This is a genomic window from Streptomyces sp. URMC 129 (assembly GCF_051386415.1).
Lineage (GTDB): Bacteria > Actinomycetota > Actinomycetes > Streptomycetales > Streptomycetaceae > Streptomyces.
The window spans coordinates 1-57,056 of record NZ_JBPQTQ010000016.1; the positions used below are offsets into that span (position 1 = coordinate 1).

Below are 57,056 nucleotides of genomic sequence, written 5' to 3' on the forward strand. Positions count from 1 at the left end.
CCCCCCCCCCCCCCCCCCCCCCCCCCCCCCGCTGCCAGATGACGGTCAGACGTCCATGACCACGGGCATGATCATCGGGCGCCTGCGGTAGGTGTCGGAGACCCACTTGCCCACCGTGCGGCGGATGAGTTGCTGCAGCTGGCGGGCCTCGACCACGCCGTCCTGGGCCGAGCGCGCGAGGACCTCGTCGATCTTCGGGATGACCGCGGCGAAGTCGGAGTCCTCGATGCCGGAGCCGCGCGAGTGGATGCTCGGGCCGCTGACGATCTTGCCCGTGCTGCTGTCCACCACCACGAAGATGGAGATGAACCCCTCGTCCCCGAGGATCCGGCGGTCCTTCAGGCTGGACTCGGTGATGTCACCGACCGACAGGCCGTCGACGTACACGTAGCCCGCCTGGACCTTGCCGGTGATCTTCGCCTTGCCGTCGATGAGGTCGACCACCACGCCGTCCTCGGCGATGACGATGCGTTCCGCGGGCACCCCGGTCGCCGCGCCCAGCTCCGCGTTGGCGCGCAGATGGCGCCATTCGCCGTGGACCGGCATCAGGTTCTTCGGCTGGCAGATGTTGTAGAAGTACAGCAGTTCGCCGGCCGAGGCGTGGCCCGAGACGTGGACGCGGGCGTTGCCCTTGTGGACGACGTTGGCGCCCCAGCGCGTCAGGCCGTTGATCACGCGGTAGACCGCGTTCTCGTTGCCGGGGATCAGGGAGGAGGCGAGGATCACCGTGTCCCCCTCCACGATGCGGATCTGGTGGTCGCGGTTGGCCATGCGCGACAGCGCCGCCATGGGCTCGCCCTGGGAGCCCGTGCAGACGAGGACCACCTCGTGGTCCGCCAGGTCGTCGAGCGTCTTCACGTCGACCACCAGTCCGGCGGGCACCCGCAGATAACCCAGGTCCCTGGCGATGCCCATGTTCCGCACCATCGAGCGGCCCACGAACGCGATCCTGCGGTTGTGCTCGTAAGCGGCGTCCACGATCTGCTGGATGCGGTGGACATGGCTGGCGAAGCTGGCCACGATGATGCGCTTCTCGGCGCGGGCGAAGACCTGGCGCAGCACGCCGGAGATCTCGCGCTCGGGCGAGACGAAGCCGGGCACCTCGGCGTTGGTCGAGTCGGACAGCAGCAGGTCGATGCCTTCCTCGCCGAGCCGGGCGAAGGCCCGCAGGTCGGTGAGGCGGCCGTCGAGCGGGAGCTGGTCCATCTTGAAGTCGCCCGTGTGGACGGCCATGCCCGCCGGGGTCCGGATGGCGACCGCGAGGGCGTCGGGGATGGAGTGATTGACCGCGACGAACTCGCAGTCGAAGGGACCGATCCGCTCGCGGTGCCCCTCCCTGACCTCCAGGGTGTACGGGCGGATGCGGTGCTCCTGGAGCTTGGCCTCCAGCAGCGCGAGCGTGAGCTTGGAACCGATGAGGGGGATGTCCGGCTTCTCGCGCAGCAGGAACGGTACGCCGCCGATGTGGTCCTCGTGCCCATGCGTCAGGACGATGCCGTCGATGTCGTCGAGGCGGTCCTTGATGGAGCTGAAGTCCGGCAGGATCAGGTCGATTCCGGGCTGCTCCTGCTCGGGAAAGAGCACGCCGCAGTCGACGATGAGCAGCCGGCCGCCGTATTCGAAGACGGTCATGTTCCGGCCGATCTCGCCGAGCCCGCCGAGCGGGGTAACGCGGAGACCACCCTCAGGAAGCTTCGGCGGCGGGCCGAGTTCTGGGTGCGGATGACTCAAGAGACTCTCCTGACCACGCGCGCCACACGCCCGGGGTAGGGCACGTGGCGCGCGTGACTGTGTGCACTGGTCGGTATTCAGTTATCACCCCGGACGCGGCGATCCGCGTCCCGGGCAACGTCTGTGTTGTCAGATCTGTACCCCACCGGCGGTCAGATCCCGCTTGAGCTGTTCGGTCTCCTCCTCGGTGAGGCCGATCAGGGGGAGCCGGAGGGGGCCGCCGGGCAGGCCCAGGAAGCCCAGGGCGGCCTTGGAGGTGATCACGCCCTGGGTGCGGAACATGCCGGTGAAGACCGGGAGCAGCTTCTGGTGGATCTCGGTCGCCTTGGCCACGTCGCCGCTGGTGTAAGCGTCGACGAGCGCGCGCAGCTCGGGGGTGACCACGTGGCCGACGACCGAGACGAAGCCCACCGCACCCACGGACAGCAGGGGCAGGTTGAGCATGTCGTCCCCCGAGTACCACGCGAGGCCGGTGGTGGCGATGGCCCAGCTCGCCCGGCCGAGGTCGCCCTTGGCGTCCTTGTTGGCGACGATGCGGGGGTGGGCGGCCAGCCGGACCATCGTCTCCGTGTTGATCGGCACGCCGCTGCGGCCGGGGATGTCGTAGAGCATGACCGGGAGGTCGGTGGCGTCCGCGATCGCGGTGAAGTGCCGGTAGAGGCCCTCCTGCGGCGGCTTGTTGTAGTACGGGGTGACGGTCAGCAGGCCGTGGGCCCCGGCCGCCTGGGCGGCCCGGGCCAGCTCGACGCTGTGCCGGGTGTCGTTGGTGCCGACGCCGGCCACGACGTGGGCACGGTCGCCGACGGCCTCCACCACGGCGCTGATCAGCCGGGTTTTCTCCGCATCGCTCGTCGTCGGGGACTCGCCGGTGGTGCCGTTGACGATCAGGCCGTCGTTGCCGGCGTCCACCAGGTGTGCGGCGAGCTGCTGCGCGCCGGCGAGGTCGAGCGATCCGTCCGCCGTGAATGGCGTGACCATGGCGGTCAGGACCCGTCCGAAGGGGGTCTGCGGTGTGGAGGTCGGAGCCATAGGTTCCACGCTACTCGCAGCTCAGCGGGTCCGGGGTCATCGGGGCGGGCAACGTGTGGATCCCGGCACTGCCTGCTCGGGGGTTCAGACAGCGCCGGGTCCGTTCTTTCACCCTAAATGAACTTCGCGAAATGTCGCAATACGGACACTTCGGTCGACCCCTGGGGCGGATCCGCCGGTGCCGCTAGGGCGCGACGCGGCCGTTCGCGTTGAAGGCCGCGTGCGTCAGGGGCATCAGGCGGGCCCACTCGGCCTCCATCCGCTCGCCCACCATCTCGATCTCGCGCTGCGGGAACGAGGGCACCTTCGCCCGCTCGTCCTGGGTGCGCAGCCCCAGGAAGTGCATCAGCGAGCGGGCGTTGCACGTGGCGTACATCGACGAGAACAGGCCGACCGGCAGCACCGCCCTGGCCACCTCCCTGGCCACCCCGGCGGCGAGCATCTCCTGATAGGCGGCGTACGCCTGCCGGTAGGAGTCCTCCATGACCTTGCCGACCAGAGCGTGCTGCTCGGGAGTGCCGGGCACGAAGTCGTACTTCCCGGGGCGCCCGCGCTGCACCAGCCTGCGGTCCTCCCCCGGCACGTAGAACACCGGGCTCAGCTCCCGGTACCGCCCGCTCTCCTCGTTGTACGACCAGCCGACGCGGTGCCGGTGGAACTCACGGAAGACGAAGATCGGGGCGCTGATCAGGAACGTCATCGAGTTGTGCTCGAACGGGCTGCCGTGCCGGTCCCGCATCAGATAGTTGATCAGGCCCCTGGAACGCTCCGGGTCCCGGCCGATCTCCTCGAGGGACTGCTCCCCCGCCGTGGACACGCGGGCCGCCCACAGCACGTCCGTGTCGGAGGCGCTGTGCTTGACCAGCTCTACGGTCACGTCACTGCGGAAACTGGGGGTGTCGGTCACCGTCGGATCCTTCCGTGTGGAACGCGACTCACCCTAAGGGCTGCCACTGACAACGCCCGCGGGCCGGCACCGGTCAAAACGGACTCCGCGTATCGAGTCGGATTCTTCCCCTGATAGATTTGTTTGAGGTCACTCAGGGGGAGGAACACTCGCATGGCGTACGACGACGGCTTCCACGGCGGCGTCACCCCGCCGCGCACCCGCCCGGCCGCCGGCCCGGCCCTCGGCAGCGTGCTCGTCGCGCTTGTCCTGATATGCGGGCTCATCGGGGCCGTGCTGCTGGCACGCCCCGCGCTGGATGTCGAACATCAGTCGGTTCCGGAGGTTCCCGAGGCGGCCGAAGGCCGCTGAAGCGCGGTAGCCTCACCGTTCACAGCACCACCCCCCACGTGATGTCTCTGTGAATGCGAACGAGGACCAGTCGTGCCCCTGCCCTTTCTCGCGGCCGACCACGACGCCGCCCCCCACGCGGCGGGGGAGCCGCTGCCGCACGCGGAACAGGACGCCTGGCGCCGTCCCTACCGCCCCGGCCCGTGCCGCGTGGCCGTCGCCGCGCTGACCCTGCTGATCGCGTCCTACATGCTGCTCTCCGCCCTGATCATCGTCATGGCGGGCTCACCGGCCGGCGCCACCGCCACCGGCCTCGCCGCCGCGCTGGCCATCGCCTTCGCGCTGCGGCTGCTGCGCATCGGCATCTGGGTCTGCCCGCACGGTCTACGCCGCGTCGGCCTGCTGACCACCACCACGCTGCGGTGGCGCGACATCGGCCGCGTCTCCACCGTGCAGCAGCCCGTGAAGTGGCTGGGGCTGCCGCGCAGCGTCCAGGGCCAGGCCCTGCGGATCGAGCGGCGCCGGGGCGAGCCGCTGCGCACGCTGCTCACCGATCACAACGCCGACTTCCTCTCCCGGCCGGGGGCGTTCGACCGCGCCGCGGACGTGCTGGAGGCGTGGGCGGCCGAGCACCGCTGAGACCGGCGCGCGGCCCCCGCGTCAGGCGTCGGCGCGCGAACGGCCCGCGCGCAGCGCGATCGCGTGCTGCATCGCCTTCCGGGCCCGCGGCGTGTCCCGCGCGTCGTGATACGCGACGGCCAGCCGGAACCAGCAGCGCCAGTCCTCCGGATTCGCCTCGGCCTCCGCGCGCCGCCGGACGAACACCGCGTCCGCCGCGGCCCGGTCGATACGGCCGCTGGGCGTGCGCGCCAGCTCGTCCACCGGCAGCCCGCCCTCGGCGTCCAGCTCCCGGGCGAGACGGTTGGCGTCCCGGACGAACCGCGCGCTGCGCCACAGGAACCACCCGCCGAGCAGCGGCAGCACCAGCACCGCCGCGCCCAGCGCCACGGTCACCCAGGTGCCCTCCAGGATCAGCAGCACCCCGCGGTGGCCGATGAGGCCCGCGTACACGAGCAGGGCCGCGCTCAGCGCCGCGTAACCCACCTTGGCGCGCACGGCTAGCCGTCCAGCTCCATGAAGTGCTCCAGGCCGAAGGTCAGGCCGGGCGCCCCGGAGATCCGGCGCACGCCGAGCAGGACGCCCGGCATGAACGAGCCGCGGTTCATGGAGTCGTGGCGGATGGTGAAGATCTCGCCCTCCTCACCGAACAGCACCTCCTGGTGCGCGACGAGCCCGCGCAGGCGGACGGCGTGCACCGGCACGCCGTCCACGTCCGCGCCCCGCGCGCCGTCCAGGGCGGTGCTGGTGGCGTCCGGCTGCGCGCCGAGCCCGGCGGCGCGGCGGGCCTCGGCGACGAGCTGGGCGGTGCGGACAGCGGTGCCGCTGGGGGCGTCGGCCTTGCCGGGGTGGTGCAGCTCCACGATCTCGACCGACTCGAAGAACCGCGCGGCCTGCTGCGCGAACCGCATCGTCAGCACGGCACCGATGCCGAAGTTGGGGGCGATCAGCACCCCGGTGCCGGGCGAGGCGGCCAGCCAGCCCCTGAGGGTGGCGAGCCGGTCCTCCGTCCAGCCGGTGGTGCCGACGACGCCGTGGATGCCGTTGCGGACGCAGAACTCCAGGTTGTCCATCACGGACTCCGGACGCGTCAGCTCCACGGCGACCTGGGCTCCGGCCTCGGTCAGCGTCTCCAGCTTGTCGCCACGGCCGAGGGCCGCGACCAGCTCCATGTCCGGCGCGTCCGTCACGGCACGGACGGCCTCGGACCCCATGCGACCACGGGCGCCGATCACGGCCACGCGCAGCTTGCTCATTCCACTCCTCTTCGGCCTCGTCGGCCTGTGCGGCCTCTTCGGTTCCGCCCGGCCGTCTAGCCGACGGCGCCGGGCAGGCGCGCGGTCTGCCGGTCGTTCAGCGGGCCGATGACGGACAGCGAGGGCCGGTGCCCGAGCACCTCGCGGGCGACCTGCCGGACGTCGTCCGGGGTGACCGCGGTGATCCGGTCCAGCATCTCATCCACCGAGAGCTGCCTTCCCCAGCAGATCTCGCTCTTGCCGAGCCGGTGCATCAGGGAGCCGGTGTCCTCCAGGCCGAGCACCGTGGAGCCGGCGAGCTGGCCGATGGCGCGGCGCGTCTCGTCGTCGCCGAGGCCGTGCTCGGCGACATCGGTGAGCTGGTCGCGGCAGATCTTCAGCACGTCGTCCAGCCGGTCGGGGCGGCAGCCGGCGTAGACGCCGAACAGGCCGCAGTCGGCGTAGCCGGAGGTGTGCGTGTAGATGTTGTAGGCCAGGCCGCGCTTCTCCCGGACCTCCTGGAACAGGCGGGAGCTCATGCCGCCGCCGAGCGCCGTGGACAGCACGTTGAGCGCCCAGCGGCGGTCGTCGTGGCGGGAGACGCCGGGCATGCCGAGCACGACGTGCGCCTGCTCGGTCGGGCGCTCGACCACGTCGACGCGGCCGGTGGCCTTGATGCCGCGCCGCCCGGAGCGCGGGCCGACGGGCTCGGCGTCCGCGGCGCCGAGCGCGCCCGCCCGGTCGAACGCGGCGGCGACCTGCGCCACCACGGCGGCGTGGTCCACGTTGCCCGCGGCGGTGACCACCAGGCGGGTGGGGTCGTAGTGGCGGCGGTAGAAGCGGGCGATCCGGTCGCGGGTCAGCGCGTTGACCGTCTCCTCCGTGCCGAGGACCGGTCGGCCCAGGGGGCTGTCGCCGAGGAGGGTGTGCGCGAACAGGTCGTGGACGCCGTCGCTCGGGTCGTCCTCGGTCATCGCGATCTCTTCGAGGATGACGCCGCGTTCGGCCTCCACGTCGTCGGCGGCGATGACCGAGCCGGTGAGCATGTCACAGACGACGTCGACGGCCAGCGGCAGGTCGCTGTCGAGGACGCGGGCGTAGTAGCAGGTGAACTCCTTGGTGGTGAAGGCGTTCATCTCGCCGCCGACCGCGTCGATGGCCGAGGAGATGTCCAGGGCGGTGCGCCGCTCGGTGCCCTTGAACAGCAGGTGTTCCAGGTAGTGGGTGGCGCCGTTGAGCGCCGGCGTCTCGTCGCGCGAGCCGACCCGGGCCCAGATGCCGAACGTGGCGGAGCGGACCGAGGGCACCGACTCGGTCAGGACGCGCAGGCCGCCGGGCAGCACGGTCCTGGCGACGGCGCCGGGGGCGTGCTCCGCGCCGCGCGGACGGGGCACGGCCCGCCCCACCTCGGCGGTGGGGCGGGCCGTCGCACGCGATGCCGTACGGGAGGGACGGATCACTGCTCGATGACGTCCTGCTCGGCGCCGGCCTCGGCCTCGGCGGCACCGCTCTCGGCGGCCTCGTCCAGGACCGGGACCAGGGAGAGCTTGCCCCGCTGGTCGATCTCGGCGATCTCGACCTGCACCTTCTGGCCGACACCGAGCACGTCGTCCACGTTCTCCACGCGCTTGCCGCCGGCCAGCTTGCGGATCTGCGAGATGTGCAGCAGACCGTCCTTGCCGGGCAGCAGGGAGACGAACGCGCCGAAGGTCGTCGTCTTCACGACGGTGCCCAGGTACCGCTCGCCGACCTCGGGCATCGTCGGGTTGGCGATGCCGTTGATCGTGGCGCGGGCGGCCTCCGCGGACGGGCCGTCGGCGGCACCGATGTAGATCGTGCCGTCGTCCTCGATGGTGATGTCGGCGCCGGTGTCCTCCTGGATCTGGTTGATCATCTTGCCCTTGGGGCCGATGACCTCGCCGATCTTGTCCACCGGGATCTTGACGGTGATGATCCGCGGCGCGTTCGGCGACATCTCGTCCGGGACGTCGATGGCCTCGCTCATCACGTCGAGGATGTGCAGCCGGGCGTCACGGGCCTGCTTCAGCGCGGCGGCCAGCACGGAGGCCGGGATGCCGTCGAGCTTGGTGTCGAGCTGGAGCGCGGTGACGAACTGCCGCGTGCCGGCGACCTTGAAGTCCATGTCGCCGTACGCGTCCTCGGCGCCGAGGATGTCGGTGAGGGTGACGTAGTGGGTCTCGCCCTCGATCTCCTGGGAGATCAGGCCCATGGCGATGCCGGCCACCGGCGCCCTCAGCGGCACACCGGCGTTCAGCAGCGACATGGTGGAGGCGCAGACCGAGCCCATCGAGGTGGAGCCGTTGGAGCCGAGCGCCTCGGAGACCTGGCGGATGGCGTACGGGAACTCCTCGCGGCTGGGCAGCACCGGGATCAGGGCCCGCTCGGCGAGCGCGCCGTGGCCGATCTCGCGGCGCTTCGGGGAGCCGACGCGGCCGGTCTCACCGGTGGAGTAGGGCGGGAAGTTGTAGTTGTGCATGTACCGCTTGCGGGTCACCGGGGACAGCGTGTCGAGCTGCTGCTCCATCCGGAGCATGTTCAGCGTGGTGACGCCCAGGATCTGGGTCTCGCCGCGCTCGAACAGCGCCGAGCCGTGCACCCGCGGGATCGCCTCGACCTCGGCGGCCAGGGTGCGGATGTCGGTGACGCCGCGGCCGTCGATGCGGACCTTGTCGCGGATGACGCGCTCGCGGACCAGCTCCTTGGTGAGCGAGCGGTAGGCGGCGGAGATCTCCTTCTCGCGCCCCTCGAACTGCGGCAGCAGCTTCTCCGCGGCGACCGTCTTGACGCGGTCCAGCTCGGTCTCGCGCTCCTGCTTGCCGGCGATGGTCAGGGCCTGCGCCAGCTCGTCGCGGACGGCGGCCGACAGCGCCTCGTAGACGTCGTCCTGGTAGTCCAGGAAGACGGGGAACTCGCCGGTGGGCTTGGCGGCCTTGGCGGCGAGGTCCGACTGGGCCTTGCACAGCGCCTTGATGAACGGCTTGGCCGCCTCCAGGCCGGCCGCGACGACCTCCTCGGTCGGGGCCTGGGCACCGCCCTTGATCAGCTCGATCGTCTTCTCGGTGGCCTCGGCCTCGACCATCATGATCGCGACGTCGCCGTCCGGCAGGACACGGCCGGCGACGACCATGTCGAAGACGGCCTCCTCCAGCTCCGTGTGGGTCGGGAACGCCACCCACTGGCCGCGGATCAGGGCCACGCGGGTGCCGCCGATGGGGCCGGAGAACGGCAGGCCGGCGAGCTGCGTGGAGCAGGACGCGGCGTTGATGGCGACCACGTCGTAGAGGTGGTCGGGGTTGAGGGCCATGATCGTCTCGACGATCTGGATCTCGTTGCGCAGGCCCTTCTTGAACGAGGGGCGCAGCGGGCGGTCGATGAGGCGGCAGGTGAGGATGGCGTCCTCGGAGGGCCGCCCCTCGCGCCGGAAGAAGGAGCCGGGGATCTTCCCGGCTGCGTACATCCGCTCCTCGACGTCGACCGTCAGCGGGAAGAAGTCGAGCTGGTCCTTCGGCGTCTTGGACGCGGTGGTGGCCGACAGCACCATGGTGTCGTCGTCCAGGTAGGCAACGGCGGAGCCGGCCGCCTGCCTGGCGAGCCGGCCCGTCTCGAAGCGAATGGTGCGGGTGCCGAAGGAGCCGTTGTCGATGACGGCCTCGGCGTAGTGGGTCTCGTTCTCCACCTTGGAAAATCTCCTCTTCTGTGCCCCGCCGACCTCGGCGGGGCGGTGAGGTGGAGCGCCTCCGGACTGGCCGGCCATCGATCGAAGCCCCCGGGGGATGGACGCCCGGAAGCCACTACCGAGGACCGGCGATGTGCGAAGGGGCCCCGCCCCGTGCGTTCGTCGTTTTCGTCGTTTTCTCGGTCGTGCCGCTGGAACCAGCCTACAAAGGCACGCGGTTCCCGGCTCGGTTTCCGTCCCTGACGGAAACCGGATACGGCGAAGGGAGCGGCCCCCTGCGGGTGGCCGCTCCCTCTCGCGCGTCTTACCTGGCGCCCGCCGCGCCGCGGCGGATGCCGAGCCGCTCCACGAGGGTGCGGAAGCGCTGGATGTCCTTGCGCGCCAGGTACTGCAGCAGGCGGCGGCGCTGGCCGACCAGGAGCAGCAGGCCCCGGCGGGAGTGGTGGTCGTGCTTGTGGATCTTCAGGTGCTCGGTCAGGTCCGAGATGCGGCGGGACAGCAGAGCCACCTGGACCTCGGGGGAGCCGGTGTCGCCCTCTTTGGTGGCGAACTCGGCGATGATCTTCTGCTTCGTGGCGGCGTCGAGCGACGACACACGTACTCCTTGACGTTGTCCGATCTGGCCACCGAGTGCCCCTGGGCTGATCCACAGGGGAGCTTCCGGAACTCGGGAGGCGGGGTCCGCTGAGCGCTTCCTCCAGAAGAATCCGGGGGCGCGTACGCAAACGGCCGGTAAGCAGGCTACAACAGGATGGCCCCGCGAGCACATCCGCCCTGCTCAGCCGCTGGTCAGCCCCCTGGCCTCGGCGTATACGTCGAGCACCGCCAGACAGAGCGGGATCAGCGACAGCAGCACGGCGCTCTCGGTGAGGTCGAGGACCCTGCCCCAGAACGGGGTGAGCCCGGCGCGGGGCACGATCAGCGCGATCGCCGCGAGCATACCCGTGGCCACGGTGAGGGCCGCGGCCAGCCACAGGGTGCGCAGGCCCGGGTCGCCGCCGCCGGCGGTGGACGCGTCGGTGGCGAAGCCGAGGACGAGCAGCGCCAGGGACACCAGGCCGGCGGTCAGCAGCACCGCCACCTGAACGGCGTAACGGAAGAGGCGCGCGCGGGTCAGCAGCGCCACGCCGGTGGCCAGGGCGAGCAACTGTCCCCAGCCGCTGTCGGAGAAGCCGAGGACGGCGACGGCGGCGGTCGCGAGGACGGCGCAGCCGCCGGTCAGCCCGAGCAGGATCTGGTGGCCGCGGCGGGCCTGGGCGGCGATGCGCGCGGTGTCGACCGGCCCGTCGGCGCCCTGCTGCGGCTCGGACGCGGACGTCTCGTAGCCCGGACGGGGGGCGGTGTAGCCGATGGGCAGCCGGACGAGGCTCGCCGCCAGGGCGGGCAGGAAGGCCAGCGCGCCCAGCGCGACGGGCGCGCAGACGGCGGCGGTCCCGACGGGGTCGGCCTCGGTGACCACGGCGAGGAACGTGGCGACGGTGGCGAGCGTCGCGGCGCTCGCCGCGGCCACGAACCAGGCGGCGGCCTCCGGCATGGCGGCGATCAGGACGACGGAGACGAGAAGGACGGCGGCGCAGCCGAGCATCAGCTCCAGGCGGCCGACGCCGTGGCCGTCGTCGAGGGGCAGCACGCCGGTGCCGCCGACGAAGGCGTGCGGCAGGGCGGCCAGGCCGAAGGCGACGGCGGCGGCACCGTCCGCGTAGACTCGGGCGCGGACGGCGGCGAAGGCCAGGAGGAGGAGCGCGAGGACGCCCGCGAGGACACCGGGCAGCCCGTGCATCTCGTGGCGGTCCGGCTCGCCGAACCACAGCACGGCGGCGGTGAGCGCGCCGAGGACGGCGGCGGCGGTGAGGCCGGCCAGCCGCAGCATCCGGTCCTGCCACAGCCGCCGGTCGCCGCCGGTCGCGTCCGCGACGGCGTCCGTGACGTCGTCGTGGACGGGTGGCGGGAGGGAGTCGGCGAAGGGACGCAGGGTCAGCACGTCGCCGTCCAGGACGCGCTGGGCGCCGAGGGTGCGGGAGCCGTCCAGCACCGTGCCGTCCCGGCGGACCAGGTGGTAGCCGACCGGCGCCTCCTGGTCGGGCGTCTGGCCGGTGAGGCGGAGGATCTCGGGGTAGAGGTCGGCCAGCGGGACGTCCTCGGGCAGTGCCATGTCGGTGCGGCTCGTCGGCGCGGCGACGGTGATGCGGCAGAAGCCGGTGGCTGCGGTCGTGCTCACGGAAAACGACTCCCCTCCCCTTGCGCACGCAACTGCGGTCGCCACCTTACCCGCTGCCCATGGGGCGCCACCGACTGTCAGCGCCGCCCACTAGGATCGGCTGGCGACGCGACAATCCAGCCGTTGGCGCGGGGGGTTTGATGAGCCAGATCGTAGTGAAGCGGCCACCGAGGGCGCTGCCGAGGAAGCTGCCCGACGAGGCCGTCGCGCTGCTGCCGCCGCCCGAGCTGCCCAAGGGGCAGCAGGAGGGCGTGCTGATGCAGATCATGCCGATGCTCGGCATGGGCTCGTCGGTGGTGTTCTTCTTCATGCCGGGCGCGCATCCGTTCATGCGGATCATGGGGATGCTGATGATGGTCTCCACGGCCGCCATGCTCGTGGCGATGATCGTCCGCGTCCGGCGGGGCACCCAGGGGCAGATGGCGCAGATGCGGCGGGACTATCTCAAGTATCTGGCCCGCACCCGGCAGGAGGTGCGGGAGACGGCGCGGGAGCAGCGGGACACCCAGCTGTATCTGCACCCCGCGCCGGAGCAGTTGTGGGCGCTGGTCGCCGAGGGCAGCCGGGTGTGGGAGCGGCGGCCGGGCGACGCGGACTTCGGGCAGGTGCGGCTCGGTCTCGGCGAGCATCAGCTCGCGACGCCGCTGATAGCACCGCACACCGCGCCCGTGGAGGAGCTGGAGCCGCTGACGGCCGGGGCGATGCGGCGCTTCCTGGCGACGCACAGCACTGTGCAGGAGCTGCCCATGGCGGTGTCGCTGCGCGGCTTCTACCGGGTGACGCTGGCGGGCGACGCGGAGACCGCGTACGGCGTGGCGCGTGCCCTGGTGGCGGCGCTGACGGCACTGCACTCGCCGGAGGACGTGACGCTGGCGGTGGTGGCGGCCGGCGAGGAGGCGGCGGACCGCTGGGAGTGGACCAAGTGGCTGCCGCACACCCAGTCGGCGTCGCTGGACGGGGCGGGCACGCGGCGGCTCATCGGCGGCAGCGTGCCGGACGTGGAGGAGGAGCTGGCGGGGCGGCTGGAGGGGCGGGGACGGTTCTCGCCGCACGGTAAGCCGGTGCCCGACCAGCCGCACGTGGTGCTGCTGCTGGACGGCGTGCGGATCCCGCCGCACTCGGCGTTCGCCGGGGCGGAGGGGTTGCAGGGCGTCACCGTGGTGGAGATCGCGCCGGGCGAGGCGGGCCCGGCGCGGAGCGGTCTCTCGGTCTTCTGCGCGGCCGGGCTGCTGCGGCTGGAGGCGCCGGACGGCTCGGTGTTCGAGGGCGAGCCCGATGTGCTGCCGTCGGCGGCGGCCGAAGCGCTGGCGCGGCAGTTGGCGCCGCTGCGGCTGAGCTCGGCCGTGGACGACGACGACGAGCCGCTGCTGGCGAACCTGGACTTCGCGGATCTGCTGGGCCTGGGCGACCCGGCGTCGGTCGACGTGGCGCGGACGTGGCGGCCGAGGTCCGCGGGCGAGCGGCTGCGGGTGCCGATCGGCGTCGACGAGGAGGGCCAGCCGGTGATGCTGGACCTCAAGGAGGCGGCCCAGGAGGGCATGGGCCCGCACGGGCTGTGCGTGGGCGCGACCGGATCCGGCAAGTCGGAGCTGCTGCGGACCCTGGTGCTGGGCCTGGCGGTCACCCACACGTCCGAGACGCTGAACTTCGTGCTGGCGGACTTCAAGGGTGGCGCCACGTTCACCGGGATGGCCGGGCTGCCGCACGTGTCGGCGGTCATCACGAACCTGTCGGACGACCTGACGCTGGTCGACCGCATGGGTGACTCGATCCGAGGCGAGTTGCAGCGGCGGCAGGAGCTGCTGCGGGCCGCGGGGAACTACGCGAATCTGGGCGACTACGAGCGGGCGCGGGCGGCGGGCGCGCCGCTGGAGCCGCTGGCCTCGCTGGTGCTGGTGATCGACGAGTTCAGCGAACTGCTGACGGCGAAGCCGGACTTCATCGACATGTTCATCCAGATCGGCCGCATCGGCCGGTCGCTGGGCGTGCATCTGCTGCTGGCCTCGCAGCGGCTGGAGGAAGGCCGGCTGAAGGGGCTGGACACGTATCTGTCGTACCGGATCGGCCTGCGGACGTTCTCGGCGGCCGAGTCGCGGACGGCGATCGGCGTGCCGGACGCGTATCACCTGCCGCAGGTGCCGGGTTCGGGGCTGCTGAAGGCCGGGACCGACCAGATGACGCGGTTCAAGGCGGCGTACGTCTCGGGTCCGTACCGGGAGCCGGCGGCCAAGCCGGAGGCGACCGGGCCGCGCCCGCTGCGGCGGCGGCCCGTGGTGTTCACGGCGGCGCCGGTGCCGGTCCGGTACGCGGATCCCGGGCCGGGCCCGGAGCCGGCCGCGGCCGACGGCGGCCGGCCCGGCGCGCCTGCCGACGATCCGCTGGCCGACTCGGTGCTGGACGTGATCGTGCGGCGGCTGGAGGGCCAGGGCCCGGCGGCCCATCAGGTGTGGCTGCCGCCGCTGGAGGACGCGCCGACGATGGACGAGCTGCTGCCGGGCCTGAGCGTGCTGGAGGGCCGGGGGCTGCAGGCGGCCGGTGCGTCGGGCGGGCTGTCCGTCCCGCTGGGTCTGGTGGACAAGCCGTTCGAGCAGCGCCGGGAGGTGCTGCGCCGGGACTTCTCGGGTGCCGGCGGGAACATGCTGATCGTCGGCGGCCCCCAGTCCGGCAAGTCGACGCTGCTGCGCACGCTGGTGGCGTCGTTCGCGCTCACGCACACGCCGCGGGAAGTGCAGTTCTACGGGCTGGACTTCGGCGGTGGCGGCCTGTCCGCGGTGGAGGGCCTGCCGCACGTGGGCGGCATCGCCTCCCGGCTGGACCCGGACCGGGTGCGCCGCACGGTGTCCGAGGTGGCCGGAGTCCTGGCGCGGCGTGAGGAGTTCTTCCGGCGCGAGGGGATCGACTCGGTGGCCACCTACCGCCGCCTGCGGGCCGCGGGGCGGCTTCCCGACGAGCCGTGGGGGGACGTCTTCCTGCTGGTCGACGGGTGGGCGGCGTTCCGGCAGGACTACGACATGACGCTGGCGCCCGTCATCACGGACATCGCCGCGCGGGGCCTGGGGTACGGCATCCACCTGGTCGTCACGGCCTCGCGGTACATGGAGATGCGGCCCGCGCTGAAGGACCAGTTGACGAACCGGCTGGAGCTGCGGCTCGGCGACACGCTGGACTCGGAGTTCGACCGCAAGGTCGCCGCCGCCGTCCCGGCCGGCGTCCCGGGGCGGGGCCAGACGCCCGACAAGCTGCACTGGATGGCGGCACTGCCCCGCATGGACGGGATCAGCCGCGCCGGCGACCTCGGGGAGGGCACGGCCGCCCTGGTCGACGCGGTCCGCGCGGCCTGGGACGGTCAGCAGGCGCCCGCCGTCCGGCTGTTGCCGTCGCGTCTGGCCGCGCGGGACCTGCCGAAGGGCTTCGAGCGGCCGGCGGAGGGCATCGCGATCGGCGTGAGCGAGACCGATCTGGAGCCCGTGTTCGTCAACTTCGAGAAGGACCCGTTCCTGCTGGTCGTCGGGGAGAGCGAGTCGGGCAAGTCCGCGGCGCTGCGGCTGATCATGCACAAGCTGGCCGAGCGCTACTCCACGGACGAGGCGCGGTTCATCGTCGCGGACTACCGCCGCTCCCTCATGGCGGCGGCCCCGGAGGGGTTCGTCGCCAGCTACTCCACGACGGAGGCGCGACTCACGCAGGACGTGGTCTCCGTCAAGGGCATCTTCGAGAAGCGCGCCCCCCGCGACGACATCAGCATCGAGGAACTGCGCGCCCGCAGTTGGTGGACCGGACCCCGGCTGTTCGTCATCGTCGACGACTACGACCTGGTGGCGACCGCCAAGAACCCGCTGCCGGTGCTGGCCGAACACCTGCCGTACGCCCGGGACGTCGGGATCAGCTTCATCATCGCCAGGAACGCCTCGGGCATCTCCCGGGCCATCTTCGAGCCCCTGCTCCAGCGGATGCGGGACCTCGGCGCCCAGGGCATCATCCTGTCCGGCGACCCCAAGGAAGGCGAGATCCTCCCGTCCGTCCGCCCCCGCCCCCTCCCCCCGGGCCGCGCGCTGTTCGCCACCCGGCGCCGCGGACAGCCGCTCATCCAGCTCGGCTGGCAGCCCGAGGAGTGACGGCCGGGGCCGGGCGGCCGTGCGGTCGGCATGCCGTCGGGCACGGCGACGGGCGGTGCTGACGCTCTCTCAGCACCGCCCGGGGCACCCGGTCTTGTCTTCCGGGCCCGTTCAGCCACCCATCATGCGGCTGGCGTTCCTGAGGTCCACTGCCCGGTACGAAACCCCGGCCGTGTCGAGCGCGCTGCCGGTCTTGGCCAGCACGACGCTCAGCTTTCCCAGCTCCTCGTCGAAGACCCGCATGTTCGCCTCGAAGGCGCGCATCGCCTCGCCGTCCCAGCCGGCCGAGGCGGTCCGGAGGGCACCGCGCAGCGCGATCATCCGCTCCAGAAGCTGCCGCTCCTCCGCCATCAACCCCTCGGACCCGGAGTTGAGGGCCTCGTACACGACGCTGATGTCACCCATGGATTCTTTCCTTCCAGTTCCTCGGACGTTCCCGCGGGCCTCAGGCGAGATTGTCGATCGACGGATTGCCCATGTCCTGGAGGCCGGATTGGGCGAGCCTCATGTCGGCGATCTGCTCCTGCTCCTGCTCCGTGAAGTCGTTGCGGCTCATCTCGACGAGCGTGCGCAGGTTCTCCAGGGCCTTGATCAGGCGGTTGAGGTTGAAGTTGGCGTCGGTCTGCCCCGAGTAGAACTGCCGGGACGCGTCTCCGGCCCACCCCGTGGCGACCTGATCGGTGGCGGCCGACAGCTTGCCGTGGCTGTTGTTGAGGAGCCCGATCTCCTGATCGAGCGCGGTGAGCAGCGAACGGATCTGTTCTTCATTAAGAAGCAGGTCGCTGCCGGATGCGGAATCGGACATGTACTACCCCTCTCGTGGTTGGTGCGTGTTTGTCTGTCAGACGGACGTCGTGTGACGCCGCCGGTTGAAGATCACCGCGGACAGCACCCCGACGACCAGGAGGACCGCCACTCCCCCGATCAGGACCCACGGGCCGACGCCGCCGTCGTCGCCGTCCGCCTCCGCCGCCGGCTCCCCGGAAGGGTTCGACGCGTCGTCCGTCGCCGCGGCCTCCGAGGGCTCAGGCTCGGGCTCCGGCTGCGGCTCGGGGGACACGGGCGGGTCGATGGATGCCTCGTACTCGGGGAAGAGCGGATTGACGGCGGGATCCCCCGGCTCGACGCCGTCGAGGATGACACGATCGGGGCGGATCATGCCGTAACCGACGTAGTCGTCACGGTCGGCGCCCTCGGGGGCGTCGGCCGTCTCCATCATGGCGCGGAGAACCTGGTTCTTCGTCCAGTCCGGATGCGCGGACCGGATGAGGGCGGCGGATGCGGAGGCGAGGGCGGTGGCCGCGCTCGTGCCGCCCTCGTTCCGCAGACACGGATCTCCGTGAAGCTGCGGACAGTACGTCGGAATGTCGTCGCCGGGTGCCGCGAACGCGATATGGGGGCCGTGATTCGAGTAACGAGCTCGATCCCCGTTCCGGTCGACCGCCGCGACGGCGATGACGCCCTCACGATCGGCAGGGAAATAGGACTCGTTCGTCGTGTCGCCGTCGTTCCCCGCTCCCGCGAAGATCAATACGTCCTGACGGGCGGCCTCGGCCAGCGCGGCGTCCACGAGCTCCCGCTCCGCGCCGATCTCCTCCATCACCAAGGAAATGTTGATGATCTGGGCACCGGCATCGACGGCATACTCGATCGCCGCGGCTATCCGTGACTCCACGTCGAAGTCCCAGTCCTGGTCATTCGCCACCCGGATGGGAAGGATCTGGGCCTCAGGGGCGAGACCGACAAGACCCCCGCCCGCGCCCGTACCGGCGATGAGGGCCGCCATGATGGTGCCGTGGCCGTCCTCGTCGTTGTTCGGCCCCTCCCAGTCCCAGTTCAGGTCCTCGCCTTCCAGCACCTGCCCTGCCAGCTCTGGCCGTGAGTCATCCACGCCGGTGTCGACGACGGCGACGGTGACGCCCTCTCCCCTCGTGTGCTCCCACACCTCTTCAATGCGCCAGGTCTCCATGTACCAGGGATCCCGAGGGCCTTCGGCCGCTGCGGCGGGCGTGAGAGCCACACTCCCCAGCAGCGCCACGGCCAGTGAGCAGGCAACGGCCCGGCCGCCACGTGAAAGGGCGGTTGGTCGGTGCGGCATGTACTCAGGTGTCCTTCCCCGGTTGGTCGCTGTCTTCCCGCCTGTCACCACGCCGGCGGCGGCGCGTCGGTGCGGCCGTCCGCGTGACGGAGGCGTGGCGGCCGGCCGGTTTGCCGACGAGGCCGCCTCCCGCTCCGCGCACCGCTCCCGTGACGGGATCCCGTACCGCCGGAACGGCGCCGGAACCGATGGCCACGCCGTGCGGGATCCCTCTCGTCAGCCTCTCGGCCGGACGCGCGATGCCGCCGACGACGCCCCGGGGGCCCGGCAGGTGCGGCATCGCCCCCACGGCGCCGGGCATACCGGCCATGGGAGGCCGCCCCACCATGGATGCCTGCGCCGCGGGACTCACGACCTGAGCCGTCGAACGCGCGGCCGGGTGGGCATCCGCGCCCGAGGGGCTGACGCCGGGCACCGACGGACGGCCGACGGCCTGGGGCGTCGCCCGAGGCGCGGTGTTCTGCCCCGGCAACGAGCGCCCGGTGCCCGGCGCGATCGGCGGGAGGCCCGGCGGCACTCCGACCGTGGGCTGCGCGGCTGGAGGCGGAGCGGACGGTGCGGGGTTTACCGGCGGCGCCGCGGGCGCCACTACGTCGGGAACCGGCCCCGCCGAGTCCAGTGACGTCCCGATCCGGCTGTCGACGGGCGTCACGGTGCCGGGCGTCGTGACGGCTCCGACCCCTTGGGTGCCGACCGCGCCCGGCTCGGGCGCGTACTCCACCCGGGCGGCACCCGGCGTTCCCGCGACGGCGCCTCCCGTGACCGAACCGCCTGCCGGGGCCGAGGTGCCACTGTACGGCTGAGCACCGCCGGCCCAGGACCCCCCGGCATCACCGCCTTCCGGAACGAGGACTCTCTCCGCATCGACGCTCAGCGGCTGGAACCGCGGTTCCTCCGCCGCTGACATCGACTCAACGGCCGTGCGGTAGCGGGACGACAGGGTGGTCAGGACCTGGATGGCGTCCTGTCGGCTGTCCTCGGCCTGCAGGGTCTCCTCCACCGTGGGCAGCACGCTCGGCACGACGTAGTCGGGAGACTGGACCGGGGGCATGGAGGAACGGGCCTCGGACAGGGCCGTGCCCGCTTCCAGCATGCTCTTGCCGATGATCGTCGCGTACGAGCTGAGGGCCAGGGATTCGCGGCGGAAGTGCTCTCCCCACGCGCGGATCGACTCGGCCGCCTCGCCCTGCCACTCCAGGTTGGCCATCCGGGTCGCGATCACCTGGCCCACCTCGAAGAAGTAGGGGGCGATCTCGCCCAGGAAGTGCGCCCGGTCCGTCAGGGCCTCGGGGTTGCCGGCGGCGACCATCGCCGCCAGTTGTTCGTGCGAGTGGTTCTCGAACTCACTCATGACCTGTTTTCCCCTCCCCGTCACGGCTCCGTGACGGGCGCGTCGCCGTCCTCGGCGTACAGCGATTCGAAGTTCGCCATGATCTCCCGCAGCCGGTCCACCTGGGCGGCGTCCGTGGCCACGTAGTTGCGTTCCGCGAGCTGGGTCGCGATGCCCAGCAGCTCGATCGCGTCCTGCTGGGCGCGTGCGAAGCGCTCCAGCCGGGCGCGGACGTCCTCGTAGCGCGCGTAGATCTCGTGGGCCGCCGCCAGGTCACCGAACTGGTGGGCGGCCGTGCCGAGTCGCCCGATCTGGTCGGGGTCCAGCCCCGAGTCGCGCAGGGTTCGCAGGCAGTCGTTCAGCCAGTTGACGAAGCCGCTGAGCTCTCCGTCCGCGAGATACAGATCCGGCTGACCCGTCGGCTGGTACGGATCGCTCACCCCACCCCTCCTCCACAGGTCGTGCCCCCTCAGTCACCGTGGGCCATCCATCCTAAGCGGTTGGCTCGTCGTCGGCGCAAGGTGGATATGTGAATCCCCGTCAAAGAAAAGGCAGTTGTTCCGAGAGTCGGACTGTCCGCCGAATACGCCGGACGGGCGAGGGCGGCCGGGGACCGAACGCTTATGCTGCTCCCGTGACATCGACACAGCAGGGACTCACCCCGCGCCAGGCCCGGCGGCTGCGGATGGGCATCGCCGGTGTGGCGATGGTCGCGATGGCCGTCGTGCTCGTCATACAGCTCGGCGACGGCTCGTCCCTGCAGTCCATAGGCCTGTACGGCGCCGCGTTCATCCTCTCCGGCGCCGTGATCGAGATGAGCCGGCGCGGCCGGACGCGGCTGGGGATGGCGGTGCTCGTCACCGGGTTCGTGCTCCTGCTCGGCGCGGACTGGTGGTTGCGGAGCTTCTAGCCGGGCGGGGGCGGTGACAGTGAGCCGCGCTACGATCACGTTCGGGCGTTCCGCCTGTCCCATGTCCCGCCGAGCGAAGGGAAAGTGCGCCGATGGCCGCGACCGAGACTCCGGAAGAGATCGCCGCGCGCAAGGAGCGCGAGAAGAACGAGCTGTACGCCCTGGACATCTCCGGCGTGGAGTGGCTGAGCGCGCCCGGCGGTCCGGAGGACGAGAAGGTGGAGATCGCCTACCTGCCGGGCGGCGGGGTCGGGATGCGGAACTCGAAGGATCCCGACACCGTGCTGCGGTTCACCGCCGCCGAGTGGGAGGCGTTCGTGCTGGGCGCGCGGGACGGTGAGTTCGACATCGACGTCGAGGGCGACGCCGAGTGAGCGGCACGGGCCCCGGCGGGGCCCGCGCCTGACGCGCGCGGGGACCGGCCACGGCGGTCAGCGGGCGCGCCGCCGCCAGTCGCGGAGGACGAGGGACGCGCCCGCGAGGACGGCGATCAGGACGGCGACGGCCAGCACGGCGAACGTGCCGAGCCGCTCGGCCCGTTCGGCGTGGGTCTCGCCGAGCGCCAGGTCCGGCACGTCGGGGGCCGGGGCGGCGGCGACGCCCTCGTCGGGGACGGGCTCCCCGGTCGGCCGGACGTCGTCCTCGGTCACCGCGCGGACCGGGTCCACGACGCCCCAGCCGATGGCGGAGTCCGGGCCGGGGATGGCGCGCTCCGCCGTCTGCTGGAGCTGGGTGACGATCTCCCGCGCCGTCCACTCCGGGTGCTCGGCGCGCAGCAGGGCGGCGACGCCCGCGACGAACGGCGCGGCGAAGCTGGTGCCGTTGTCCACGCACTGGCCGCCGCCGGGGACAGTGGACACGATGTCGACGCCCGGGGCCGCGATGCCGACGAAGTCGCCGGACTGGGAGAACGGGGCCCGCTCGTTGTTGCGGTCGGAGGCGGCGACGGCGAGAACCCCGTCGTAGGCGGCGGGGTAGGTCTCGCGCGCCTGGCCGTCGGCGCCGTCGTTGCCCACCGAGGCGACCACCACGACATCCGCCGCCAGCGCGCGGTCGACGGCCTCCTTGAGTGCGGAGTCGGCGCCGGGCGTTCCCTCGCTGTCCTGCGAGATGTTGATGATGTGGGCGCCCTGCGCGACGGCGTGGTCGATGGACCGGGCGAGTGTCTCGACGGTGCCGCTGCCCTGGGCGTCGTTCTGCCGGATCGGGATGATCGTCGCGCCCGGCGCCAGGCCGACGAAGCCGGTGCCCTCCTGGGGGCGGGCGGCGATGATGCCGGCGACCTTGGTGCCGTGGCCCACGAGGTCGTCGGTGGCCCCGCCCTCGCCCCCGGTGAAGTCCGCGCCGGACGCGGCGTCGACGGCGTCGGTGAGCTGCGGGTTGACGGTGTCGACGCCGGAGTCGATGACGGCGACGCGCACGCCCTCGCCCCGCGTGTGCTCCCAGAGCTGGTCGAAGAGCACCCGCTGGAGCGACCAGGGCCGCTCCTCGATGGGCTCGGCGGGGAACGTGCACTCGCCGCCGACCGCCCCGGCCGGGGGCGCGCCGGTGACGCAGAGCGCGGCGGTCAGGGCGAGGGCCGCCGCCGCGCGGGCCGCCTTGGGGATGGTCACGTCTCTCACGACCCCTGGGGCTGCTTGGCGCTGTCGGTCTCCAGGCGCGGTCCGGTCGGCAGGAGGACCGACCAGCTCGCGGGCACCGGGACCGGGGTGATGTCGCCGTAGCCGAGCCGGAGCTGGGCCTGGTCGGCCTCCTCGCCGTCGGCGGTGGCCTCCACGGCGTAGCGCAGTCCGGTGTCGGTGGCCAGGAAGACGTTGCCCGCGTCGGTCTCCTCGCCCTGCACCTGGCGGTAGAGCAGGCCGGTGCCGGGGGTGACGTAGGCGGTGGTGGCGCCGGAGGAGATGGTCGCGGGGTAGGCGTCCCCCGCCCAGGTGGCCTGCTCGGTGCCGCCGTCGCCGTCGACGGAGAGCAGGACGGAGCAGATGGTGTCGCGGGAGCCGGTGTTGACCTGGGTGACGGGCTCGGTGGGCCAGTCCAGATCGTGGTCGAGGGCCTGCTCGGGCGGCGCCGGGACGAAAGCCGCGGCGCCGACGTCGAGCGGGTGGCCGGCCTGTCCGAGGGAGTCGAGGGCGCGGCTGCCGAGCAGCAGGCGGGCGGTGAAGTCGGAGACGGGGACGACGCGTCCGGGCAGGACCAGGTACTGCTGCGGGCCGCCGCCGGTGGGGGCGCGCAGGACCATGCCCACGACGTTCGCCTCCGGGACGAGTCCGGGGACACCGGCCGGGGTGCCGACCGATGCGGGCAGCTCGGGGAAGGCGATGGGCGTGCCGTCGCGGAAGGTGTCCAGCCAGGCCTCGCCGACCGGCTGCGGGTCCCCCTGGGTGAGGAGCCGGAGGAGCAGATCCAGATCCTCGCCCTGTTCGTCGAGGCGGTACTTGGTGCCCGCGGGGTCGGCCAGGTAGAGCGCGCCGTCCTCGAGCGACCGCACGAACAGCACGTCGCCGCCGGTCAGCCGCTCGCTGCCCTCGACGCGCTCGGCGTCCCGGTCCGCGAGGAGGAACACGGCCTGCTGGACGCCGTTCTCGCCGCCGCCCGGCTGCTGGCAGACGGCCCAGCGCTTGGCCTGCGCGGCCTCCTCGGCGGAGGGCAGCCGGTCGGGCGCGTAGGGGATGCCGAGGGTGGGGCCGCGCGGGATCGCGCCGTTGTCCAGCTCCTCCTCGTCCACGCTGACGATGCTGAGGTCGTCGGGGTTGTCGAGGAGGAGCCGTGCGGAGGAGAGGTTGAGAACGGGGTGGAGCTGGGCGCGGCCGTCGGTCTCCAGCACCACGTAGCGGGTGGTGGAGTCGCTGCCGATGATGACGTTCTTCCCCGGTTCGTCCCAGCCCTCGGGGACGGACGGCCGGAACATGCCCCACGCGCCGAATCCGGCCAGAATCAGCGCGCCGACGATCATCCCCGGCAGTACGGCGCGCAGCGGGCGCGGCGCGTCCTCCTCGGTGACGACCGGCGCGGGCTGCAGGAACGCCGCGACGGTCCGCCGTTTCGCGAACGTGTAGGCGTTCAGTTCGTCCTTGCGCGACGCCATGGGTGGCCGCTCCTCCCCCGTACCCGTGAACGCGGTGTCAGTCCCGGCCTCTACTATGCCGGGTGACGGAGCGATCACGGTCAGGAGGGGGTCCCAGATGGCGACGGCTGCGACGGCCGCCACGGCGGGGGCGGACCGGTCGGCCGGGGCGGGGGTGGCGCCGCGGGCGCTGCCGGGGCCCGGCGGGCTGCTTCCGCTCTGGCCGCTGCTGTGTCTGCAGGGGGCCGGCGGGCTGGTGCTGGCCGGGGTGGCGGCGGAGAGCTGGCCGCTGGGCGCGCTGGCCGTGGTGCCGTCGGCGCTGCTGGTTCTGGTGCTGGTGGCCTGGCGGCAGGGGGAGCCGCTGCCGGTGTGGATCGGTTCGGCGCTGGCGCTGCGGCGCAGGCGGCGGGAGGCGGCGGCGCCGCTGCCGCCCGGCGATGATCCGCTCTTCTCGCTGGCCGCCGAGTGCCGCCCGGGTCTGCGGAGTTACGCGTTCGCGGCGCGCGGGGGGCGGGACGGCCGGGAGCGGCGCGAGGTCGGGATGGCGGGGGACGGCGGGACGCTGACGGCGGTGCTGCGGGTGGAGGCGGCGCCGGCGCCGTTGCAGCCCGGCCACGCGGTCAGGCCGCTGCCGCTGGCGCTGCTGCACGACGCGCTGGAGACGGACGGTATCCGGCTGGAGTCCGTGCAGTCGGTGCAGTACACGCAGCCCGCGCCGGCGCCGGTGCTGCCGGACCGGTCGGTGGCCGGGACGAGTTACGCGCTGCTGCAGGAGCAGGGCGCCGCCGCGCCCGCGCTGCGGCTGACGTGGGTGGCGCTGCGGCTGGATCCCGAGCTGTGCCCGCGCGCGGTCGCCGAGCGCGGCGGGGGGCTGGTGGGCGCGCAGCGCTGCCTGACGCGCGCGGCCGATCAGTTGGCGAGCAGACTGACCGGGGCGGGTTTCACCGCGACGGTGCTGACGCAGGCCGAGTTGCTGTCGGCGGTCGCCGCCTGCACCAGCTCGGACCCGGCGGCGACGACGCTGATAGGCCGGAGCGAGGGGCCCCGGCCCCGGCGGACGGCCGAGGGACCGCGGGAGTGGCGGTGCGACGACCGGTGGCACACGACGTTCCGGGTGGCGCGCTGGCCGGTGCTCGGTCCCGGCGCGACACCGCTGCCGGGGCTGGTGGCGCTGCTGACGTCGCTGCCCGCCTTCGCCACGACGTTCGCGCTGACCCTGCGGCGACGGGGGCGCGGCGCGGTCGAGTTGAGCGGGCATGTGCGCATCACCGCGCGGGGCGAGGGCGAGGTGCGGGCGGCCGGGGCGCAGTTGTTGCGGGCGGCGCGGGCCGCCCGGGTGGGGCTGGCGCGGATGGACCGGCAGCAGTTGCCGGGCGTCCAGGCCACGTTGCCGTTGGGGGGTGCGCGCTGATGGGCCGGGCCGGGCACGTGTTGTCCGCCGGGGAGCTGGCGGCGCTCGCCCTGCCGGTGGGCGACGACGGGATCATCGTGGGCGTGGACGGCAAGTCCAGGCCGGCGGTGCTGGGCATCCACCATCCGGTGCCGTTCGACATGGTGCTGATCGGCGGCGTCTGGATGGCGCACGTGCTGGCGCTGCGCGCGGTGGCCACGGGCGTGCGGGTGGCGGTGGAGACCGGCCGGCCGCAGGTGTGGACGCGGCTGGCGCAGGCGGCGAACGGCGGGCTGGAGTGCATGACGCTGCACGAGGTCGGCAAGGTGCCGCCGCTGGGGGCCACGCTGGGCAGCCCGGTTCTGGTGGTCCGGGACTGCGGAATCCGGCCGCCGCGCGGGCGGGTGGCGTCCGCGCCCTGGCAGCCGGTGCTGACGCTCCTGCCGTATGTGAGCCCGGTGGCCCCCCGGTTGATCGAGCGGGCCGCGCTGGTCGGCGTGCAGCGGGTGTCCCCGGACGAGGCCCGGCTGATAGGCCGCATCATGACGCTGCCGGAGGCACAGGTGGAGGCCCTGTCGACCTTCGCGGAGAACGTGACGCTGTGGTGCACGCGGACGTCGCGGCGCATGGTGAGGACGGTTCCGACGGACAGCGAGACGGGCCTGCTGGGGAATCCGAGCCGTCTCGACCCGGGCAACTAGGGCAACATGCCCGCCACGCCCGATGGTTCGCCCCCTTTGTCCGGGTTCTCGTGGCGGCGCGCGCCCCGCCGCGAGGGGAGGTCTAGGGGAGTTCCCGGGGGGCGATTAGGGTGAGGGTGGGTGCGGCACCAGTGTCGTAGAGCATTGACCTGAGCCCACGTCGAGGGAACCGCCCGGGGGGCGGGCCCGTCGTTCGCACAGCGGCCCCACGGCGTGCGGAGCATGAAGCAAGACCAGTTAGCGGGAGGCGTCGTGAACAGCGACCGGGACAGGGTTCGCACCGCGGAGGAGACCTCCGCCGACGAACGCCCCGATGACGAGCTCCTCGAGGAGGACTCGGAGAGCACGGGGCAGTTCACCATCGACTACACGCCGCCCGCCTGGTATTCGGGAGGTGGCGCGGCCACGGACGCCGCCCCGGCTCCCGAGCCCGCCGCCCCCGCGCCGCCGAGTGCCGTGCCGCCCCCGCCGGGGCCCGGTGACGTGGTGAGCGGGGCGACGATGCGGTTCGGCGGACCGGCGACCGGGCGCGCCCCGGCGGACGCCGAGCCCGCACCGGCTGCACCGGCTGCCGAGGGTGCGCAGGCCGCGCCGACGCCACCGCCGCCGTCCGCGCCGCCCGCCCCGCCCGGCGGACTGCCGCCGCTGCCGCCGGACTTCCAGCTCAGGCCGCCGGTGCCCGCCACGCCGCCGCCCGCGACGCCCGTCGTCCCGGCGGCCCCGCCGGAGGCGGAGGAGGCCGCGGCGGCCGGTGCCGAGCCCGTGGCGTCGGACCACACCGTGGTCTTCGCCCCGGTGCGGGCCGACCGCCCCGAGGAGCGCGAGGAGCCGGAGCAGCGCGGCGTCGAGGTGGAGTTCGGCCGCCGGGCCGCCGAGCCGGAGCCGGTGCTGGACGCGGAGCCCGCGGACGAGGCCGGGCCGGAGCCGCTCGACACGGACACGGACGCGCCGCGGCCGGGACTCGCGGCTCCGCCGCTGGGGCTGCCCATGCCGCCCACGGTCGGCACGCCCGACCCGCGGAGCACGCTGGGCGGGCCCCCGCAGGCCGGTCGGCCGCTCCCGCCCGTCCCGCCGTTCCCGCAGCAGGCGGCGGCCCCCGCCGCGGAGGAGCCGCCCGCGGCGCCGCAGCCGCCGCAGGCACAGCCGCAGCCGCAGCCGCAGCAGGGACCGCCCTCGCCCTGGCAGCAGCCGGACCCGGCTCCCGAGCCCCCGGCCCTGCCGCAGTACCCGCAGCCGTCGCCCGCGCCGCAGTCCGGGCAGTGGCCCGACCAGGCCGCCGGCCGCCCGGCGCCGACCGGGCATCCGGCCCAGCCTCCGCAGCCGCCGTTCACGCAGCCGCCCGCGCTGCCCCAGTTCCCTCAGCAGGCCGGGCCGCCCGCACCGCACCAGCCGCACCAGCCGCACCAGGGACAGCAGCCGGACCCGGCGGCCGGGCCGCCCGCGCCGCCCCGGGTCCCGCAGCCGTCGGCACCGCCCGCGGCCCCCATGCAGCCCGGCGCGCTGGGCTACACGGCCTCCGTCGAGCTGTCCTCCGAGCGTCTCCTGCAGAACAGGAAGAACAAGCCGCGGTCGCAGCCCGCCAGCAAGCCCGCGTCGCGGTTCCGGATCGGCGGCAAGACGGCCGACGCCGAGCGCCAGAACAAGCTGAACATCATCCGCACCCCGATGCTGTCCTGCTACCGCATCGCCGTGATCAGCCTCAAGGGCGGCGTGGGCAAGACCACGACGACCACGGCCCTGGGCGCCACCCTCGCGAGCGAGCGCCAGGACAAGGTCATCGCGATCGACGCCAACCCCGACGCCGGCACGCTCGGCCGCCGCGTCCGCCGCGAGACCGGTGCCACCATCCGGGACCTGGTCGGCGCGATCCCGTATCTCAACAGCTACATGGACATCCGCCGGTTCACCTCGCAGGCGCCGTCCGGCCTGGAGATCCTGGCCAACGACGTGGACCCGGCGATCTCCACCACGTTCAACGACGAGGACTACCGCCGCGTCATCGAGGTCCTCGGCAAGCAGTACCCGATCATCCTCACCGACTCCGGCACCGGGCTGCTCTACAGCGCGATGCGCGGGGTGCTGGATCTCGCGCACCAGCTCATCATCGTCTCGACGCCCTCGGTGGACGGCGCGAGCAGCGCCAGCACCACCCTGGACTGGCTGTCGGCACACGGGTACGGGGACCTGGTCCGGCGCAGCGTGACCGTGATCTCAGGGGTCCGGGAGACCGGCAGGCTGGTCAAGGTGGACGACATCGTGGCCCACTTCAAGACCCGCTGCCGCGGCGTGATCGTCGCGCCGTTCGACGAGCACCTGGCCGCGGGCGCCGAGCTGGACCTGGACCTGATGCGGCCGAAGACCCGCCAGGCGTACTTCGACCTCGCCGCGCTCATCGCGGAGGACTTCGTGCGCGCCCAGCAGGAGCAGGGGCTGTGGACGCCGGACGGCGGGATGCCACCGCACATGGTGCCGCCGCTCCCCGGCCAGGGGCAGCCGCAGGGCCAGGCTCCGCAGGGCTACGGCTACCCGCAGCAGTCCCCGCAGGGCTATGGCTATCCGCAACAGGCCCAGTCCCAGCCCCAGGCGCCACCCCCCGGGTACGGCTATCCGCAGCAGCAGACGCCGTACGGGTATCCGCAGCAGCCGGGCCCCTGGCCGCAGCAGCCGCCGCAGGCCCCGCCGCACTGAGCACGACGACGCCGCGAGGGCTGGCCCGGGTCCGGGTCAGCCCTCGCGCGTCAGCTCGCGCACCTGGCGGATGTCCTCGGCGATGCGCTCCATCAGTGCGTCGAGCGAGTCGAACGACTCCTGGCCGCGCACATAGGAGCCGAACTCGATGGCGGCCCACTGGTCGTAGAGGTCGAGGTCGGTGCGGTCCAGCGCGTAGGCCTCGACCGTCCGCCGCGTGCCGTTGAAGTGTGGGTTGGTGCCGACGGAGACGGCGGCGGGCAGCCGTTCCCCCGCCGCGGTGAGGAGCCAGCCCGCGTACACGCCGTCCGCCGGGACCGCCGCGTACCGCACGGTGTCGAGGTTCGCCGTCGGGATGCCCAGCTCCCGCCCCCGGTGGGCCCCGTGGACCACGGTCCCCTCCACCCGGTGCGGGCGGCCGAGGACGCGGGAGGCGCCCGTCACGTCGCCCTCCAGGACCAGGCATCTGGCCAGCGAGGAGGACAGCGGCTCGTCGTCGCCCGTGCCGTCCGGCGCGAACAGGTCGACGACGTGGACCTCGAAGTCGTAAGACTTGCCGAGCTCGGCCAGGGTCTCCACGGTGCCGGCCGCCCGGTGCCCGAAGCGGAAGTTGGGGCCCTCCACCACCGCCCGCGCGTGCAGTCTCTCCACGAGCAGCTTGACCACGAACTCCGACGGCGAGAGCTGCGAGAACGCGTGCGTGAACGGCAGCACCAGCACGGCGTCCACCCCGAGCCCCGCCATCAGCTCGGCCCGCCGGCCGTGCGTGGCGAGCAGCGGCGGATGGGTGCCCGGCCGGGTGACCTCCTTCGGGTGCGGGTCGAAGGTGACCACCACGGTGGGTACGCCGAACTCCCGCGCGAGGTCAACGGCCCGGCCGATGATGAGCTGATGCCCTCGGTGCACCCCGTCGTACGAACCGATGGTGACGACGCTGCGTCCCCAGTCGTCGGGGATGTCCGCCATGTCACGCCAGCGCTGCACCGTTCTCGCTCCTCGCTGCTCTCCGTGTGGGCCTGCCGGTCAAAGGTACCCGGCTTCACTCCCACGGGGGATGCCTGCCTCGCCCACCCGGGGCGGTGGCGGGACGGGCCGGAGCCGGTGCAGCAGGTCGAGCAGATCGGCCGCCGACAGCCGCAGCCCGTCCCAGAACGCGGCTCCGAACGGCTCGGCCGCGATCGCGCCCGCCGCGATCCGGTCGGCCAGCAGCCGCAGCTCCGGCAGCACCCCGGTGGCGTCCGGCAGCGCGAGCGGCACGTCGTGCAGGAGGCGCCTGGCCCACCAGCCGCCGTCCGCCGCCCCGGGGGCGCTGCCGTAACCGTCCGTCAGGTCGTCGACCAGGGGCCGCAGCCGCCGCCGCAGCGCACCGGGCCCGCGGTCGCGCCACAGGTGCAGCATGGCCTGGGTGACGGGCCCGACGCGGTGGCGCGGCACGGCGGCGCGCGCGACCGTGGCCAGGGTGGCCCCGAGGTCGAGGTGCCTGCCGTGCAGCCAGTCGGCGAACTCCTCGTCGGCGAACCGGTATGCGGGCCCGGCAGGCCGCAGGACGCCCTCCTCCAGTACCGCGGCGGACCAGCCGAGGCGGCAGGGGAACAGCGTCTCGAAGACCCGCGCCCCCAGGGCGCCGGTGGCGACGGAACGGCGGGCGGCCTCGTGCAGCCGCGCCGCGACGTGCGCGGCCAGGCGGCGCTGGGCGGCCACGGCCGGGACCAGCCGGCCGCCGTCCGTCAGCGCCCGGGCGATCCGCAGGGCGGACAGGTCGAGGTGGGCGGCGAAGACGTCGTGCCGGTCCGGGCAGCCGCCGGCGTCGGTCCGCTGCGCGGCCCGGATGCGCGACAGCATCCGCAGGGACAGCGGATGCCGGCCCTCGCCGGGGGCCATGCCCGTGCCGGCCAGGCCGAACGCCTCCCGCGCCCGCCCGGCCTCGGCCGCCGTGAGGTCGCCGAGGGCGAGCCGGCCGACGATGCCGGGCGGGAACAGCGTCTCGGCGTGCTCCCAGAACTCGGGCCGGCAGGCGACGGCGAGCCTGGCACCCGCAGCCCGGAGCCAGTCGGCCGTCGCCGCGCTCCACTCGGGCAGCCGCCCGGCCAGCGCCTCCGGCATCTCCTCGGGCCCGTCGAGGACCACGAGCAGCGGCCGGCCGTGGTCGCGGGCGAGCCGGGCGACGATGTCCGGATTGACGTGGGCCGGGTCGCCGCAGGTGGCGTCCGGCCCGGCGGCCAGCTCCCGGCCGGCGGCCGTCAGCGCGCGGGCGACCGCGTCCCGCAGGCCCCGGTCGGGCCGGTGCAGGTCGGCGCCGCGCAGCCAGACCGTGGGCGCCGGGTCGGCCGCACGGCGGCGGCGCGCGGCGTGCGCGGCCAGGGCGGTGGTCCGGCCGGTGCCGGGGGCGCCGACGACGGCCAGCACACTGGCCCGTCCGGCGTCGAACCGGGCGAGCGCGGCGGCGACGTCGGGTCGCTCCACCAGGACGTGGGGGGCCGGGGGTGCGGCGGTGGCGAGTGCCAGGACCCCGGCGAGGTTGAGGTCCTGCCCGAAGCCGGGCACGGTCACGTCGTTGCGGCGCAGCAGCCGGGCCAGCGGCCCGTCCGGGTCCAGCGCGGCGACGGCACGCGGCGGGACCGCGCGGGCGACGGTGTCCTGCCGCGCGACGACCACCGCGACGACCGCGCCGGTGGCGGCGTGCACCACCGGGCTGCCCGAGTGCGCGGCGGTCAGCGGCCGGGGCAGGGCCAGCGGAACGGTGCCCTCCTCGGGAACCGGCCCTTCCGCCTCCCCGATGACGACATCGACCGTGCGGTCCGACCAGGCCCCGAGGTGGACGCGGACCGCCGTGCCCGGGGCGCCGGTGCGGTCGTGGCCGATGACCAGCGGCGCCAGCGGCAGCCCGGGGGCGTGGATCAGCGCGAGGTCCCCGTGCGGCAGCGCGGTCACCGAGTCGGCCCGCACCAGGCGGCTTTCCCCCGAAGGAGCGACGAGGACAAGCCGGGCGAGACCGTCGACCGCCGCGAGGCTGGTCACCACGGTCCCGTCCCGGTCGGCCAGGAAGCCGCTGCCGCGCGGCTGTCCCGCCGGATCGCAGATGCGGACCAGTGCGGGCCGCGCGTCCACCGTCATCGCCGAACCAACCTCCCGATGCCTCCGGTGTGGAACTGGGTTCTGCCCCGGAAGCGGCCGGATTCAGCGGGAATGCCCGTTGCCCACTCGTTCAGGTGAAGACGGCCAGGCTCTTCGACCGCTCCCCCGCCGCCTCGATCAGGGCGATGAAACGGTCTTCGGGCCCGAAGACCGCGACCGGCCCCTCGGGCAGCGCGGGCGTGGCGATCCGCGCCCCGTTCCCCAGCAGCTCGGCCTGCCGGCCGTCCACGTCCCAGCGGGGGAACGCGGCGGCAGCCGCCGCGCCGAGCGGCAGCACGGCCAGCTCCTCCCGCAGCTCATCGAGGGTGCGGGCCACGTCCAGCCCGTACGGGCCGACGCGGGTGCGGCGCAGCGCCGTCAGATGCCCGCCGGTGCCGAGCGCCGCGCCGAGGTCGCGGGCGAGGGCCCGGATGTACGTGCCGGAGGAGCACACCACGGACACGGCCACGTCGGTGACGACGGTGCCGTCCTCCGCGGTCAGCTCGGTGACCTCGTGCACGGTGAACGAGCGGACCGTGACCGGCCGCGCCGGGATCTCCACGTCCTCGCCCGCCAGCACCCGCCGGTAGGAGCGCTTGCCGTCGATCTTCACCGCGCTGACCTTGGCCGGAACCTGCATGATGGCGCCGGTGAGCGCCGCCACCCCGGCGTCCAGCGCGGCCCGGTCCACGTCCGCGGCGCCGGCGCGCGCGGTGACCTCGCCCTCGGTGTCGTCGGTGACTGTGGCCTGGCCCAGCCGGATGGTCCCGGTGTACTCCTTCTCCGTCAGCGCCAGGTGCCCCAGCAGCCTGGTCGCCTTCCCCAGCCCGAGCAGCAGCACGCCGGTGGCCATCGGGTCCAGCGTTCCGGCGTGCCCGACCCGGCGGGTGCGGGCGATGCCCCGCGTCAGCGCGACCACGTCGTGCGAGGTGAACCCGGCGGGCTTGTCGACCACGACCAGCCCGTCCGGGCCGCCCGCGCCGCGCCGCGCTCCGGTGGTACGGCTCATGCGCGGCTCAGTCCTCGTCCGCCGCGTCGTCCGGGGTGCCGCCCGCGGCGCTGTCCGGCGCCGCGGTGCCCGAGCCGTCGCCCTCGCCGCCCTCGTCCTTCACGTACGGATCGGCGCCGCCCGCGTACTCGGCGCCCGCCGAGGCCCGCCGCACCTGCTCGTCCCGCTCCCGGGCCCGCACGAACAGGTCGTCCAGGTTGCGGGCGGTCTCCGGCAGCGCGTCCGGGACGAACTCCAGGCTCGGCGTGTGCTTCACGCCCGCCGCCGCGCCCACCGCCGAACGCAGCACGCCCTTGGCGCTGCGCAGCCCGGCGGCCACCTCCTCGCGGTCGGACTCGTCGCCGTACACCGTGTAGAAGACGGTCGCCTCCCGCAGGTCCCCGGTGACTCTGGTGTCGGTGATGGTGACCCTGGTGCCCAGCCGCGGGTCCTTGATGTCCCGGTGCAGCTTCTCGGCCACCACCTCACGGATGAGGTCCGCCAGCCTCTTGGCCCGCGCCTTGTCGGCCACTGGTCCGTCTCCTTGCTCTGTGGTGCTCTGTGTGGTGCTACTCGTCGTCGTCGCCGTGGATCCGCCGCCGCACGGACAGCAGTTCCACCTCGGGGCGGGCCGCCACCCACCGCTCGCACCGGTCGAGAACGTCGGTGAGGTGCGCGGCGTCCCCGGAGACCACGGCCAGCCCGATCTCGGCCCGGCGGTGGAGGTCCTGGTCGCCCACCTCGGCGACGCTGACCGCGTAGGCGCGGCGCAGCTCCGCCACGATCGGCCGTACCACGGAGCGCTTCTGCTTCAGCGAGCGGACGTCGCCGAGCAGCAGGTCGAAGGACAACGTCCCGGTATACATGCCGGTGATCGTAACGGGAGCGGCCGGGGCCGATCGACGGAGTTTCCTCCTGCCGACCGGCCCCGGCCGGCCGCGTCACGCGCGGGGCTTCTCCCGCATCTCGTACGTCGCGATGACGTCGTCGACCTTGATGTCGTTGAAGTTCCCGAGGTTGATACCGCCCTCGAAGCCTTCCCTGATCTCGGTGACGTCGTCCTTGAAGCGGCGCAGCCCCTCGATGGTGAGGTTCTCCGCGACGACCTTGCCGTCGCGGATCAGGCGGGCCTTGGTGTTCCGCCTGACCTCGCCCGAGCGGATGAGCACACCCGCGATGTTGCCCAGCTTGGACGAGCGGAAGACCTCGCGGATCTCCGCCGTGCCCAGCTCGACCTCCTCGAACTCCGGCTTCAGCAGGCCCTTCAGGGCCGCCTCGATCTCCTCGATCGCCTGGTAGATGACCGAGTAGTACCGGACGTCCACACCCTCGCGCTCGGCCGCCTGCGTGGCACGCCCCTCGGCGCGCACGTTGAAGCCGATGACGATGGCGTCGGAGCCCGCCGCCAGGTCGATGTCGGTCTCGGTGACCGCGCCGACCCCGCGGTGCAGGACCCGCAGGTCCACACCCTCACCGACGTCGAGCTGGAGCAGCGAGGACTCCAGGGCCTCGACCGAACCGGACGCGTCGCCCTTGATGATGAGGTTGAGGTTCTGGATCTCGCCCGCCTTGAGCACCTTGTCCAGGTCCTCCAGGGAGACCCTGCGGGTGCGCTTGGCGAACGCCGCGTTCCGCTCGCGGGCGGCGCGCTTCTCCGCGATCTGCCGGGCCGTGCGGTCCTCGCCGACCACCAGGAAGTTGTCCCCGGCGCCCGGCACGTTGGTCAGACCCTGCACCAGCACCGGCGTGGACGGCCCGGCCTCCGTGAGGTTACGCCCGGTGTCGTCGAGCATCGCCCGCACGCGGCCGTGCGCGTCGCCGACCACCATCGTGTCCCCGACCCGCAGCGTGCCGCGCTGCACCAGCACGGTGGCCACGGCGCCCCGGCCGCGGTCGAGGTGCGCCTCGATCGCGATGCCCTGGGCGGCCTGGGCCGGGTTGGCCCGCAGGTCGAGCGAGGCGTCGGCGGTCAGGATGACGGCCTCGAGGAGCCCCTCGATGTTCGTCCCCTGGCGCGCGGAGATGTCGACGAACATCGTGTCGCCGCCGTACTCCTCCGCGACCAGACCGAACTCGGTGAGCTGGCCGCGCACCTTGACCGGGTCGGCGCCCTCGACGTCGATCTTGTTGACCGCGACGACGATCGGCACGTCGGCGGCCTTGGCGTGGTTGAGCGCCTCGACCGTCTGCGGCATCACGCCGTCGTTGGCCGCCACCACGAGGATCGCGATGTCGGTCGACTTGGCACCACGGGCACGCATGGCGGTGAACGCCTCGTGACCCGGGGTGTCGATGAACGTGATCGCCCGGTCCTCGCCGTTGACCTCCGTCGACACCTGGTAGGCGCCGATGTGCTGGGTGATGCCGCCGGCCTCGCCCTCGATGACGTTGGTCTTGCGGATCGCGTCCAGCAGGCGCGTCTTTCCGTGGTCGACGTGACCCATGACGGTGACCACCGGCGGCCTGGTGACCAGGGCCTCCTCGCCGCCCTCGTCCTCGCCGAACTCGATGTCGAAGGACTCGAGCAGCTCGCGGTCCTCCTCCTCCGGGCTCACGATCTGAACGGTGTAGTTCATCTCGTCGGCGAGGAGCTGCAGCGTCTCGTCCGAGACCGACTGCGTCGCGGTGACCATCTCGCCCAGGTTGAACATGACCTGGACCAGGGACGCCGGGTTGGCGTTGATCTTCTCCGCGAAGTCCGTCAGCGACGCGCCACGGGAGAGACGGATCGTCTCGCCCTTGCCGCGCGGCAGCATCACGCCGCCGATGGACGGGGCCTGCATGGCCTCGTACTCCTGGCGCCGCTGCCGCTTCGACTTCCGGCCGCGCCGGGCCGGGCCGCCGGGACGGCCGAACGCGCCCTGCGTGCCGCCGCGGCCACCGGGACCGCCGGGACGGCCACCGCCGCCCGGACCGCCGCCGAAGCCGCCGCCACCGCCGGGACGGCCACCGCCGCCGCCGAAGCCGCCGCCACCCGGACGGGTGCCGGTGCCGGGACGGCCGGCGAAGCCGCCGCCGCCACCGCCGGCACCGCCGCCGGGACGCGGGCCGCGGCCGGCGAAGCCGCCGCCGCCACCGCCGCCGGGACGCGCGCCGCCGCCGCCCGGACGGGCGCCGGGGCCGCCGGGACCGCCGCCGGGACGACCGGCGCCGGAGGGCCGCTGCGGCATCATGCCCGGGTTCGGGCGGTTGCCGCCGGGGCCGGGACGCGGGCCGCCGGGGGCCGCGCCCTGCGGACGCGGCATGTTGCCCGGGGTGGCACGGCCGCCACCGGGCGCCTGCGGGCGCGGACCGGGACGGTCCTGCCCACCGGGGCGCGGGCCGCCCTGGCCGGGGCCGCCGGCCGGACGCGGGGTCGCGGGGCCGGGACGCGGCGTCGTCGGCTGCGGACGCGCCATGCCGGTGGATCCGCTGGTCGTGAAGGGGTTGTTGCCGGGACGCGGGCCGGCGGGCCGGCCGCCGGGCTTGGGCACGCTCGGCTTGGCCGGCGGCTTGGGCGCCGTGGCGCCCGGCTTGGGCGCGGGCCTGGCACCCGGACGCGGGCCCGGGGCCTGCTGGCCGCCTCCGGCCGCACCCGGCCTGGACGCGCCGGAACGCGGCGGCGCGGTCTCGCCACCGCCGGTCGGCTGGGTGAACTCGGGCGCCGCCGGGCCCGGCCTGACGGCCGGCTTCGGGGCCGCGGCGCCCGGCTTGGGCGCGGGCGGCCTGGGGGCCATGCCGCCCGGCTTGGGGGCGCCCGGCCTGGGCGCGCCACCGGGGGCACCCGGCTTGGCGGACTTCCTGCCGCCGTTTCCGCTGAACGCGTCGGTCAGCTTTCGAACTACTGGCGCCTCGATCGTCGAGGACGCCGAACGGACGAATTCACCAAGTTCTTGGAGCTTGGCCATGACGACCTTACTCTCGACTCCAAGCTCCTTGGCGAGCTCGTATACCCGGACCTTAGCCACTTCGCTCCTTTAACGGTCCGGGGTCGGTCGTCCGCCGGACCTTCGCTACTTCACGGGCGTACTCATCGCGTACTCATCGAGTGCTCATCGCAATCTCGACCTACTTCCGACTCGCGAGGTACCTGACCGTGCGGACCTTCCGCACGACGTTTCTTACGGTTGCACTACGGTGCTTGCGCCGCGTCGCCCTGGCCGACCGCCCGCCGCAGCTCTCCGGTGTCGAGCGGCCCCTGGACCCTGAGGGCCCTCGGGAACGCCCGGCGGCGGACCGCCAGCTCCAGACAGGCCGGCGTGGGATGCACATACGCACCCCGACCTGGCAGCGTACCGCGAAGATCGGGGACACAGCGATCCCCGACCACCGCCACACGCAGCAGTCCGTCCCGGGCCGAGCGCTGCCGGCAGCCCACACAGGTGCGTTCCGGGCAGACAGAACTCCGCGTCCGGCCAGACACTGACGATTCTACCTCCCCGTTCGCCCGGCCCCAGAGGGCGGGCTCACACCGACAGAACTCGTAACGGCTCCGCCACCCGGGGTATTCCCGGTGGCCGCCGGCCGTTTCAGGCCAAACATCCTGGGGCCGTGCGCCCCGGCGCCCCGCACCGTCAGGACGTCCTCTCCCCGGCCCGCTCGCCCTGCTGCTCGGTGTCCGGGCGGATGTCGATCCGCCAGCCGGTGAGCCGGGCCGCCAGCCGCGCGTTCTGGCCCTCCTTGCCGATGGCCAGCGAGAGCTGGTAGTCCGGCACGGTGACCCGGGCCGACCTGGCCGCCTGGTCGACCACGTCGACCTTGGTGACCCGGGCCGGGCTCAGCGCGTTCGCCACCAGCTCGGCCGGGTCGTCGGACCAGTCCACGATGTCGATCTTCTCGCCGTGCAGTTCGGCCATCACGCTGCGGACCCGGCCGCCCATCGGGCCGATGCAGGCGCCCTTCGCGTTCAGCCCGGGACGCAGCGAGCGGACCGCGATCTTGGTGCGGTGACCGGCCTCCCGGGCGATCGCCGCGATCTCCACCGAGCCGTCGGCGATCTCGGGAACCTCCAGCTCGAACAGCTTCTTCACCAGGTTCGGGTGGGTCCGCGACAGGGTGACGGAGGGGCCGCGCTGGCCCTTCACCACCCGCACCACGTAGGAGCGCAGCCGCGACCCGTGCGAGTACACCTCGCCGGGCACCTGCTCCTGCGGCGGCAGGATCGCCTCCAGCCTGCCGATGTCCACCAGCACGCTCTTGGGGTCCCGGCCCTGCTGCACCACGCCGGCCACCACGTCGCCCTCCCGGCCCGCGTACTCGCCGAAGGTGACGTCCTCCTCCGCGTCCCGCAGCCGCTGCAGGATGACCTGCTTGGCCGTGGTCGCCGCGATCCGCCCGAAGCCCTGCGGGGTGTCGTCGAACTCCCGCGCCTCGGCGGCCCCTTCGGCGTCCGCGAGGTCCTCGGGATCCTCCTTGGCCCACACCGTGACGTGGCCGGTGGCGCGGTCCAGCACCACCCGGGCCTGCCGGCGGCTGCCCTCCGTGCGGTGATAGGCGATCAGCAGGGCCGACTCGATGGCCTCCACCAGCACGTCGAAGGAGATCTCCTTCTCCCGGACCAGGCCCCTCAGTGCCTCCATGTCGATGTCCACGGCTACGCCTCCTTCGCGCTGTCGTCGTCGGCGGGCTTGCGGCTGAACTCAAGCTCCACCCGGGCGGTCGCGATCCCGGCGAACTCCACCCGGCGGGCCGTGGGCTTCCGGCCCTTCTCCCCCGGCACCTCCAGGTCGAGACCCTCGTCGTCGACCGCGGTGATCCGGGCGGTCAGCTCGCCGCCCTCGCGCAGCCGGATACGGGCCAGGCGGCCCACGGAACGGCGGTAGTGCCGCGGCTCGGTCAGCGGTCGCTCCGCGCCGGGCGACGTCACTTCCAGCACATACGGCGCGGCGCCCATCACGTCCTTCTCGTCCAGCGCCTCGGAGACCGCCCGGCTCAGCTCGGCGCAGGCGTCGAGGCCCACGCCGCCGTCGGCGTCCACCACCACCTGGAGCACCCGCCGACGCCCCGCCGGGGTGATCCGCACGTCCTCCAGGTCCATCCCGCGCTTCCCGGCCAGCGGCTCCAGCAACTCTCGCAGCCTGTCGATCTGGGTGGTGCTCATCCGGGTGACTCCTCGGCCGCGTCTGCTGTTGTGGGACGGCGCGTTCGGGCGCTCGCGCACCAGCCTAACGCCTGTGGCACGGTACGCCGACCGGCCCGGCCGGGGGCGCTGGCACGCCGGTGGCGGGGCGGGACCGGTGTGGACGCGCCGCACGGGTACGCTCACGGGGCGGTGATCTCCCCGGCACGGCCGGGAGCCGCCGTCTGCCCAACGATCCGCTGCGCGCCAGTCCACTGGGAGAACGGGAAGTGCGGGAAACCATGTCCTCCGGTGTCCCCCGGCGCTCTCTGCTGGCCGGCTGCGCCGCCCTCGGCGCGCTGGCCGGATGCACGTCCGGGGACGACGGCGACGAGGGCGGGGGCGGCGGCCAGGCCGCCGCGGCCACCACCCAGGGGCTGCGCCGCCGGGCCGCCCGGGACAGCACGGATCTGCTCGCCCGCTACGACGCGACGGCCTCGGCCCATCCGGCGCTGGCGGAGACCCTGACCGCCTTCCGGGAGACCGTGGCCGCCCATCTCACCGCGCTCAGCGAGTCGGACACGACCGCGCCCGGTGCCACCGGGCCGGCGCCCGAGGTGCCCGCGGAGCCGGAGCTGGCCCTGACCGCGCTGGCCGACGCCGAACGGCACACCGCCGACGAGCGGTTGCGGGCGCTGGCCGGGGCGCCACCGGAGTTCGCCCGCCTGCTGGCCTCGCTCGCCGCGGCCGGCGCGGCCCAGTCCTACCTGCTGAGCGAGGCCCGCCCATGACCGAGAGCACCAGGGAGCTGGACGCCGCCCAGGCCGCGCTGGCCGCCGAGCACGCCGCGGTCTACGGCTACGGCGTGGTCGGCGCCCGGATCGACGACGACCGCGGCGGCGAGGCCACCGAGGCGTACGACGCGCACCGCGCGCGGCGCGACCTGCTGCACCGGACCGTGCGCGACCTCGGCGGCACCCCGGTGGCCGCGGAGGTGGCCTACGCGCTGCCGTTCGAGGTCGGGGACAGCGCGGACGCCGTGGAGCTGGCCGCCGAGCTGGAGACCCGGCTGGCCGGGGCGTACGCCGATCTGGTGCTGGCCGCGGCCGGCGAGCGGCGGCGCGACGCGGCGGCGGCGATGCGCGACGCGGTGGTCAGGGCGGCCCGCTGGCGCGGCGCCCTGCCCGAGCCGTTCCCGGGGCTGGCGGAGTACGCCCCCGGCGGCGGCCGGGCCGACGACGGCGGCGGGGACGCATGACCTCCGCCCTCGGACTGGAGCCGCCGCGGCGCCTCGCCCGCGCCCAGGGGCCGGACGCCGCCGGCTGGCTGGCGGGGCTGCCCGCCCTCGTCGGACGGCTGCTGGACCGCTGGGAGCTGACCGCCGAGCGGGTCGCCGCGCCCGGCGGGCGGTCCAGCATGACCGTGCTGGTCCGCCGGGCGGACGGCGGCCCCGCGGCGCTCAAGCTGTGCGCGCCGGCCGCGTCGGCCGCCCTGGAGGAGGCGGCGCTGCGCCGGTGGGACGGCCACGGCGCGGTGCGGGTGCTGCGCGCGGCGCCCGAGGAGGGCGCGCTGCTGCTGGAGCGGGCGCACGGCGAGACGTCGCTGCGGGCGCTGCCGGACGCCAAGGCCATGCTGGAGGCCGTCTCGGCCGCACGGCGGCTGTGGGTCGAGCCGGGCGCCGGGCACCCGTTCCCCTCGGTGGCCGAGCGGACCGGGGAGCGGGTGGCGGTGCTGCGGGCGGGCGGGCCCGGGGAGGCCCGGGCGCTGGCCGAGGAGGCGCTGCGGCTGCGGGCCGAGTTGCTGTCCGGCACCGGGGAACGGTTCCTGCTGCACGGCGACTTCCGGCAGGGCGCGGTGCTGGCGTCGGACTCCGAGCGGTCGCCGTGGCTCGCGGTGGGGCCGGAGCCGGTGGTGGGCGAGCGGGCGTACGACCTGGCGCGGCTGGTCGCGGACCGGCTGCACGACCTGGTGGCGTCGCCGGGCGCGGCGGCGGTCACCCGGCGGCGGGTGGCGCGCCTGGCCGAATCGGTGGACGTCGATCCGGAGCGGCTGCGCGGCTGGGCCCTGTTCCGTGCCGTGACGTCGGCGCTGGACGACCTGGCCGCGGGCCGCCGCGAGGACGGCGAGATGCTGCTGGAGTTCGCCTCCTGGCTGTGAGGCCCCCTCGTGCCGGATCACCCGATCGGGCGGCGGTCAGCGGCGCAGCGGCAGCGTGGCGCCCATGACGGCGTACGGGGACGGCGCGGACGGGAAGAGGACCCGGCGGGCGAGGTCCCGGTAGCCGAGCTTGCGGTACAGGGCGCGGGCGGGGCTCTCGGTGTCGATCGCGGAGAGGATCGAGCGGGGCTCGGCGGCGCCGTCCGTGAGGGTGGTGATGAGCCTGCGCCCTATGCCGCGGTGCTGGTAGGCCGGGAGGACGTGGAGCTCGGTGATGGTGAAGGAGTCGTCCAGCCAGGACTCGTTCCCGGCGCGGCGCAGGTAGGGCTCGACGACGGTGGACCACCACTGCGCGCGGTCGTTGGGCATGCCGTAGACGAAGCCCACGAGCCGTCCGTTCCCGTCGGTGGCGCCGAGCGCCCGGGCCCCCGGGCTGGCGACGTGGCGGAGCACGATGTGGCGGCGGACCGCGACCTCCTCGGGGCTCAGTCCGAACGCCTGCGCCTGCACGGCCAGTGCCTCGTCCACCCAGGTCGCGAGGTCGAGGGGGCCGATGACGATGTCCCGTGCGTCCGGGGCGGTTCCGCCGGCGGATGGTGTCATGCGGGGAGGCTAACGCGCCGGGCGGGTGAAGTCGCGTCCGGAACCGCGAACGGTCTCCGGCGGGGGGCGAGGTGGGGCGCGAGCCGGGTCGGCCACCGGGGCGGAAGCCGGGTCAGAACAGGACGCTCATCAGGGTGCCGACGCGGGTGAAGCCCAGCCGCCGGTAGACGGTGAGGGCCGGGGTGTTGAAGTCGTTGACGTAGAGGCTGACGACGGGCGCGGTCTCGGCCAGGGCGTGCTTCAGCACGGTGGCCAGGCCCGCCGTCGCCAGGCCCTGGCCGCGGCGGTCGGGGGCGGTCCAGACGCCCTGGAGCTGGCAGGCGTCCGGGGTGACCGCGCCGATCTCGGCCTTGAAGACGATCCGGCCGTTCTCCACGCGGGCGAAGCAGCGGCCGGTGCCGACGGTCTCGGCCACCCGCGCCTGGTACGTCAGCCCGCCGTCCTCGGAGGCGAGCGGCGAGATGCCGACCTCCTCGGTGAACATCGCGACCGACGCGGGCAGGACCAGGTCCATCTCGTCCTTGCGCACCCGGCGCACCCGCGGGTCGGGGGTGACACCGGACGGCATGGCGCCGGTGGCGAGCAGCGGCTGGCAGGGGCGGAGCTGGCGGGCCGGTCCCCAGCGCGGCTCCAGGTGGGCCCAGAGCCGCATCGTCGGCCCGGCCGGGCCGACGATGGAGGAGCAGCGGCGGCCCTCGCGCAGCGCGCGGTCGGCGAAGGCGCGGACACCGGCGGCGCCGGCCCGGACGGGCACCAGGTTGGCCCCGGAGTAGGCGAGGGAGGTGAGGCGTCCGCGGCGGTAGTACCCCCACATCTCGCCGCCCAGATAGGGGGCTTCGAGTCCTGATTCGAGGACCCGGGCGGTGACGAACGCGTTCGCCACCGGGTCCTCGCCGAGCACGGCGAGGACGTCACTGAGATCGGCGGGGCCGAGAACCCGGGTGGTGGACGACGTCAGCACGGCGCGGGACCTTGGAATCGGGGACGTACGGGACGGGTGCCCGCACGATACCGCGCCCCGCCGCTCAGCTCACGGAGACCTCGGGACGGCCGGAGGCGGTGCCGTCCTCCTCCATGGCGGCGGCCAGCTTCATCGCCTCCTCGATCAGCGTCTCCACGATCTTCGACTCGGGGACGGTCTTGATGACCTCGCCCTTGACGAAGATCTGGCCCTTGCCGTTGCCGGAGGCGACGCCGAGGTCGGCCTCGCGGGCCTCGCCGGGGCCGTTGACGACGCAGCCCATCACGGCGACGCGCAGCGGCACGTCCATGCCGGTGAGCCCGGCCGTGACCTCCTCGGCCAGCTTGTAGACGTCGACCTGGGCCCGGCCGCAGGAGGGGCAGGAGACGATCTCCAGGCCGCGCTCGCGCAGGCCGAGCGACTCCAGGATCTGGATGCCGACCTTGACCTCCTCCACCGGCGGGGCGGAGAGGGAGACCCGGATCGTGTCGCCGATGCCCTCGCTGAGCAGGGCGCCGAACGCGACGGCCGACTTGATGGTGCCCTGGAAGGCCGGGCCGGCCTCGGTGACGCCGAGGTGCAGCGGGTAGTCGCAGCGGGCGGCCAGCAGCCGGTAGGCGTTGACCATGACGACCGGGTCGTTGTGCTTCACGGAGATCTTGATGTCGCGGAAGCCGTGCTCCTCGAAGAGGGAGCACTCCCACAGCGCCGACTCGACCAGCGCCTCCGGGGTGGCCCGGCCGTACTTGGCGAGCAGCCGCTTGTCGAGGGAGCCGGCGTTGACGCCGATGCGGATCGGGGTGCCCGCCTCGCCCGCCGCCCTGGCGATCTCCTTGACCTTGTCGTCGAACTGCTTGATGTTCCCCGGGTTGACGCGGACGGCCGCGCAGCCGGCGTCGATCGCCGCGAAGACGTACTTCGGCTGGAAGTGGATGTCCGCGATCACCGGGATCTGGGACTTGCGCGCGATGACCGGCAGCGCGTCCGCGTCGTCCTGCGTCGGGACGGCCACCCGCACGATCTGGCAGCCGGAGGCGGTCAGCTCGGCGATCTGCTGGAGCGTCGCGCCCACGTCGGAGGTCCGGGTGGTCGTCATCGACTGCACCGAGACGGGGGCGTCGCCGCCCACGGGCACGGACCCGACCTGGATCCGGCGGCTGGCGCGGCGCTCGGCCAGCTTGACCGGTACGGACGGAATTCCCAGCGAGATGGCTGTCATGACTGCGTGCAACCCCACGGTGCGGATCATCGGCCCGGAGTGGGCGGGCTTCCCGCCCCGAGCCTACGGCACGTCAACCGGTCAGCCGTACCGGACTCACGATATCGGCCGCGAGGACCAGGAGGGTGAAACAGACGAAGACGCCAGCCACGACGTAGGCGACGGGCATGAGCTGCGCCACGTCGAAGGGGCCGGGGTCGGGCCGCCGGGTGACCTTGGCGTACGCCCGCCGGATCGACTCCCAGACCGCGCCCGCGATGTGGCCGCCGTCCAGCGGGAGCAGCGGCAGCATGTTGAACAGGAAAAGCGACAGGTTGAACCCGGCGACGAGGAAGAGGGCGGTGGCGATCTGCTGGCTGGCCGGGATGTCGAGGGTGAAGATCTCGCCCCCGACGCGGGCCGCGCCGACCACGCCCATCGGGGAGTCCTGCTCGCGCTCGGCGTTGCCGAGGGCGGCGTTCCACAGGCCGGGGATCTCGGACGGGATGTTCACCAGCGCCTCGACACCGCTCGCCATGATGTCACCCATTCGGCTGACAGCGGCGGGGAAGTCCTGCTTGACGACGCCGCTGGCCGGCGAGAAGCCGAGGAAGCCGGCGGTGACGTACTCGCCCTCGACGTAGCCGCCGTCGCCGTCGGTCTTGGCCACCTGGTTCTCGATGAGGTCGGCGTGCAGGTCCAGGGTGCGGCCGTCGCGCTCGACGGTGATGACGGCCTCGCCGGTCGTCTCGCGGATCCGCTGCTGGAGGGTGCTCCACTCCTCGATGGGCTCGCCGTCGAAGGCGACGATGGTGTCGCCGGGGCGCAGCCCGGCCGCCGCGGCCGGGGCCGGGGTGTCGCCCTCCCGGCAGTCGCGGGGCTCCTCGCTCTGGGCGATGACGCACTCGGAGACGGTGGCGACGGTGGTGGTCTGGGTGTTGATCCCGAAGCCCATCAGCACGCCGAAGAAGATCACCACGGCGAGGATCAGGTTCTGGAAGGGACCGGCGAACATCACGATGATCCGCTGCCACGGCTTGCGCGTGTAGAACAGGCGCTTCTCGTCCCCGGGCCGCAGTTCCTCGAAGGCGGCGGCGCGGGCGTCCTCGATCAGGCCGCGGAACGGCGAGGTGGAGCGCTTGCGGATCTTGCCGTCGTCGCCGGGCGGGAACATCCCGATCATGCGGATGTAGCCGCCGAGCGGGATGGCCTTGATGCCGAACTCGGTCTCCTTCCGCTTCCGCGACCAGACGGTGGGCCCGAAGCCGACCATGAACTGCGGGACGCGGACGCCGAACATGCGGGCGGTGGAGAAGTGTCCGAGCTCGTGCCACGCGATGGAGAACAGGAGCCCGAGGACGAAGACGAGTATGCCGAGGATGAACATCAGGGCGGTCATGCGGTCCTCTCCTGGTTCGCTCCGCCGGCCGTCCCGGCCAGCTCCCGGGCGCGCGTGCGCGCCGCCGCCTCCGCTTCGAGGACGTCCGAGAGGGTCAGGGAGGTTCCGGAGCGGGCGGTGCCCTGCTCCTCGACGACCTGGGCGACGGTGTCCACGATCCCGGTGAACGGCAGCAGCCCGGCGAGGAAGGCGTCCACGCACTCCTCGTTGGCCGCGTTGAACACCGCGGGCGCGGTACCGCCGAGGCTACCCACCTTCCGGGCGAGCGGCACCGAGGGGAAGGCATCGGTGTCCAGCGGGAGGAATTCCCACGTGTGGGCGCGCGTCCAGTCGACGGGGGCCGCCGCGCCGGGAACGCGGTCCGGCCAGCCGATGCCCAGCGCGATGGGCATGCGCATGTCGGGCGGGCCGGCCTGGGCGAGGGTCGAGCCGTCGGTGAACTCCACCATCGAGTGCACGTAGGACTGGGGGTGGACGACGACCTCGATGCGGTCGAACGGGATCCCGAAGAGCAGATGGGCCTCGATGACCTCCAGGCCCTTGTTGACCAGGGTCGCCGAGTTGATCGTGATCACCGGGCCCATGTCCCAGGTGGGGTGGGCGAGCGCGTCCCGCGGAGTGACCGCGGCCAGCTCGGCGCGCGTCCTGCCGCGGAACGGGCCGCCGCTCGCGGTGACGACCAGCTTGGCGACCTCGGCGCGGGTGCCGCCCATGAGCGCCTGGAAGAGCGCGGAGTGCTCGGAGTCGACCGGGATGATCTGGCCCGGCTTGGCGAGGCCGGTCACCAGCGGGCCGCCGACGATGAGCGACTCCTTGTTCGCCAGGGCGAGCACCCGGCCCGCCTCCAGCGCGGCCAGGGTGGGGGCGAGGCCGATCGAGCCGGTGATCCCGTTGAGCACGGTGTGGCAGGGGCTGGCGGCCAGCGCGGCGGCGGCGTCGGGGCCGGCCAGGATCTCGGGCAGCGGCTCCCCGGCGCCGAACCGGTCCCGCAGCGCCTCGCGCAGCGCGCCGGCCCGGTCCGCGCGGGCGACGGCCACGGTCCGCACCCGCAGCCGGTGCGCCTGCTCGGCGAGCAGGCCGACCCGCTCGCCGCCCGCGGAGAGCCCCGTCACGGCGAAGAGCCGGGGGTTGCGCAGCACCACGTCCACGGCCTGGGTCCCGATCGACCCGGTGGAGCCGAGGATCACCACGTCCCGCGGCCCGTCGGGCGGCGGCTGGGCCGGATGGCGCAGGTGCGGGTCGGCGAGGAAGACGGGGCTCTCGGTCATCCCCCCATCATGACGCGTCGGTGTGGCCCCGATCTCCCCGGTCAGCGGATCCTTCGGTGGACGTTCTTCTTCCGGGAGGGGCCGGGGAGGTCTTCGGCGATCCAGGGACCTTCCGTGGAGGGGTCGAGCACGCCCTCCTCCAGCCAGGTGTGCCGTCCGTCCAGCAGGGCCCGGACGACGCCCTGGTCGGCCGCGTCGGTGTTCCGCCACAGGTGGTGGAAGAGGTCGTCCACGCGCAGCCTGGCCTGACGGCAGAACGCGTCGGCCAGCTCGTACGCCTCCCGGCCGCGCTCGCCCCGGCCGCGGATGCGCTCGGCGTGGACGCAGGCGGCGGTCATGGCGAACAGCTCGGCGCCGATGTCGACGACGCGGCCGAGGAAGACCTGCTTGGCCTCCAGCCGCCCCTGCCAGCGGGACATGGCGTAGAAGGTGGCGCGGGCCAGCCGGCGGCAGGCGCGCTCGACCCAGCGCAGGTGCGCGGAGAGGTCGGGGTGGCGGGAGACGTGGAAGTCGCCGTACGCCAGCGGGAGGTGGCCGCGCCCGGTGGCCAGCGACGGCAGCCAGCGGGTGTAGAACGCGCCGGCCGCGGTGGCCGCCTTCCGCTTCCTGGTGAAGCTGGCGTCCGGGTCGATGAGGTCCCCGGCGATCCTGAGATGGGCGTCGACGGCCTCGCGGGCGATCAGCAGGTGCATGATCTCGGTCGAGCCCTCGAAGACACGGTTGATCCGCACGTCCCGCAGGAGCTGCTCGGCGGGGACGCCGCGCTCGCCGCGGGCCGCGAGGGAGTCGGCGGTCTCGAAGCCCCGGCCGCCGCGGATCTGCACCAGGTCGTCCGCGATCCGCCAGGCCATCTCGCTGGAGTACAGCTTGGCGAGGGCGGCCTCGATGCGGATGTCGTGACGGTCCTCGTCGGCCAGCTCGCCGGACAGCTCCAGGACCGCTTCGAGGGCGAACGTGGTGGCCGCGATGAAGGAGAGCTTGGCGCCGATCGCCTCGTGCTCCGCGATGGGCCTGCCCCACTGGACGCGGGCCTCGGCCCACTCGCGGGCGACGCGCAGCGACCACTTGCCGGCGCCGACGCACATCGCGGGCAGGGAGAGGCGGCCGGTGTTGAGGGTGGTCAGGGCGATCTTCAGCCCGGCGCCCTCGGCACCGATCCGGTGCGCGGCGGGGACGCGGACCCGGTGGAGGCGGGTCACGCCGTTCTCGATGCCGCGCAGGCCCATGAACGCGTTGCGGTGCTCGACCGTGATGCCCGGGGAGTCGGCCTCGACGACGAAGGCGGTGATGCCCCGGCCGGGCACGTCGGCCATGACGACGAGGAGCTCGGCGATCACGCCGTTGGTCGTCCACAGCTTGACGCCGTCCAGCACGTAGTCCTCGCCGTCGGGCACGGCGGTGGTGGCCAGGCGGGCGGGGTCGGAGCCGACGTCGGGCTCGGTGAGCAGGAAGGCGGAGATGGCTCCGGCGGCGCAGCGCGGCAGGAACGTCTCCTTCTGGTGGTCGGTGCCGAACAGCGTCACCGGCTGGGGGACGCCGATGGACTGGTGGGCGGAGAGCATCGCGGCGACGGCCGGGCTGGCGGAGGAGACGAGCGCCAGCGCGCGGTTGTAGTAGACGTGGCTGAGGCCGAGGCCGCCGTACTCGGGGGCGATCTTCATGCCGAACGCGCCCAGCTCGCGCAGCGCGCCGACCACCTCGTCCGGGACGCGGGCCTCCCGCTCGATGGCGGCGCCGTCGATGCCGGTGGCGCAGAAGGCGCGGAGCCGGCTGAGGAATCGTTCCCCCACGCGGGTGGCGTCCTCGTCGGGGACCGGCCTGGGGTGGAGCAGATCGAGCCGGAAGCGCCCGAGGAAGAGCTCCTTGGCGAAGCTCGGCCTGCGCCAGTCCTGTTCCCTGGCGGCCTCGGCGACCCGGCGGGCTTCGCGTTCGGAGACGGTCATGTCGCTCACCTCGCCCGGATGAGAACTACTGGTGCGTATGTACCCATTCTCGGCAGCGGGGAACCGGAAGCTGAAGCACTTCGATACATATCCGGACACAGAGAGTCGCGCGGGCTCCGCACGGCGCCACGGCTCGGACAGCGACCGGTCTCCCGGCGCATAGAATTCCGGCGCGATGAACGCGATGAAGACGTACGGCTTTCTGCTGCTCCCCTCGCACAACCGGGTGTACGCCCAGGGCGCCGCCGCGCTCGCCCGCGCCGAGCTGTCGGTGTTCAACGAGGCGGTGCTGGGCGGACGGCTCACCGACGTCGGCGAGACGACACTGGGCGGGGTGCCGTACCTGACATTCCGCGCGCCGGAGCTGACCGGGGACGATCTGCGCTACCTGGCCAATCTGTCGGCGCTCTACGCCGTCTTCGAGATCGCGGACGGTCGCCTGACGCCGCTGGACGTGACACGTCTGGACAAGTTCAGCAGCGACCTGATCACCATCCAGAAGTACCCGGGCAAGACCAATGAGGACTTCACCAAGCTGCTGCTGAACGTGACCGCGATGGCCTGCGACACCCCCGAACGGCTGCTGAACGGCGGGCTGCGCGTGCTGGACCCGCTGTGCGGCCGGGGCACCACCCTCAACCAGGCGGTGATGTACGGACTGGACGCGGCGGGTGTGGAGCGGGACGGCAAGAGCTTCGAGGCGTACGGCAACTTCCTGCGGCACTGGCTGAAGAACAGCCGCGTCAAGCACCAGGCCGAGACCACCACGGTCCGCCGCGACCGCAAGTCGCTGGGGCGCCGCTTCCAGGTGACGCTCGGCGAGAGCAAGGAGCTGTACAAGCGGGGCCGGACCATCGAGCTGACCATGATCAACGCCGACACGGCGGCGAGCGGCGACTTCTTCCGCCCGGCGTCGTTCGACCTGATCGTGACCGACGCGCCCTATGGCGTGCAGCACGGCAGCGCCGCGCGGGCCGGGCTGTCGCGCAGCCCGCTGGCCCTGCTCACCACGGCCCTCCCCGTCTGGACCAGGCTGCTGCGGCCGGGCGGCGCGATCGGGATCGCGTGGAACACCCATGGGGCGCGGCGCGAGGAGCTGACCGCGCTGCTCGCCGGACACGGCTTCGAGATCCGGGACGACGAGGCCCACCGGGGCTTCCGCCACCGCGTCGACCAGGCGATCCTGCGCGACCTAGTCGTAGCCCGCCGGTCCCGGACGGGCCCGTAACCCGCCCCGGCTAGTCGTCGGGGTGGAGCAGCCCGCGCTGGTAGGCGCGGACCAGGGCGCGGGGCACCCGGTGCTCGCGCCCGTCGATGACGATGGGCACGAGGTCGGGCACGGCGGCCTTCCACTGGGCACGGCGGTGACGGGTGTTGCTGCGGGACATCTTGCGCTTGGGAACGGCCATGCCCCGCAGCCTATATGAAAAGGATTGTCGTTTACACCTGGGGCCGGGGGCCTCTACAGGTCGAGGCCGGTCAGCACCATCACGCGCTCGTAGGTGTAGTCCTCCATCGCGAAGCGCACGCCCTCGCGCCCGACGCCGGAGTCCTTGACGCCGCCGTAGGGCATCTGGTCGGCGCGGTACGACGGGACGTCGCCGACCACCACGCCGCCGACCTCCAGGGCCCGGTGGGCGCGGAAGGCGGCCTGGAGGTCATGGGTGAACAGCCCCGCCTGAAGCCCGAACTTCGAGTCGTTGGCCGCGGCGAACGCGGCCTCCTCGCCGTCCACCCGGGTCACCGACAGGACCGGCCCGAAGACCTCCTCGCACGAGACCTTGGCGTCGCGCGGGACGCCCTCCAGCACCGTCGGCGCGAAGCTCGCGCCGTCCCGGGTGCCGCCGGTGAGCACCTTCGCGCCGGCCGCCGTCGCCTCCCGCACCCAGGACTCCACGCGCCGCGCGGCGTCCTCGCTGATCAGCGGGCCGACGTCGGTGCCCTCGTCGGAGGGGTCGCCGGTGACCAGCGCCTCGGCGGCGGCGACGATCCGGGGCACCAGCCGGTCGTAGACGGCGGTGTCCGCGATGACGCGCTGCACCGAGATGCAGGACTGGCCGCCCTGGTAGTTCGAGAAGGTGGCGATGCGCCGCGCCGCCCGGTCCAGGTCGGCGTCGGAGGACCAGTCGGCCAGCACGACGGCCGCGCCGTTGCCGCCCAGCTCCAGCGTGACCCGCTTGCGCGGCACCGCCTCGCGGATCGACCAGCCGACCGGGACGGAGCCGGTGAACGAGACGACCGGCAGCCGGGGGTCCGCCACCAGCGGCGGCATGGCCTCGTTGGGCACCGGGAGCACGCTCCACGCCCCCGCGGGCAGCTCGGTTCCGGCCAGCAGCTCACCGAGCAGCAGCGCGGTCAGCGGGGTCGCCGGGGCGGGCTTGAGCACGATCGGGACGCCGGCCGCGAGGGCGGGGGCGACCTTGTGGGCGCACAGGTTGAGCGGGAAGTTGAACGGCGCGATGCCGAGCACCGGGCCGTACGGGAACCGGCGGGTGAGCGCCAGCCGCCCGGTGCCGCCCGCGTCGGCGTCCAGGCGCTGGGCCTCGCCGCCGTTGAAGCGGCGGGCCTCGTCGGCGGCCCAGCGGAAGACGGAGACGCAGCGGGAGACCTCCAGGCGCGCCCACTTGACGGGCTTTCCGTTCTCCGCGCTGATCAGCCGGGCGATCTCCTCGGCGCGCTCGCCGAGGCGCCCGACCACATGGTCGAGGGCCGCGGCCCGGACGTGCGCGGGCGTGGCGGCGAACTCGGCGGTGACGGCCGCCGCGGCGGCGACCGCCTCCTCGACCTGGGCGGGCGTCGGCACGCTCACCGCGCCGACGGTGCCGCCGTCCCACGGGGAGGTGACCTGGAGCACGCCGTCACCGCTCGCCGCCCGGCCGGCGAGCCAGAACGGTTGGGGTGTCGCTGGGGTCATCGCGGGTGCCGCCCTTTCCGGAGATGTCGTGTCCCGCTCTCCACCGTAGGCGCTCGGGGCGGCGAAGGTGCTTGTCCGCGCGGTCGGAGCCGGCCGTCGCAGTCCGCCGTTCCGGCGGCTCGACGGGCCGTACCGGGGGATCAGGGCGCGCGGTCCGGTGGGGTGGCTTTCAGGGCCAGCCACAGCTCCATCCGGACGTCCGGGTCGTCCAGCGAGCGGTCCAGGATCTCCTCCACGCGGCGCATCCGGTAGCGCAGCGTGTGGCGGTGGACCCCGAGGTCGGCCGCCGCCGCGTCCCACTGGCCGTGGCGGGCCAGCCAGGCGCGGAGCGAGGCGACCAGGTCGCCGCGGCCGTGCTCGTCGTGGTCGCGCAGCGCCCGCAGCATGCCGTCCGCGAAGGCCCGCACCGCGTCGTCCGCCAGCAGCGTGACCACCGAGCCGGCGCCCACGTCGTCGTGCTCCACCAGCGTCCGCCCGCGCCTGCGGGCCACCAGCGCGGCCTGCCGGGCCCGCTGGTACGCGGCGTCCGCCGACGCCAGCCCGGTCGGCGACGACATGCCCAGGGCGAAGCCCTCCGCCCGGCAGCGCGGCTTGTCGCGGGCGAAGGCCAGGCAGGCCCCCACCGCCGCGCCGCCGTCGGCGGCGACCAGCACCAGCCCGTCGCCGTCGGCCGCGCACAGCACCGACTCCCCCGCCCTGGCCGCCGCCGTGTCCACCGCCGTGGCCAGCATCTCCAGCGCCTTGGGATCGGACCCCGGCGCCGCCACCAGCACCCGCAGCGGCGCGTCCAGCAGCCCGCCGTAGAGCTGTCCGGCCACCGCCCTGGCGTGGTCCGGTTCGCCACTGAGCAGCATCCGCAGCACCGCGCCGTCGAGCCTGGCCTCCGCCGCCCGGTAGGCGTGGGAGCGCTCGGTGAGCAGCGTCAGCACCGCCACCGCGGACTGCACGGCGTACCGCTCCGCCGTGCCGGGCGCGCCTGTGCCGATGGCGAGCACGGCCCTGGGCACCGAGCCGGTGCCCACCGACTGCAGTTCGACCCGGTCGTCCTCGGGCGCGGTGGCGCAGACGACGCTGGAGGGCGCCGGGCGGTCCGCCAGCCGCCGCACGTCGGCGGCGAACTTCTTGGCCCGCCGCCCCGCCCAGCCGGGGGCGGCGGCGGTGACCGCGCCGGACAGGTCGTAGAGCGCGGCCCAGCCGCCCACCTGACCGGCCAGCCGCTCCAGCAGCGCGCCCTGACCGCCGCCGGACAGCGCGGCCGACGTCAGCTCCCGCTGGGCCGCGAACCCGGCCGTGACCGCGCGGTACTGCTCGGCGGCTATCGCGGCGGACACCGCCTTGCTGATGGCCATGAACGGCGTGCGGCGCGGCACTTCGAGCAGCGGCAGCCCGGTCTCGCGCGCGGCGGCCAGCAGCGCGGGCGGCACCTCCGGGTGGTGCACCCCGGTGCCGAAGCCGAGCCCCACGACCGCCGCGGCGTCCAGCCGCGCGACGTACGCCCGCATCTCCGCCTCGTCGTGGACCGGCAGGTGGAGGCCGGTGACCAGCAGCAGTTCGCCGCCGTCCAGCCAGGGCACGGGGTCGGCCAGCTCGCTGACGTGCGCCCAGCGCACTTCGGCGTCGAGCCGGTCCTCGCCCGCGAGCACGCCGAGCTTCAGTGCGGAGTGCTGGACGAGCGTCGCGAGAGTCGGCTGCATGAGTCACCTTGGAAGAGCCGGAACGACACGTGTCCTCACCGTACAGCGGAGCCGTCGCACCGCCGATGGCGCCTGTGGCATATGCGGTGCGTCTCGGCCATCCCGCCGCGCCGCGCGGTCAGCCGAGCCGCACCAGCACCGGCGGCCCCGGCTCGCCCGCGACGGTGGTGAGCGAGAGCACCGCGTGGCGCGGCGGCACGCGATGGGCCAGCTCGGACGCCGACCAGCGCTCCCGTTCGACCCGGCGCACGGTGACGGACTCGGTGGTCGTGTCCCGCCCGGTGAATACCTTCCGGATGCCGCGCACTGTGCGTTTCATCACACCGCCGCTGCGGTCGGGAGTGCGGGTGATGTCCTGATCCTCCCGCCACTCGGTGCCCCAGACCCGCGCGAAGTGCTCGGCGTCCCAGGTCGTGATGCCGGAGAACGCCATCCGGCAGCCGACCGCGCCCAGCAGCCCGGTGCGCAGCTCGGCCGGGACGTCGTCGAGCGTGCGCAGGGCCAGCACGGCGCCCGCGTTGGCCGGACGCAGATGGGTCAGCCCGCGCACCGTGCCGGGGGTGATGGCGGCGGTGGCGTCGTCCAGCACCAGGCAGGCGAAGAGGGAGCGGTCGGGGCGCGCGGTGACCGCCGCGGTGAACTGGGCCAGCAGCAGCCGCGTGATGATCCGTCCGGCCTCGGCGTGCCCGGTGGCGGGCAGGTCGACGCGCACCCGCAGCGGGTGGACCAGGGAGTTGAGGGAGAACGTCCGGGCGGTGTGCGAGAACCCGGCGCGGTCCAGCAGGGCGAGCCGGTCGGCCAGGTGCGGGCCGAGGTCGTCGGGGCGCTGGGCCTGCCGCGCCCTGGCGTCCAGCTCGCGCTCCTGGCCCACGGCGCCCGCCAGCCGCAGGTCCTCGCGCAGGGTGGCGAGCAGGGCGGGCGCGCCGTCGAGCATGGCGCGCAGCTCCGGGACGCCGGGCAGCCGGTCGTACGCCGCCTGGTAGGGGCCGATGAGCTGGACGAGCACGGCGGCGGCCTCGCGGGGATCCGTGCGCGAGCCGCCCACCAGCGCCTCCGCGACCAGCGCGGCGGCCTCGTCGGTGTCGGTGGCGCCGCCGTACAGGTCGAGCTGGTGGCTGCCGGCCGGGTCGCCGACGCGGACGATGACATCGAAGGCGTGGTCGGGGCCGAGGGCGCTGCTGGCGGTGCCGACGGCGACCACCGCGGCCTGGCCGGTGAGCGCGTGCAGGCACAGGGCCTCGGTCACGGGCCGGATGACGCGGCCGGTCTTGCCGGAGCCGGGCGGCCCGACGGCCAGCAGCGACGTGCCGAGCACCGCGGGGTCGAGCGCGACGTCCTCGCCGCGGTACTCGTACGGGTTCCGCTCCTCGTCCAGCGCCTGCCCGATGCGGACCTGCCGGGTCAGCAGGTCGTGCTGGGCGGCGCGGACCGGCAGGTCGCGGTCCCCGGAGGGGTGGACGAACGCGGCGGCGCCGTGGACGCGGGCCGCGTCGGCGAACGCGGGCAGCGCGGTGGGCCTGGCCCGGACCGCCTGCCAGGCGTGCGTGATCCGGGCGTAGTCCAGGTCGCCCATGCGCCCGCTGCGGATCTCCTCGGCCAGCCGGTCGGCGGCGGCGTCCGCGCCCGCCGCGCGCAGCTCGGTGAAGTCGGTGAGCCGGGCCAGCTCGGCCCGCCGCTGCGGCGTCCCGGCGTGGCCCCGGCGGTGGGGCGGGACGGGCGGGTAGCGGCGGAGGACGGCCCGCCAGCCGCCGAGCCACCCGAAGAGGGCGAGCAGCAGGGCGGTGTAGAGGGCGTAGTAGAGGTTGTAGGTGAGGGTGTACGCGGTCGTGTCGCCGTCCTCCCACCAGGAGTCGGGCACGACGGCGTACAGCGGATCCAGCCAGAACTCCCACACGCCCCGGAAGCTGAGGCGCCACGCGGCGTACGCGGCGACCAGGGCGGCGGTGGCGCGCAGGACCTCGCGGCGGCTCATCGGCTCGATGTCCGCCCGGCCGCACACCGCGCGCAGCACGGCGGGCCGCCAGCGGCGCCACAGCCGGGGCGCGTTGCCGACGCGGCCGAAGAGGAACGCCAGCAGGCAGACGAACAGCAGCTCGTACACGTACAGCACGCTGATGCCGCCGGTGGAGGCGCCCCAGGACGCGAGGCCGAGCCAGTCGAGGGGCCAGATCACCGCGCGGAGGTACCCGTTGGCGTACAGGGACCACACCAGCCAGCCGGCCAGCAGCGCCAGCAGCGCGCCGCCGTGCAGCTCGCGGTCGCTGAGGCGGTCGGGGTCCTCGGGTGGTTTCGGCACGTGGCCGGCCCGCCAGACGCCGGGCCTGGCGGCCGGGCGCGGGGTGTGCAGCCAGCGCGCGAGGGGCGGGCCCTCGGCCTCCGGGGGCTGCCGGGGAGCCGGCGGCATGGTTGTGGGCCGCGTGGCGGGATGGCCGCCCTCGCGTGTCTCCCGCGCGTCCGGCGCGCCGTTGGTGCTCATGCGGTGCCAAGCCCCCTGATCAGGCCATCGGCCGAGTGCGACGTCGGCGTTCCAATCTAGTGCAGGGGACCGGCGGGTGGTGCCGCTCGTGCGGTTCCGCCCCCGCGGCGGACACGCGCCACCGCGGGAGCGGAACCGTCAGGGCCGCACGGGGAGTTGGGCCGGGGCTAGGGGAGCGTGAAACCGTAGTGGTTGAGGACTTCGGTGATCGGCTGGTAGTAGGTGGTGCCGCCCGAGGAGCAGTTGCCGCTGCCGCCCGAGGTGAGGCCCACGGCCGTGGTGCCGGAGAACAGCGGACCGCCGCTGTCGCCGGGCTCGGCGCAGGCGTTGGTCTGGATGAGGCCGGAGACGACGTCGCCGCCGCCGTAGTCGACGGTCCAGTTCAGCCCGGTGACGGTGCCGCCGCGCAGGCCCGTGGTCCGGCCGCTGCGCTCCACCGGCATCCCGATGTACGCCTCGGCGGCCCCGGTGATGGGACGGAAGGTGCCGTTCCACAGGTAGACGCCGCCGGGACCCTGGTACCCCTGGTAGTCGTAGTAGACGACGCCCCAGTCGTTCCCCGGGAACGACGAGTCGGCCGTCGGGCCGACGGGGCTTCCGGTGACCTCCACCGACCAGCGCGGGTATCCCTCGGTGCAGTGTCCGGCGGTCACGAAGTACTTGGTGGTGCCCTGGAGCACGTTGAAGCCGACCGAGCAGCTCCAGCCGCCCGAGGCGCGGATGCCCTCGCCGCCGGCGAGGAGCGGGGTGAGTTCGCCGGGGACGCGCTCGACGCTGATCGCGTCGGCGTACGCCCCGGCCTCCTGGCGTATCCGGTCGAGGTCGGCCTCCGTGACCGTGGAGTCGGCCTGGAGGAGGACGGAGCCGACCGCCTCGTCGACGGCCCACGCGGTGCCGCCGACATCGGCGGCCAGGACGGCGTCGCTCGCCGCGGCGAGCTCTTCTTCGGTGAACGTGTGGGGGGTGTCCGCGCCCGCCGGCCCGTGGCCGGTGAGGGCGAGAACGACGGCCAGGCCGAGGGCCATGGCGAGCAACGGGCCACGACGGGCCCCGCGAATGGTTCGCTGGCTCTTCACAGGGGGAATCGTCCGGCCGGGCCGGACGGGTCGCAAGGGCGCCGAGCGGGGAGCGCGGGCCGCCCTCGCCGCGCGCGGCGGCCGGGCCGGGAGCCGGGACCCCGCCGGGCGCCGGAGCGCGCGTCGCGCACGCCGGGATGGCCAAGAACGGCCCCGGGGCCACTCCGTCGCGGCGCATGCCGGGCCGCACCGGGCGGGCCTAGCCTGCCTGGTGAGCGACCGTATCAGCCCTCTCGCGACGAGGAGTGCACCCATGAGCGCCACGACCGGACTGTCCGGAGGCCCGTCCCTGCCCCAGGAGCGCCGGCTCGTCACCGGGATCCCCGGCCCGGGGTCGCGGGAGCTGATGGCGCGGAAGCTGGCCACCGTCGCGTCCGGCGTCGGGTCGGTGATGCCCGTCTTCGCGCGGCGGGCCGGCGGCGGGATCGTCGAGGATGTCGACGGCAACGCGCTCATCGACTTCGGCTCCGGCATCGCCGTCACCGGCGTGGGCAACAGCGCCGAGGCCGTGGTCCGCCGGGCCGCCGAGCAGCTCGGGCGGTTCACGCACACCTGCGCGATGGTCACGCCCTACGAGGGCTACGTGGAGGTCTGCGAGGAGCTGGCCCGCCTCACCCCGGGCGACCACCCGAAGAAGTCGATCCTCGTCAACTCCGGCGCCGAGGCCGTCGAGAACGCGGTGAAGATCGCCCGCTACCACACCGGGCGGCAGGCGGTGGTGGTCTTCGAGCACGGCTACCACGGCCGGACCAACCTCACCATGGCGCTGACCGCCAAGAACATGCCGTACAAGCACGGCTTCGGCCCGTTCGCCCCGGAGATCCACCGGTTCCCGATGGCGTACCCGTTCCGCTGGCCGACCGGCCCCGAGCGCTGCGCGGAGGAGGCCGCGGCGCTGGTCGCGGACCGGATCACCAAGGAGGTCGGCGCGGAGAACACGGCGGCGATCGTGGTCGAACCGATCCTGGGCGAGGGCGGGTTCATCGTTCCCGCGCGGGGCTTCCTGCCGCGCCTGGCCGCGTTCGCCCGCGAGCACGGCATCCTGCTGGTCGCCGACGAGATCCAGACCGGCTTCTGCCGCACCGGCCACTGGTTCGCGTGCGAGGACGAGGGCATCGTTCCCGACCTGATCACCACGGCGAAGGGCATCGCGGGCGGCCTGCCGCT

49 protein-coding genes (1 of these 49 running past the window's edge) are annotated in these 57,056 nt (G+C 73.8%); 13 read left to right on the top strand and 36 right to left on the bottom strand.

Features of this window, described 5'->3' with window-relative positions:
• Positions 1-45: 45 nt before the first annotated feature.
• The 3 genes from ACSNOC_RS05410 to thyX form a co-directional block, all read right to left on the bottom strand.
• Positions 46-1,731 (bottom strand): ribonuclease J, encoded by a 1,686-nt coding sequence (locus ACSNOC_RS05410; RefSeq protein ID WP_436746080.1) that lies wholly within the window; start codon positions 1,729-1,731, stop codon positions 46-48.
• Between the two features lie 129 nt (positions 1,732-1,860).
• A complete protein-coding gene (gene dapA, locus ACSNOC_RS05415) occupies positions 1,861-2,760 on the bottom strand; it encodes a 4-hydroxy-tetrahydrodipicolinate synthase (RefSeq protein WP_436746081.1) in 900 nt (299 codons plus the stop codon).
• 184 nt (positions 2,761-2,944) lie between these two features.
• Complete coding sequence (gene thyX / locus ACSNOC_RS05420; RefSeq protein WP_436746082.1) at positions 2,945-3,667, bottom strand: FAD-dependent thymidylate synthase; 723 nt, start codon at positions 3,665-3,667, stop codon at positions 2,945-2,947.
• A 153-nt stretch (positions 3,668-3,820) separates the two neighbouring features.
• On the opposite strand from thyX, the gene ACSNOC_RS05425 reads away from it, so the two are divergent.
• Positions 3,821-4,018, top strand: a complete 198-nt coding sequence (locus tag ACSNOC_RS05425; RefSeq protein WP_436746083.1) for a hypothetical protein — start codon at positions 3,821-3,823, stop codon at positions 4,016-4,018.
• Between the two features lie 72 nt (positions 4,019-4,090).
• Positions 4,091-4,636 carry a hypothetical protein gene (locus tag ACSNOC_RS05430; protein WP_436746084.1) on the top strand — a complete coding sequence of 182 codons (546 nt, stop codon included), beginning with the start codon at positions 4,091-4,093 and terminating at the stop codon, positions 4,634-4,636.
• Positions 4,637-4,657: 21 nt separating this feature from the next.
• On the opposite strand, the gene ACSNOC_RS05435 is transcribed toward ACSNOC_RS05430, so the two are convergent.
• The 6 genes from ACSNOC_RS05435 to eccD all read right to left on the bottom strand — a co-directional run bounded on the left by ACSNOC_RS05435 (position 4,658) and on the right by eccD (position 11,765).
• On the bottom strand, positions 4,658-5,113 hold the full coding sequence (locus ACSNOC_RS05435) for a hypothetical protein (protein ID WP_436746085.1): 456 nt from the start codon (positions 5,111-5,113) through the stop codon (positions 4,658-4,660).
• Between the two features lie 2 nt (positions 5,114-5,115).
• The gene (dapB, locus tag ACSNOC_RS05440) at positions 5,116-5,871 is read right to left on the bottom strand and encodes a 4-hydroxy-tetrahydrodipicolinate reductase (protein ID WP_436746086.1); all 756 of its coding nucleotides are present in this window, start codon (positions 5,869-5,871) and stop codon (positions 5,116-5,118) included.
• Between the two features lie 56 nt (positions 5,872-5,927).
• Positions 5,928-7,310 (bottom strand): M16 family metallopeptidase, encoded by a 1,383-nt coding sequence (locus ACSNOC_RS05445; protein ID WP_436746087.1) that lies wholly within the window; start codon positions 7,308-7,310, stop codon positions 5,928-5,930.
• Positions 7,307-9,547, bottom strand: coding sequence for a polyribonucleotide nucleotidyltransferase (locus ACSNOC_RS05450; protein WP_436746088.1), 2,241 nt, complete (start codon positions 9,545-9,547; stop codon positions 7,307-7,309). The genes ACSNOC_RS05445 and ACSNOC_RS05450 overlap by 4 nt, the downstream gene beginning before the upstream one ends.
• A 304-nt stretch (positions 9,548-9,851) precedes the next feature.
• A complete protein-coding gene (rpsO, locus tag ACSNOC_RS05455; RefSeq protein WP_436746089.1) occupies positions 9,852-10,142 on the bottom strand; it encodes a 30S ribosomal protein S15 in 291 nt (96 codons plus the stop codon).
• A 183-nt stretch (positions 10,143-10,325) separates the two neighbouring features.
• Positions 10,326-11,765: a type VII secretion integral membrane protein EccD gene (gene eccD / locus ACSNOC_RS05460; RefSeq protein WP_436746090.1), complete on the bottom strand. Its 1,440-nt coding sequence runs from the start codon at positions 11,763-11,765 to the stop codon at positions 10,326-10,328.
• Positions 11,766-11,905: 140 nt separating this feature from the next.
• Between eccD and eccCa the strand changes: the two genes are divergently transcribed.
• The gene (eccCa, locus tag ACSNOC_RS05465) at positions 11,906-15,880 is read left to right on the top strand and encodes a type VII secretion protein EccCa (RefSeq protein ID WP_436746091.1); all 3,975 of its coding nucleotides are present in this window, start codon (positions 11,906-11,908) and stop codon (positions 15,878-15,880) included.
• A gap of 111 nt (positions 15,881-15,991) precedes the next feature.
• Here eccCa and ACSNOC_RS05470 read toward each other — a convergent pair whose 3' ends face one another.
• The 5 genes from ACSNOC_RS05470 to ACSNOC_RS05490 all read right to left on the bottom strand — a co-directional run bounded on the left by ACSNOC_RS05470 (position 15,992) and on the right by ACSNOC_RS05490 (position 19,748).
• The gene (locus ACSNOC_RS05470; RefSeq protein WP_436746092.1) at positions 15,992-16,285 is read right to left on the bottom strand and encodes a WXG100 family type VII secretion target; all 294 of its coding nucleotides are present in this window, start codon (positions 16,283-16,285) and stop codon (positions 15,992-15,994) included.
• A 40-nt stretch (positions 16,286-16,325) separates the two neighbouring features.
• On the bottom strand, positions 16,326-16,685 hold the full coding sequence (locus tag ACSNOC_RS05475; RefSeq protein WP_436746093.1) for a WXG100 family type VII secretion target: 360 nt from the start codon (positions 16,683-16,685) through the stop codon (positions 16,326-16,328).
• Positions 16,686-16,721: 36 nt separating this feature from the next.
• Complete coding sequence (gene mycP / locus ACSNOC_RS05480) at positions 16,722-17,849, bottom strand: type VII secretion-associated serine protease mycosin (RefSeq protein ID WP_436746094.1); 1,128 nt, start codon at positions 17,847-17,849, stop codon at positions 16,722-16,724.
• Positions 17,850-17,982: 133 nt separating this feature from the next.
• Positions 17,983-19,329: a hypothetical protein gene (locus ACSNOC_RS05485; RefSeq protein ID WP_436746095.1), complete on the bottom strand. Its 1,347-nt coding sequence runs from the start codon at positions 19,327-19,329 to the stop codon at positions 17,983-17,985.
• Between the two features lie 20 nt (positions 19,330-19,349).
• Positions 19,350-19,748 (bottom strand): hypothetical protein, encoded by a 399-nt coding sequence (locus ACSNOC_RS05490; protein ID WP_436746096.1) that lies wholly within the window; start codon positions 19,746-19,748, stop codon positions 19,350-19,352.
• Between the two features lie 194 nt (positions 19,749-19,942).
• On the opposite strand from ACSNOC_RS05490, the gene ACSNOC_RS05495 reads away from it, so the two are divergent.
• On the top strand, positions 19,943-20,218 hold the full coding sequence (locus tag ACSNOC_RS05495) for a hypothetical protein (RefSeq protein WP_436746097.1): 276 nt from the start codon (positions 19,943-19,945) through the stop codon (positions 20,216-20,218).
• Between the two features lie 92 nt (positions 20,219-20,310).
• Positions 20,311-20,592 (top strand): DUF397 domain-containing protein, encoded by a 282-nt coding sequence (locus ACSNOC_RS05500; protein ID WP_436746098.1) that lies wholly within the window; start codon positions 20,311-20,313, stop codon positions 20,590-20,592.
• 57 nt (positions 20,593-20,649) lie between these two features.
• Here ACSNOC_RS05500 and mycP (ACSNOC_RS05505) read toward each other — a convergent pair whose 3' ends face one another.
• Positions 20,650-21,840, bottom strand: a complete 1,191-nt coding sequence (mycP, locus tag ACSNOC_RS05505; protein WP_436746099.1) for a type VII secretion-associated serine protease mycosin — start codon at positions 21,838-21,840, stop codon at positions 20,650-20,652.
• The gene (gene eccB / locus ACSNOC_RS05510; protein ID WP_436746100.1) at positions 21,837-23,303 is read right to left on the bottom strand and encodes a type VII secretion protein EccB; all 1,467 of its coding nucleotides are present in this window, start codon (positions 23,301-23,303) and stop codon (positions 21,837-21,839) included. Before eccB ends, mycP (ACSNOC_RS05505) begins: the two co-directional genes overlap by 4 nt.
• Positions 23,304-23,400: 97 nt before the next feature.
• Between eccB and eccE the strand changes: the two genes are divergently transcribed.
• The 3 genes from eccE (at position 23,401) to ACSNOC_RS05525 (ending at position 28,061) form a co-directional block, all read left to right on the top strand.
• Complete coding sequence (gene eccE, locus ACSNOC_RS05515) at positions 23,401-24,693, top strand: type VII secretion protein EccE (protein ID WP_436746101.1); 1,293 nt, start codon at positions 23,401-23,403, stop codon at positions 24,691-24,693.
• Positions 24,693-25,373, top strand: a complete 681-nt coding sequence (locus tag ACSNOC_RS05520) for a hypothetical protein (RefSeq protein ID WP_436746102.1) — start codon at positions 24,693-24,695, stop codon at positions 25,371-25,373. The genes eccE and ACSNOC_RS05520 overlap by 1 nt, the downstream gene beginning before the upstream one ends.
• 252 nt (positions 25,374-25,625) lie before the next feature.
• Positions 25,626-28,061, top strand: a complete 2,436-nt coding sequence (locus ACSNOC_RS05525) for an SCO5717 family growth-regulating ATPase (RefSeq protein WP_436746103.1) — start codon at positions 25,626-25,628, stop codon at positions 28,059-28,061.
• A 36-nt stretch (positions 28,062-28,097) separates the two neighbouring features.
• On the opposite strand, the gene ACSNOC_RS05530 is transcribed toward ACSNOC_RS05525, so the two are convergent.
• From ACSNOC_RS05530 to rimP, 9 genes are all read right to left on the bottom strand, one after another.
• Positions 28,098-29,045, bottom strand: coding sequence for a bifunctional riboflavin kinase/FAD synthetase (locus ACSNOC_RS05530; protein WP_436746104.1), 948 nt, complete (start codon positions 29,043-29,045; stop codon positions 28,098-28,100).
• Positions 29,046-29,084: 39 nt separating this feature from the next.
• Entirely contained in the window at positions 29,085-31,175 is a 2,091-nt protein-coding gene (locus tag ACSNOC_RS05535; RefSeq protein ID WP_436746105.1) for a hypothetical protein, read from the bottom strand.
• Between the two features lie 91 nt (positions 31,176-31,266).
• Complete coding sequence (gene truB, locus ACSNOC_RS05540) at positions 31,267-32,184, bottom strand: tRNA pseudouridine(55) synthase TruB (protein WP_436746106.1); 918 nt, start codon at positions 32,182-32,184, stop codon at positions 31,267-31,269.
• A gap of 7 nt (positions 32,185-32,191) precedes the next feature.
• Positions 32,192-32,695: a 30S ribosome-binding factor RbfA gene (gene rbfA / locus ACSNOC_RS05545; RefSeq protein ID WP_436746107.1), complete on the bottom strand. Its 504-nt coding sequence runs from the start codon at positions 32,693-32,695 to the stop codon at positions 32,192-32,194.
• Between the two features lie 37 nt (positions 32,696-32,732).
• Positions 32,733-33,029, bottom strand: a complete 297-nt coding sequence (locus tag ACSNOC_RS05550; RefSeq protein WP_059011614.1) for a DUF503 domain-containing protein — start codon at positions 33,027-33,029, stop codon at positions 32,733-32,735.
• A gap of 75 nt (positions 33,030-33,104) precedes the next feature.
• On the bottom strand, positions 33,105-36,110 hold the full coding sequence (gene infB / locus ACSNOC_RS05555) for a translation initiation factor IF-2 (RefSeq protein WP_436746108.1): 3,006 nt from the start codon (positions 36,108-36,110) through the stop codon (positions 33,105-33,107).
• 164 nt (positions 36,111-36,274) lie between these two features.
• The gene (locus tag ACSNOC_RS05560) at positions 36,275-36,565 is read right to left on the bottom strand and encodes a YlxR family protein (protein WP_436746109.1); all 291 of its coding nucleotides are present in this window, start codon (positions 36,563-36,565) and stop codon (positions 36,275-36,277) included.
• Between the two features lie 151 nt (positions 36,566-36,716).
• Positions 36,717-37,733: a transcription termination factor NusA gene (nusA, locus tag ACSNOC_RS05565; protein ID WP_436746110.1), complete on the bottom strand. Its 1,017-nt coding sequence runs from the start codon at positions 37,731-37,733 to the stop codon at positions 36,717-36,719.
• Between the two features lie 2 nt (positions 37,734-37,735).
• A complete protein-coding gene (rimP, locus tag ACSNOC_RS05570) occupies positions 37,736-38,242 on the bottom strand; it encodes a ribosome maturation factor RimP (protein ID WP_436746111.1) in 507 nt (168 codons plus the stop codon).
• Between the two features lie 260 nt (positions 38,243-38,502).
• Between rimP and ACSNOC_RS05575 the strand changes: the two genes are divergently transcribed.
• From ACSNOC_RS05575 to ACSNOC_RS05585, 3 genes are read left to right on the top strand one after another with little or no spacing between them, the layout of a single operon-like run.
• The gene (locus ACSNOC_RS05575) at positions 38,503-38,991 is read left to right on the top strand and encodes a hypothetical protein (protein ID WP_436746112.1); all 489 of its coding nucleotides are present in this window, start codon (positions 38,503-38,505) and stop codon (positions 38,989-38,991) included.
• Positions 38,988-39,458 (top strand): ferritin-like domain-containing protein, encoded by a 471-nt coding sequence (locus ACSNOC_RS05580; RefSeq protein WP_436746113.1) that lies wholly within the window; start codon positions 38,988-38,990, stop codon positions 39,456-39,458. The genes ACSNOC_RS05575 and ACSNOC_RS05580 overlap by 4 nt, the downstream gene beginning before the upstream one ends.
• Positions 39,455-40,357: an aminoglycoside phosphotransferase family protein gene (locus ACSNOC_RS05585; protein WP_436746114.1), complete on the top strand. Its 903-nt coding sequence runs from the start codon at positions 39,455-39,457 to the stop codon at positions 40,355-40,357. The genes ACSNOC_RS05580 and ACSNOC_RS05585 overlap by 4 nt, the downstream gene beginning before the upstream one ends.
• A gap of 36 nt (positions 40,358-40,393) precedes the next feature.
• Here ACSNOC_RS05585 and ACSNOC_RS05590 read toward each other — a convergent pair whose 3' ends face one another.
• The 6 genes from ACSNOC_RS05590 to ACSNOC_RS05615 form a co-directional block, all read right to left on the bottom strand.
• Positions 40,394-40,960 (bottom strand): N-acetyltransferase family protein, encoded by a 567-nt coding sequence (locus ACSNOC_RS05590; protein ID WP_436746115.1) that lies wholly within the window; start codon positions 40,958-40,960, stop codon positions 40,394-40,396.
• Positions 40,961-41,072: 112 nt separating this feature from the next.
• Positions 41,073-41,921 (bottom strand): GNAT family N-acetyltransferase, encoded by an 849-nt coding sequence (locus tag ACSNOC_RS05595; protein ID WP_436746116.1) that lies wholly within the window; start codon positions 41,919-41,921, stop codon positions 41,073-41,075.
• Positions 41,922-41,985: 64 nt separating this feature from the next.
• Complete coding sequence (gene ispG, locus ACSNOC_RS05600; protein WP_436746117.1) at positions 41,986-43,140, bottom strand: flavodoxin-dependent (E)-4-hydroxy-3-methylbut-2-enyl-diphosphate synthase; 1,155 nt, start codon at positions 43,138-43,140, stop codon at positions 41,986-41,988.
• Positions 43,141-43,213: 73 nt separating this feature from the next.
• Positions 43,214-44,518, bottom strand: coding sequence for a M50 family metallopeptidase (locus ACSNOC_RS05605; protein WP_436746118.1), 1,305 nt, complete (start codon positions 44,516-44,518; stop codon positions 43,214-43,216).
• Positions 44,515-45,786 carry a 1-deoxy-D-xylulose-5-phosphate reductoisomerase gene (gene dxr, locus ACSNOC_RS05610; protein ID WP_436746119.1) on the bottom strand — a complete coding sequence of 424 codons (1,272 nt, stop codon included), beginning with the start codon at positions 45,784-45,786 and terminating at the stop codon, positions 44,515-44,517. The genes ACSNOC_RS05605 and dxr overlap by 4 nt, the downstream gene beginning before the upstream one ends.
• Positions 45,787-45,827: 41 nt before the next feature.
• A complete protein-coding gene (locus ACSNOC_RS05615; protein WP_436746120.1) occupies positions 45,828-47,729 on the bottom strand; it encodes an acyl-CoA dehydrogenase family protein in 1,902 nt (633 codons plus the stop codon).
• 175 nt (positions 47,730-47,904) lie between these two features.
• On the opposite strand from ACSNOC_RS05615, the gene ACSNOC_RS05620 reads away from it, so the two are divergent.
• Positions 47,905-48,957 carry a TRM11 family SAM-dependent methyltransferase gene (locus tag ACSNOC_RS05620; protein ID WP_436746121.1) on the top strand — a complete coding sequence of 351 codons (1,053 nt, stop codon included), beginning with the start codon at positions 47,905-47,907 and terminating at the stop codon, positions 48,955-48,957.
• Positions 48,958-48,967: 10 nt separating this feature from the next.
• Here ACSNOC_RS05620 and rpmF read toward each other — a convergent pair whose 3' ends face one another.
• The 5 genes from rpmF to ACSNOC_RS05645 form a co-directional block, all read right to left on the bottom strand.
• Positions 48,968-49,138 (bottom strand): 50S ribosomal protein L32, encoded by a 171-nt coding sequence (gene rpmF / locus ACSNOC_RS05625; protein ID WP_436746122.1) that lies wholly within the window; start codon positions 49,136-49,138, stop codon positions 48,968-48,970.
• A gap of 53 nt (positions 49,139-49,191) precedes the next feature.
• Positions 49,192-50,643, bottom strand: coding sequence for an aldehyde dehydrogenase family protein (locus ACSNOC_RS05630; RefSeq protein ID WP_436746123.1), 1,452 nt, complete (start codon positions 50,641-50,643; stop codon positions 49,192-49,194).
• 140 nt (positions 50,644-50,783) lie between these two features.
• Positions 50,784-52,337, bottom strand: coding sequence for a PucR family transcriptional regulator (locus tag ACSNOC_RS05635; RefSeq protein ID WP_436746124.1), 1,554 nt, complete (start codon positions 52,335-52,337; stop codon positions 50,784-50,786).
• A gap of 118 nt (positions 52,338-52,455) precedes the next feature.
• A complete protein-coding gene (locus ACSNOC_RS05640; protein WP_436746125.1) occupies positions 52,456-54,813 on the bottom strand; it encodes an ATP-binding protein in 2,358 nt (785 codons plus the stop codon).
• Positions 54,814-54,980: 167 nt separating this feature from the next.
• Entirely contained in the window at positions 54,981-55,838 is an 858-nt protein-coding gene (locus ACSNOC_RS05645) for a S1 family peptidase (RefSeq protein ID WP_436746129.1), read from the bottom strand.
• A gap of 304 nt (positions 55,839-56,142) precedes the next feature.
• Here ACSNOC_RS05645 and gabT point away from each other — a divergent pair, with 304 nt between their 5' ends.
• Positions 56,143-57,056, top strand: partial view of a 4-aminobutyrate--2-oxoglutarate transaminase gene (gabT, locus tag ACSNOC_RS05650; protein ID WP_436746126.1) — the 5' portion only. The gene runs 445 nt beyond the window's last position; only the first 914 of its 1,359 coding nucleotides appear in the window; its start codon is at positions 56,143-56,145; the stop codon falls past the right edge of the window.

Excerpts from the sequence above, each read along its gene's own strand:
- mycP (WP_436746094.1), bottom strand. The coding sequence starts at position 17,849 with ATGGAGACCTGGCGCATTGAAGAGGTGTGGGAGCACACGAGGGGAGAG.
- ACSNOC_RS05425 (WP_436746083.1), top strand. The coding sequence starts at position 3,821 with ATGGCGTACGACGACGGCTTCCACGGCGGCGTCACCCCGCCGCGCACC.
- dapB (WP_436746086.1), bottom strand. The coding sequence starts at position 5,871 with ATGAGCAAGCTGCGCGTGGCCGTGATCGGCGCCCGTGGTCGCATGGGG.
- ACSNOC_RS05575 (WP_436746112.1), top strand. The coding sequence starts at position 38,503 with ATGTCCTCCGGTGTCCCCCGGCGCTCTCTGCTGGCCGGCTGCGCCGCC.
- ACSNOC_RS05630 (WP_436746123.1), bottom strand. The coding sequence starts at position 50,643 with ATGACCCCAGCGACACCCCAACCGTTCTGGCTCGCCGGCCGGGCGGCG.
- ACSNOC_RS05475 (WP_436746093.1), bottom strand. The coding sequence starts at position 16,685 with ATGTCCGATTCCGCATCCGGCAGCGACCTGCTTCTTAATGAAGAACAG.
- ispG (WP_436746117.1), bottom strand. The coding sequence starts at position 43,140 with ATGACAGCCATCTCGCTGGGAATTCCGTCCGTACCGGTCAAGCTGGCC.
- ACSNOC_RS05580 (WP_436746113.1), top strand. The coding sequence starts at position 38,988 with ATGACCGAGAGCACCAGGGAGCTGGACGCCGCCCAGGCCGCGCTGGCC.
- ACSNOC_RS05605 (WP_436746118.1), bottom strand. The coding sequence starts at position 44,518 with ATGACCGCCCTGATGTTCATCCTCGGCATACTCGTCTTCGTCCTCGGG.
- ACSNOC_RS05635 (WP_436746124.1), bottom strand. The coding sequence starts at position 52,337 with ATGCAGCCGACTCTCGCGACGCTCGTCCAGCACTCCGCACTGAAGCTC.
- ACSNOC_RS05620 (WP_436746121.1), top strand. The coding sequence starts at position 47,905 with ATGAACGCGATGAAGACGTACGGCTTTCTGCTGCTCCCCTCGCACAAC.
- dxr (WP_436746119.1), bottom strand. The coding sequence starts at position 45,786 with ATGACCGAGAGCCCCGTCTTCCTCGCCGACCCGCACCTGCGCCATCCG.
- ACSNOC_RS05640 (WP_436746125.1), bottom strand. The coding sequence starts at position 54,813 with ATGAGCACCAACGGCGCGCCGGACGCGCGGGAGACACGCGAGGGCGGC.
- ACSNOC_RS05470 (WP_436746092.1), bottom strand. The coding sequence starts at position 16,285 with ATGGGTGACATCAGCGTCGTGTACGAGGCCCTCAACTCCGGGTCCGAG.
- ACSNOC_RS05585 (WP_436746114.1), top strand. The coding sequence starts at position 39,455 with ATGACCTCCGCCCTCGGACTGGAGCCGCCGCGGCGCCTCGCCCGCGCC.
- ACSNOC_RS05535 (WP_436746105.1), bottom strand. The coding sequence starts at position 31,175 with ATGACGGTGGACGCGCGGCCCGCACTGGTCCGCATCTGCGATCCGGCG.
- eccCa (WP_436746091.1), top strand. The coding sequence starts at position 11,906 with ATGAGCCAGATCGTAGTGAAGCGGCCACCGAGGGCGCTGCCGAGGAAG.
- eccE (WP_436746101.1), top strand. The coding sequence starts at position 23,401 with ATGGCGACGGCTGCGACGGCCGCCACGGCGGGGGCGGACCGGTCGGCC.
- truB (WP_436746106.1), bottom strand. The coding sequence starts at position 32,184 with ATGAGCCGTACCACCGGAGCGCGGCGCGGCGCGGGCGGCCCGGACGGG.
- ACSNOC_RS05590 (WP_436746115.1), bottom strand. The coding sequence starts at position 40,960 with ATGACACCATCCGCCGGCGGAACCGCCCCGGACGCACGGGACATCGTC.
- rimP (WP_436746111.1), bottom strand. The coding sequence starts at position 38,242 with ATGAGCACCACCCAGATCGACAGGCTGCGAGAGTTGCTGGAGCCGCTG.
- ACSNOC_RS05485 (WP_436746095.1), bottom strand. The coding sequence starts at position 19,329 with ATGAGTGAGTTCGAGAACCACTCGCACGAACAACTGGCGGCGATGGTC.
- ACSNOC_RS05520 (WP_436746102.1), top strand. The coding sequence starts at position 24,693 with ATGGGCCGGGCCGGGCACGTGTTGTCCGCCGGGGAGCTGGCGGCGCTC.
- ACSNOC_RS05550 (WP_059011614.1), bottom strand. The coding sequence starts at position 33,029 with ATGTATACCGGGACGTTGTCCTTCGACCTGCTGCTCGGCGACGTCCGC.
- ACSNOC_RS05500 (WP_436746098.1), top strand. The coding sequence starts at position 20,311 with ATGGCCGCGACCGAGACTCCGGAAGAGATCGCCGCGCGCAAGGAGCGC.
- ACSNOC_RS05645 (WP_436746129.1), bottom strand. The coding sequence starts at position 55,838 with ATGGCCCTCGGCCTGGCCGTCGTTCTCGCCCTCACCGGCCACGGGCCG.
- rpmF (WP_436746122.1), bottom strand. The coding sequence starts at position 49,138 with ATGGCCGTTCCCAAGCGCAAGATGTCCCGCAGCAACACCCGTCACCGC.
- dapA (WP_436746081.1), bottom strand. The coding sequence starts at position 2,760 with ATGGCTCCGACCTCCACACCGCAGACCCCCTTCGGACGGGTCCTGACC.
- eccB (WP_436746100.1), bottom strand. The coding sequence starts at position 23,303 with ATGGCGTCGCGCAAGGACGAACTGAACGCCTACACGTTCGCGAAACGG.
- ACSNOC_RS05615 (WP_436746120.1), bottom strand. The coding sequence starts at position 47,729 with ATGACCGTCTCCGAACGCGAAGCCCGCCGGGTCGCCGAGGCCGCCAGG.